This window comes from Frankia torreyi, assembly GCF_000948395.1.
In the GTDB taxonomy this organism is placed as follows: Bacteria; Actinomycetota; Actinomycetes; order Frankiales; family Frankiaceae; genus Frankia; species Frankia torreyi.
Genome location: NZ_JYFN01000049.1, coordinates 1 through 53,322, shown reverse-complemented (window position 1 = coordinate 53,322; position 53,322 = coordinate 1). Strand labels below are relative to the sequence as shown.

Here is a 53,322-nt window from a genome sequence, read left to right as displayed (position 1 = left end):
CAGGTGACCGAGGAAGCGCTCGAACAGCTGATCCCGAAAGTCGGGGCCGTCGCGGCGTGCCGGGCGGTGGGCCGGTCCCGGGCGACGCATTACCGGCGGCACCGGAAAAGCCCTGCTCCGCCGCGGCCGGCACCGATTCCGCACAAGCAGCGCCGCCAGCCCGCGGCCCTGACGGCCGAGGAGCGGGCGAGGGTGCTGGAGCTGTTGCACTCGGAGCGGTTCGTGGACGCCTCCCCGGACCAGGTCTGGGCGGCGCTGCTGGACGAGGGGATCTACCTGGCGTCTCCCCGCACGATGTACCGGATCCTCGCCGAGCACGGAGAGACCGGGGAACGCCGCCGCCAGGCCACCCACCCGGCTCATGTCAAACCCGAACTCGTCGCCGAAAAGCCCAACACCGTCTGGTCGTGGGATATCACAAAACTCCGCGGCCCGAAGAAATGGACTTACTACTACCTGTACGTCATCATCGACGTGTACAGCCGCTATGTTGTCGGGTGGATGGTCGCCGACGCCGAATCCGCGGCCCTCGCCGACGATCTACTCCGCGCCACCTGCGAGAAACAGGCCGTCAACCCTGACCAGCTCACGATCCACGCGGACCGCGGCACGTCCATGACCTCGAAAACCGTCGCACTGCTCCTCGCCGATCTCGGGGTCACCCGTTCCCATTCCCGCCCGCGGGTCTCCAACGACAACCCGTATTCAGAGGCCCACTTCAAAACGTTGAAGTACCGGCCCGACTTCCCGGCGTCGTTCGAGACCCTGCAGACGGCTCGCGCCTGGTGCCGACAATTTTTCGACCACTACAACAACCAGCACCGCCATTCCGGGATCGGCCTGCTGACCCCGGCGGTCGTGCACCACGGCCAGGCCGACACCGTCCACCAGGCCCGCGCCAGCGTGCTCGACGCCGCCTACGCCGCACACCCCGAACGGTTCGTCCGCCGACCCCCGACCCCACCCGAGCTCCCCAAGCCCGCGTGGATCAACCGGCCCGACGACCAGGACACCGATCAGCAGGCCAACTAATTTTCTGAAGCGCCTGACTCAAACAGCTTGACGGATTCCGCCTGCGCCGTGAGATGCTCACCCTCCAGGTGGGCTGCAACCCTCGAGATAGGCGAGGACGGCGAGTACGCGACGGTTGTCGTCCTCGGACGGTTCCCGGGCCTTCGCCGCGACCTCGGCGTTGTCGTCGTCCGGGAACAGGCGCATTCCGCTGTAGGCATCTCTCGCTGCTGCGGTTGTTTCAAGGCGTGATGGGGATAGATTTTACGTTGTCCTTGCCGAAATCTTCATCCGTGCGGCTCATGCAGCATGCCGCAAACCTGGCAGGATCAGGCACAGCACTGCCGCAGCGGCGGCCGTGGCGGCGAAGGCGCCCACCGCCCAGGCGCCGGACACGTGCTGGACAAGCAGCCCAGCGGTCAGCGGCGCCAGCGCAGCCAGCGCGGTAGTCGCCATGACCACGGTGTTGATGACCCGGCCGCGCATTTCTGCCGGTGCACTGCGGAGCGTCGCGGCAAACAGCGCGGCGTTCACGGCCGGCGCGAGCAGCAGCGCTAGGGCGATCGGCGCCGCCACCAGCGGCGACGGGAGGAGCGGTGCCGCAGCACCGAACAGCAGGGCCCCAGCCAGGGTGATCGTGGTGGCCAGGGCTCCCAGGCGCATGCGCCCCTGCAGCCGGGGTGCCACCAGGGCGCCGAGCAGCCCGCCGGCCGCGATGGTCGCCTGCACTAGGCCGATCACCGCAGTGGAGGTACTGTGATGACGCAGCGCGAGCGTGACGGTGAAGGTCACGCCGGTGAAGGCGAAGTTCAGCAAGGGTGCCGTTAGCGCTACCGCGCGCAGGATCGGCACCTGCCAGACGAACTGCAGGCCATCGGCCACCTCGCGCCACAACGCCTTGCGCTCGGCCGCGTTCTCCGGGCGGAACTGCCCCCGGATCCTGTTCACCGTGCCGAACGAGACAACGTAGGAGACGGCATTGGCGAGGAACGGGACGGCCTGGCCCAGCCCGAAAAGAGCCCCGCCGAGCGCCGGGCCGGCCAGGGCGGCAGCGTAGGTCCTGGCCTCGGTGGCGGCCGACGCCTGCTCCAGTTGCCCGTCCGGCACGATCTCCGGCAGTGCCGCGGCAGCCGCCGGGTTGAAGATGGCGCCTGCGCCTCCCTCGATCAGGCACACGACCAGGACGACCGGCCAGGACGCGAGATGGGTCACGACCAGGATGCCGAGCAGGGCCAGCAGGATCGCGCGCATGGTGTCGCAAATGATCATCGTCAGCCGCCGGTTGAACCGGTCGGAGAGCGCCCCGGCGGGCAGCTGCAGGCACAGCAGGGTAATGGCCCGCGACGTCCCCACCACCCCGGCGAGCACCGCCGAGTGAGTCAGCGCCAGGATAAGCAGCGGGTAGGCGAGCAGGCCGATCCCTGAGCCGGTATCGGAGAGCAGCTGGCCGATCCACAGCATACGGAAGCCCTCGTTGCGCCGGAGGGGAACCTCGTGTTGCACATCGGCGTCTGTCTCGATTCCGGTGGCATCGCTCACCTTTGGAACAGTATGTGCCAAGGGTTAAGGATGTCCGTCTTACCGGACTATCTTCGGCGAGCGATGATCCAAATCACCGCCTAATCGAGCGCAGGCAGGTTATCGGCAGGGCCATTCCAAGCTCCCGCCGTATGTGGCGGCGTATCTGACGCTGGGAATGTGCCTGTTCCCGGACGACGACGCCGAGGTCGCGGCGAAGGTCACCGGGTCGCTGGACCGGTTCGGCTGCTGGGACGCGGCGTGGGCGCCGTCGAGTGCGAGCGGGATCACCCAGGCGCGCAAAAGGGCGGGCCGGGCGAACGCTGGGCGGAGGAGACCGCGAACGACCAGCTCAAGACCCATCTCCGCGGCCCGGGGAAGGTACTGCGCTTCCGACTGCCAGACCTGGCCGTCCAGGAGAGGTGGGCCTGGCTGACCGTCCAGTACGCGCTCACCGCCCTGATCGCCCACGCGGCGGAAGCCGCCGACATCGGTCCCGACCGGGCCGGCTTCGCCCGGACGCTGCGCCTGGTCCGCCGTTCCACCACCGGGACGGCGGACATTCCCCTCTGAGGACTGGCACGCCCACCTGCCCCGGTTCCGCGCCGCGCTCCGCGCCGTGCGGCGTGCCGTCGAGGCCGGGCTGGCCGGCGAAGGCGCAGTTCCCGGCGTTGGCGAGCGCGATGAACAGCAGCATCGCGCCGCGGGCCAGGTCGGGGGGCCAGCGCGCGCTCCGTGGGATGCCGGGGTCCGGACGGCGGCCGTAGCGGGAGGCGTCTGCGTCATGACCCTCAGACTCGTGGCGCCCGGCCGCGGCCACGAGGGGCCTGGACACCCTCTTCGGCAGGGGGCTGCCCCCCTGTGCGACCCGGCTCGCCGGGTCAGGATGCGGGCGGGGTCGCGTTCCGGATGCAGGTGTATCCGGACCAGGCGACGGTGGTCCTCGGTGCAGCATCCTGGGCCTGATAGACGCCGAGGACCTGGCCGATCTGGTAGCAGTAGGGCCGGGTGGGTTCGATCTGGTCGGAGTACACCGTCTGGCCGGCGCTCAGTGTCGTCAGTCTGCTCTCGTCCTCGGAGCCTCGACGTTGCAGCACCAGGCTGGTGGACGGCGAGCCGTTCTGCCAGGTCAGGACGGCCACCGTGCCGTGGTCGGCGACCTGTAGACGGTGCGGTCGCGCCGCCGCGACCGTGCTGGGCGGGACCGTCGAGGTGGCTGTGGTGGCGACGCCCGCCGTCGGTTGGTCGTTCCGACTGGCGATGACGGCTGCCACCAGGACCACGAGGAGCACGCCCAACGCGGCGACGGTCACGATCATCAGCAGGAACGGCACCCGGCGGATCGACCGACGACCGGCCACGAGCAGATCCTCGCCTTGGCCGCCGCCGGCGGCATCCAGTCCCCCCGCCGCCACCTGCGGGGTCACCGGATCGACGGCCCTCGGCTGCGCCGGTGCGGTCGTGCCGGTCGCCGGCGCGGCCGGGAACGCGCGATCGGCGGGGGGTGCGGGGGCAGGCCCGGGCTGGACGGCGGTGGGCGCATCGCCGGGCGACGGGGGCGCGGTGTCGGCACGCGCGGTGTCGGTGTGCGCGGCGTCGGTGTGCGCGGCGCGCGCGGCTTCCGCGGCGTCGTGACCACCGGGACCGGGCCCGATACCGGTGGACACCGGCGGCGGGGTCGGCTCGCCGACGGGTCTCAGTGGCGTGTGACGGACGGTGAAGCCCAGCACCGCGTTCAGCCGACGCAGCTCGGCCGCCGCCTCCGCGGCGCTGCCCGGCCGACGGGACGGATCCCGGGACATCAGCGCGTGCAGCGCCCGTTCCACCTCGTCCGGGACGTCGGCCCGTCGCAGGGGGCGGATCTCGTCGTGGAGGATGCGCAGGATCATCGCTGGGGTGGAGTCACCGGGCAGCCAGCCGAACGGCGGAGTCCCGGACAGCAGAGTGTAGATCGTCGCGCCCAGGCCATAGAGGTCGGAGGCGACGCTGGCGGGGGAGCCCTGCAGGACCTCCGGCGCGGAGTAGGCCACGGTGAAGGCGCCGTCGGTACCCGACCTGTCGGTGCCGAGTCCCAGGGTGGCGATGCCGAAGTCGCTCAGCACCGGGTCCCCGCGATCGGAGAGCATGATGTTGCCCGGCTTCACATCCCGGTGCAGGATCTGCAGGCTGTGCGCGGCGTGCAGGGCGTCGGCGATCTGCGCCGCGACGCGGAGGGTCTCCGCCGTCCCGAGGGGGCCTTCCCGCCGCAGCCGGTCGGTCATGGAGCCGGCCGGGAGGTACTGCATCGCGATGAACGGACGGCGGTCGCGGGTGGAGCCCACCTCGAACACCGTGATGATGTTCGGGTGGCCGGTAAGGCGCCCGGTCGCCCGGCATTCCCGGGCGAAACGACGGGCCGCCGCAGCGTCGAGCAGGTCCGCATTGATGACCTTGACGGCGACGGTGCGGTCCAGCTTGTCCTGGTAAGCCGTGTAGACGATGCTGAAGCCGCCCTGCGCGATCGGCCGTAGCGAGCGGTAGCCGGCGATGATCGGCCCCTCGTGCTCGCCCTCGTGCTCGTTCACCGGGGCTCGATCCGGTGGGCCGAGCCGAAGACCGCGGCGGGCGCGAGGCACCGGCGGGCCCGGCGGCTGCGCGGGGTGACGCGGCGCAGTTCGGTGCGCATCGTCGCGCTGTGCTGCCAGGCCGCCTCGGCCTCTCGTCCGCTCACGGCGCTCGGTGCGCCGGGGATGTCCGGCCCGTGCAGGGCCGCGGTGGCCAGACGGGCGAGAGCGGTCAGCGGGGCCCGTCCGCCCGGTCCCACCAGGGCCGATCCGAGGTCGACGACGTCCGTCGGGGTCGCTGAGGGCGGCACCGGCGCACCGGCCCGGTCCAGCGACTCGAGCGTGTCCAGCCAGGCGCCGACCACCCGCTCCCGGTCGCCGTCCGCCGCCCGCCGTCGTCGCCGGCGGCGGGCCGGGGCGGACAGACCGAGGACGACGTAGGCCACCCCGGCGATCACCACCGCGCCGGCCAGGGCCAGCCCGGCGAGAGCGCCGACCGGGGTCGAGGACGACCGGGACCCGGCCGGCGCGGACTGCACCACGGACTGCGGTGGCACGGCGGCGGCCTCGGTGACCTGCTCGGCCCGACCGGCCGGCTCCCCCTGGGCAGAGGTGGCGACCGACCCCCCATGCGGGCCCGCTGCCTGCGGCGTCGGGTAGAACGGCACCCATCCGGCCCCGGCGAAGTCGATCTCCGGCCACACCAGCACATCCCCGGCCCGCACAACCCCCGTCCGACCGGCCCCCGTCCGATCATTCTTCGTCCGATCCGTTCCGACCGGGGCCGCGCCGGTCGCGGGGAGGCCGGCGGGGTGGAAGCCGACCACCACCCGGCTGGGCAGGCCCAGGACCCGGGCGAGGACCGCGAACGCCGTGGCGAACTGCTCCGAGGTGCCGGTGTGGCTGCGGTCGAGGAAGTAGGCGAGGTGACCGTAGGCGTGGCCGGACGGGGCCTCCGGATCGTAGGTGAACCGGGTGCGCAGGAACTGTTCCAGCCGGTAGGCCCGCTGGAACGGGGTGCCCCCGGCCGCTGCCACCTCCCGCGCCGCCGCGGCGATCGGCGCCGGCAGCCCCGGTGGGAGGGTCCGGGCCGCGTCCGACGAGGTGCCGCTCGCGATCCGCAGCGCCGCGAGCTGTTGCGGGCTCAGGTCGCGCGGCACGGCGGACGTCACGCGGTAGGCGCGCCCGGGGACCAGCGGACTGCTCGAGATCAGGCTCCCGCCGGCGGTGTCGACGGCGAGGTCGGCACCGGTGAGGGTGACCGGTCGGTCGACATGGGGCAGGAACACGCCTGGCAGGGTGCCGATGGTGATGTCCTGGCTGATCCGGTCCGCGGCCGGCGGTCCGCCCGGCGCCGGTGGTACCCGACCGCCGGCGGGGGTGAACCGCGCCGACGGTGTCCACTGCTGCCCGTCGAACCGATCGAGTGCCGCCAGGCGGATGTTGCGGGAGACGGGAGGGGCGGCGGTGAACAGCGCCTCGCCCGGCGAGCGCAGCCAGGCGGAGACGAAGTCGAGCGGGCTCACCGTCGGCTGCGGGTGCGACGGGACGCTGCGGTGCGCGCGCAGGTCGTACGGTCCGGCGCTCGGGACGAGCAGCGCCGGACCGGCCGCGAGCGCCACGGCGGCGGTCGCGGCGACCACGGTGAGGCCCAGCGTCGAGCGGCGCGCGTCGATCCGACCGGCCGACTCGGGCCAGGTGGGACGGCCGTGGTCCGAGGGCGCCCGCGGTTCGGCCCGCCGGCACAGGGCCAGCGCCCCGGCGGCGACCACCAGGCCGCCGGCGATGCCCAGGTTGGAGCCCGGGCCGGACACCGTCACCGTCACGGCCACACCGAAGGCGACCAGCGCCGGTAGCGCCGGTGCCAGCACCGACCGTGTTCTGAGCACCAGTTCGGCGCCGGCGAGGGCGGCCAGCCACGTCAGCGCCTGCGGGACGACCAGCAGGTCAGGGGAATCCGGCGCGGGCAGGGTCGTGTCGAGCAGCCGGGTGCTCCCGTTGACCAGGCCGTCGGCGACCGCCGGGAGCACGCCGCGGGCGTGCGGCGAACCGTCGCGGAACAACGTCGCGGCGACGACGGCCAGCCACAGCACGGCCGAACTCAGGAACGACACCGGCAGCGGCGGGGGCCGGCGGCCGCCCCGGGCGAGCAGTGCGGCCAGCACCACCGGGATGACCGCGGCCGCGACCACCGGGCCGAGGACGGCTCCCAGGCCGAACCCCCGGTGGAAGGCAGCGCCGGCCAGCCCCGCAAGGCAGGCGACGACACCCAGCGCGGCGAGGCGTGCGGTCACCGCAGGCCGTCCGTCGGGGACCGGCCGCCCCCCGCCGGGGACCGGCCGCCCTCCGTCGGGGGCCGGACCCCCGTCGAGGCCGGCCAGAGCACCGCGAGGCCGGCGGCGTCGCGGACGTCCAGCACCCGCAGTCGTCCGCCGCCGAGCGAGGACAGGCCGCCGGTTTCACCGACCCGGACCACGACCACCCGCTCGTATCCGACCGCGACCGCCGCGGCGCTGACCGTCGCGGCAGCGTCCTGCGTGCCGCTGACCAGAGCCAGCGTGCCGATGGCGCGCCGAGAGGAGCCGCGGACCGAGGCCGTGAGCGTCTGTCCGGCGGCCGGGCCGCCGCCGGAACCCGGACCGGGCGGGCCCGAGTCGATCAGCTCCACCCCGGCCAGCGCGTCCAGGGCCGTGGTCTCGTCGGCCCGGCCGCCGCTGAGGGTGAGCCGCAGGCCGGCGGTGGTGCACAGCCGCACCGGGAACCGCAGCCGCGCGGACGCCAGAAGCACGGACGCGGCGGCGTCCACCGCGGCGTCGAAGGCGGCGGCACCCGGATCACCCGGCGGGTACGCCCGGCGCCGAGTGTCGAGCACCACCGTCGTCGCGGGTTCCGACGGGTCGACGTACTGCCTGACCAGCAGCGTGCCGGCGCGGGCGCTGGACCGCCAGTGCAGGTGGCGCGGGTCGTCGCCGGGCGCGTACTCCCGCAGTCGGTGGAAGGTCACCCCGCCCTGGGTCTCGCTGTCGACCGGCAGGCCGTCGGGGCGGCCGGCGCGGGTGGACGGCAGCGGTGCCAGCGGCTGGACCACCGGGTACACGTGCACGACCGCTGGTCGACCCCGCTGCTGCGTCCGGGCGAACAGCCCGAGTGGGTCGCTGGTGACCAGCTCGGCCGGCCCGACCCGGAGCAACCCGCGGCGCCCGGTCGGCAGCGGGATGGCAATCATGCGGCGTGCCCCGGGCGGCAGCGACCGGATCTCGGCCTCGGCGGCCTCCGGCCTCCGGGCCCCGGCGCCCTCGGCCCCGGCGCCCTCGGCCCCGCCCACGGGCTCTGTCGCGGCTCCGGGCTCTGCCGTAGGTCCGAGGCTCGTCGTAGGTCCGAGGCCTGTTCGGTACGGCAGGCGCAGCCGCACCGGGCCGATCACCGTCCGGGAGCCGACGTTGTGCACCGTGACGCCGGCGATCGCCGGTTCGCCGCGGCCGACCCGCATCGGCGTCACCTCGATCTCCACGGTGAACCGGGGCTGGCGTGCGACCAGCGCGGCGGCGCACAGCAACGCCACCACGCCGCCGACGGCGAGCACCGCCAACTCCGGGAAGCGCAGCACCCCGGCGGCCGTGCCCGTGACGACGACGCCGGCGAGAACCCCGAAACCGGTCGGCGTGATGGTCCCGCGCACGCGGCGCAGCCAGCCCGGGGCGGCTGCGGGTCGGGCCGCCCGGGGCGTCGCGGGTGCCGCGGCCATGCCGGTCAGACCCCGGTGAGTGTCCGGGGCACCGGCACGGCGGCCAGGGCCTCGGCGACCGCCTGTTCGCCGGTGTAGCCCCGAAGCTCGGCGTCCGGGGTGACCAGCAGCCGGTGCGCGAGGACGGGGGCCGCGAGTCGCTGCACGTCCTCCGGGATCACGAACGCCCGGCCGGCCGCGGCGGCCTGCACCTGCGCCGCCCGCAGCAGCGCGATGCTGCCGCGGGGGCTGGCGCCCAGCCGCAGGCCGGGTAGCGACCGGGTGGCGGTCACCAGGTCGACGACGTAGCCGCTGACGTTGTCCGCGACGTGCACCTGCGCCGCCAGCGCGACCAGAGCCAGGACGTCGTCGGTGGTGAGCACCGGTTGGAGGTCTTCGACCCGCAGCCCGGACCGGCGGTCGCGCAGGATCGCGAGCTCGGCGGCGCGGTCGGGGTAGCCGACCCGCACCCGCATGAGGAACCGGTCGAGCTGCGCCTCCGGCAACGGGTACGTGCCATCCATGTCGACCGGGTTCTGGGTGGCGACGACGAAGAACGGCCGGGGCACCCAGTGGCTCACCGCATCGACGGTGACCCGGTTCTCCTCCATCACCTCCAGCAGCGCCGACTGCGTCTTCGGGGACGCCCGGTTCACCTCGTCCGCGACCACCACGTGGGCGAACACCGGGCCCTCGTGGAAGGTGAACGCGTCGGAACCCTGGTGGTAGACGGTCACCCCGGTGATGTCGGACGGCAGCAGGTCCGGGGTGAACTGGACCCGGTGGCAGCTCGCCTCGACGGAGGCGGCCAGTGCCCGGGCCAGGGACGTCTTACCGAGCCCGGGGACGTCCTCCAGCAGCAGGTGGCCGCCGCTGAGCAGACAGGTGAGGGCCTGGGAGACGGCGTCGGTCTTGCCGCGGATCACCAGCCCCACATTGTCGACCACGGCCTGGAACGCCGCGGCGAAGTCCCCCCAGCCGGCGTCGTCCTGGCGTTCTGGCACGATCCCCCCTCGCGGGCGTCACGGCGGCTGCACGATCCGTGTCTTCATTGCCACGCTTCGTCCCAGACTAGCCGGCCGGAGGTGGCGGCGATGGGAGGTTTGCTGGTGCCGGGCTGTCCCACGGCTGTCGGATGCACGTCAGGCCGCGTGCCGGCCACCCGCCGGTCACCCGCCCGGCGTGTAGCCGACGACCGCGGGCCCGGTGCCGGCCGCGTTGCGCGCGGCGACGCTGATCCGCGAGTACGGGTCGCGGCCGGCGGCCCTCCCCCGTTCGTAGCTCGTCCCGGTCACCACCGCGATCTGGTCCTGCGGCGTCACTCCGTTGATCGTGGAGTAGTGGACGGTGACCACGTAGTCGAGGGCGCCGCCGCCGGTGTCCGCCGGCGGGTCCCAGGTCACCCGGATGTCCCCCGGACTGTTGGTCGGAGGTTGGACCGCGGCCGAGGCGATGTTGCGCACCGCGCCCGGGGGGACGCAGCCGACCGCCTGCGCGGTGGCGGAGCTCGCCGACGTGCCGCCCGGACCGGTGGCGGTGGCGCTGGCGGTCGCGGTCGCGCACCCGGCCACCGCGATGGTGACCGTGCCCGGCGCGGTCAGGGTGCGGGTCCCGCCCGGGTTCGTGGTCAGCGCGTAGCTGGTCACCAGTCCGCCGGCCGCCGGTGCCGTCACCGTGACGGTGATCGCGCCGGCGGCGGCGACCGCCCGCACGCCGGGTACCCCGGGCGCGGCCGGTGGCGGCGGCGGAACGGGCACGGGCTGCGCGGGTGGCGTCTGCTGCGGGGTCGTCGCCGGCGGTGGCTGGGCCGTCCGTGGCGGCCCCGTGGGCCCTGGCGGGAGCGCGGTCGCGGGCGGCGTCCTCGGGGGCCGCTGCGAGGGCGGAACGATCGGGCCGGGCCCGGGCAGCGGGCCGGGTGGGACCCGCGCCGGCGTCGACGGCCGGGAGGCAGGGGGTGGCCGCACCGCCGGTACCCGCGTCGCCGGCGGGCGCGACGGCGGTACGCGCGGCACGACGACGCGCGGCGCGTTCGTGGCGACCTGCGGCGGCTGGGGGAGGTGGGGATCGGCGCTGCGGGCCGGCTCCGGGACGCCCGGGGCGTACTTGTCCACCTGGTGGCGCCGGCCGTCCGGCCCGACCGAGACGGCCTGGGAGCCGTCCGCGTTGTTGATCCACACCGAGCCGGCGCGGACGAACAGGGTCAGCAGCCCGGGGCCACCCGCGATCCGGATCGGTTCCTCGAACCGCTGGTGGTCGCGGTCGTACACCAGCACCTGTCCGGTGCCGTCGTCCGGCACGTACACTCGGCCGCCCGCGATCACCGGGGCGCCCAGCCGGCTGGCCGGCGACTGCCCGACCAGCCGCACCGTACGCACGGCCCGCGGACCGGACCCGGCCGCCAGATCGACGAGGAACATCACGTCCGTCCCCTCGACGAGCACGGGCACCACCCTGCCCTCCAGCGACGGCGCGACCAGCAGCCGGCGGCCCTGGCCGGCGGGCGGCGGCAGCGCGCTCGGCGCGCGCGGGCCGTCGACCGCCACCGGGACCAGCGCCGGCGCCGTGCCGTCCACCGCCACCGGTTGATTGTCGGCGATGGTCATCGCCAGCGCGCCGTCCGGCCGGCCGACCCGAACCCGCTTGATGATCTTGCCGTCGCGGATCGCGATCATTTCGCCGCTTCGCGCCACGGACAGCCACAGCGTGTCGTCGTCGGCGATCCCGGCACCGGTGACCGGTGCCTTCACCTCGAGCCGCGCCCCGATCACGTCGAGGGTCTTCGGGTCGATCCGCATCACCGTCCCGGTCGCATCCTCGACGAGATAGGCGGTGCCACCATGCGCGACGACCCGGAACGAGCCGTGGCCGAAGGGCCGGGACAGCAGCCCCATGCCGGCCGGGTCGATCCTGCTGACCACACCGGTGTCGCGGTCGGAGACCAGCACGGAGACGCCATCCTGGCTGAGCTCGATCCGGTGGCCGCGGGTATCTGGCACCGGGACGTTGAAGTCGGGCCGTCCGGACGGTCCGTTGATGTGGGTGGCCCACCCCTTCGCCGTGCTCCACAGCCACGCACCGCTGTCCGTGACCGGCAGAAACGCCGAGCCCGCGCTGGTCCCCAGCACGCCCACCAGCGTCGCCACCGCCATCGCCAGAGCGAGCCCGACCGAGATCGAGCCGGTCGAACGGACGCCAATCGGCCTGCGCACTGTCGTCCATCACCGCCTGGGGCTGGGGCTGGGGCTCGCCGCCGCTTCTGCCAATGATCCCGTATCCCGTGCCGCGCCAGACCCGACGCCGCGGTTGCCCCGGTCGGATATCTGACGGAGACGAGGGCGCTGACGAGCTCGCCCGGCAAGCTCGCCCGGACAGCCGCAGTTCCACCGAGACCGTGACATCTCCGTGACATCCGGTGCCGCGACGTTCATGCTGACCTTCGTACCCCGCCCTGCGCATGCGTGCGGCCCGAAGACCGAGATACCGCGGCAGGTCGGTGACGAGTGTGGCGTGGGAACAGGGGTCCCGGCCGCGATGACGCTGGGAGGCCAGGTTGCCTGACCGTAGTGACGGGCACGCCGAATGGATCACGGGCTGGTTGGAACGTGAGGTGGGCGGGAAGGTCGTGCGCGTCGAGCGGCAGGCGCGCTGGCGCCCGGCCTGGTGGGTCGATGTCGAACGCGACGGCGAGATCCTGCCCTTGTATGTGCGTGGCGAGCGGGTCGACTCGCCGTCGGCGTTCCCGCTGCGCCACGAGATGCGCTTCCAGTCGGTCCTGCAGGAGCACGGCATTCCGGTGCCGGCCGTCTACGGCTGGTCGGAGGAGCCGCGGGCCTACGTGATGGCGCGCGTCGAGGGGCGGGACTCCTTCGAGGGCGTCCCGGACGACGAACGCCGCCGGGCGATGGAGGACTACATCGACATTCTCGTCCGGCTGCACGCGCTCGACGTGGCGCCGTTCGTGGACGCGGGCATCGTGCGCGCCGGTGCCGGCGAGGATCCCGGCGCGGTGGGTCTGCGGCACTTCGAGGAGTCCGCCTACCGGAAGTTGAAGAAGCGGCCCGACCCCTTCCAGGAGTTCGTGCTGGGGTGGCTGTCGCGGCACCGTCCCGACTCGCGCGGCCGCGAGTCGGCCATCGTCTGGGACGCCGGGCAGCTCCTGCACTCCGGCGGACGCATCACCGCGCTGCTCGATCTGGAGTTCGGGCACGTCGGCGACCCCCTGCAGGATCTCGGGGGAATGTGGGTCCGCAGCCCGTTCGTCGCCCTGGGCGACCTCGCCCCTCTCATGCGCCGCTATGAGGAACGCAGCGGCACCGCGGTGGACCTCCAGGCCGTNCATTACCACTACATTCTGTGGGCCCTGTCGAACCAGCTCGAGTTCCACTCCGTGCTCGCCGATCCGGTGCCCGGCACGGACTACATGCTCAACCTGCACTGGTGCATCGAGACCAACCTGATGGCGCTCGAAGGAATCGCCACCGNCGTCGGGGTCGAGCTGGNGGAGGTCGCGGAACCCGAGCCGGTCGGGTCGGCGTACGGGCCGGCNCACCNGCANCTGACCCGCTCCCTCGAGGGGCAGGACCTCGGCGCCGGCGCGCAGCGGTACCACAACCGCATGTCCGTGCGGCTCGCCCGACACCTGCAGCGGATCGACGAGATCGGGGCGGCGGTCGTCGCCGCGGACCTCGACGACACCGCCGCCCTGGTGGGACGACGCCCACGGTCGTGGGCGGACGGCGAGCACGAGCTGGAGGACTTCGTCCTCGCCGACGATGGTCGCCACGACGCCGAGCTCGTCGCGCTGTTCCACCGTCGCCTTCACCGGGCCCGCATGCTCAACGGCCCGGCGGGCTCGTGGATCACGCGGCACCGCGACGTCCCGCAGCCCAGCCTGTGAGAACCGGGGACGTCGGGGCCTTCAGGGGGTGAGCTCCTTGCCGCACAGATCCGGCGCCACCACGTCGAACGCGCTGCCCTTCGCGTTGGCCTGGACGAAGGAGTAGCAGGTGGTCGGTTTGCCGAGGCCGGTCCTGATGTTGATCGGGCTGATCAGACCGCCCGCGTCGTAGCGCGTCACGGATCGCAGCGCGGTGATGAAGCCGTCTCGGGTGGGGCAGGCGCCGGCGAGTTCCAGGCCGCGGACGAACATGTCCGCCTCGATGTAGGAGGTCACGGCCAGGTCCTGCTCCGGCTGGCTGATCTGGGGTGAGTAACGCGTCATCGCCGTCGTGTAGGCGGTCAGGGCCGGGCCGCCGGACTCGAAGGGCCGGTAGAAGACGGGAACGGCGAGCCCCGCGATCCGGGGGCCGTAGGCGCGCAGCAGCCGCCGGTCGTAGCCGCTCGCGGACAGCACGACCTTCGGGCTCCGGCCCGCGGCGCGCAGCGCGTCGAGGACCGCGATGAGAGCGTCCGGCTGGATCACGCTGATGATGGTGTCCGGATCGAGGGCGGCGATCCGCTGGGCGACCGACTGCGGGCTGTCCGCGCCCGGGGTGTAGTTCAGTGTGTCGAGGACCTGCACACCGGCAGCGTCCACACTGCGCCCGTATCTCGCCGCCGCGTCCGAGACGCCGGTCGACAGCGCGGTCTGCACCACGACCGCTCGGCTGCCGCCCTGGGACCGCACGAACTGCCCGTAGGTGTCGGTGGGAGCGGCGCTGACATACGAGAAGGCAAACATGTTCCCGTAGTTCGACCAGACCTTCTCGGCTGCCAGGCCGGTCACCGGAACATTCCGGTCCGCCAGGTACTGCGCACTGCCGCTCGCCGCGAGGGTCGCCTCGATGATGCCGAAGACACCCTGGCCGTCGACGAGATCGCGGGCGGCGGTCTCATTCGTGGCGGCCGCGCCCTGGTCGTCCCGCCATTGATAGGTGATCGTGCGGCCGTGGACGCCGCCGGTGGAGTTCGCCACGCCCAGCCGGGCGTCGATGCCGGAACGGACGGCGCCGAAGGCGCTCGCGACCGCTCCCGTGTCGGGGTAGAGGACGCCGAGGTTGACGTGGTCGGCCGTCACCCCCGGGGTGTCGCAGGTGGACGCCGAGGCCACACCGGAGGTTGAGCAACCGCCGGCACCGGCGACCACCAGAAGTAACATGGCGCTCACCGCCAGGGGTCTCGAATGGCGGCAGGTGAACATGGGACTCCCTGGGACGGACGTAGGCGGCGGCGCGCCAATCGGGCGGCAGCACGGTACCTCCGCCGGCGACGTGGACCTGGCGCCGTCGAGGCGGATTCAACGTCCGTGCACTCGATCCTGCACTGATCAATGCCGCGGGCCTGATCAGTGCGGCAACATTACCGAGGCCGGCATCCGGGGCCAATGACGGGCAGTCATATTCGGTGGTAGCTGTCGCCGCTGGAAGCGGAACACGAGGAGAGCTGCTCCGCGGCCGGGGTCGAGTGTCGCGTTTCCCGCCTCATTGTCGCGATTGTCCTGTTGTGCGCGATCGTGGTGTTCCGCGGAACCGCGCCATGCCCGGGCAGGCGGGCTACGCCTTGCGGGCGATGCCGCCGTACACGCTGACGTCCGTGTCGGTGAGGTCGGCGTGGGCGGGGTCCGGGAACCAGCGGTGGACGAGGTCGACGCCGGGGGGGAGGAGTTCCAGGTCGAGGAACAGGCGTTCCACCTCGGCGCGGCTGCGGAGCTGATTGGGGATGCGGCGACTGCGGTAGGCCGACGCCGACGCCTCGAAGGCGGGATCGAAGTCGGCGGTGGCGTGGGTGAGGGCCAGGTAGCTGCCCGAGGGCAGCGCATCGATCAGCGTGCGGAGGATGTCGAGCGGGGAGTCGGCGTCGGGGATGAACGGGAAGATCGAGATGAGGGACAGCGCGACCGGCCGGGTCAGGTCGAGGGTCTCGGCCAGCTCGGGGGAGTCGAGGATGAGACCGGGGTCGCGCAGGTCGGCGTCGAGATAGGCGGTGCGGCCGGCGGGGCTGCTGGTCAGCAGGGCGCGGGCGTGGGCGAGCACGATCGGATCGTTGTCGGCGTAGACGACCCTGGTGTCCGGGGCAATCTCCTGGGCCACCTCGTGCAGGTTGGGGGAGGTGGGAATGCCGGTCCCGATGTCGAGGAACTGGCGGATCCCACGGTCGCCGACGAGGAACCGGGTGGCGCGGATCATGAAGGCGCGGTTGTGCCGGGCGACGTTCCGGGCGTTCGGGTACGTGGCCAGTACCTGTTCCGCGGCCTGCCGGTCGGCCGGGAAGTTGTCCTTTCCGCCCAGGTAGTAGTCGTACATGCGGGCGGAGTGCGCCTCGTCCGTCCTGAGGTCGGCCGGCTGGGGTTCGTCGGCCAGGGAGGTCCACCACTGCCCGCCGGGGGCGTTTCCTGCTTCCGCTTCGGTCACCGCAACCTGCCCCTCAAAGCCGGACGATCCCTCCCGAATCACCCTAGCCGCAGCGGCCTCGGCGGGTCCACGAGACGCGGGGAAGTCAACGCCGTTCACCGCGCGGCTGGAGAGTGGTACGGTGCCGCCGTGACCATCATTCCCCCTCGCCCTGCGAATGCCATGACCGACGTCGGACCGCCTTTATGCGGACCGCCCAGTAGCCCGGACGGGCCCCCGAGCGGTCCGGCGCCCATGCGGACCGAATAGTCCGCCGACGTCATTCTCCCTAACGCCGCCGGACGTCACACGCAGGTTATGTGGGGCCCTGCGCGGCCGTCGAACACCGATATCGCGCCCGACAATGACGCCGTACGTTCGGCGGATGCCCGGCGCGCGTGCGCACATCATTTTCCGGCCGCTTCTTCGTGCCCGGCGGGTCAGGTCGCCATTGTGGCGGGACTCCCGCGCGACGAGAGGAGAAGGACTGTGATCATGGATCGGAACATCCTGACCGACGGCGAAGCGGCCGGGTTGGACGTGGCCCGCACCCGTCCCGCGCTGCTGGCCATCGAGCCCACGTTCGGCGCCGGCGTGCTCTGCCAGGCCGTCCACGCGGCGCTGCACCGACTCGACCTCGGGCTCGACGACGTCGCGGTCGTGAACCTGGTGACGCGCGCCGCGCCGTTGGGACCGGCGCCGGCCGACGTGGTGGTGGCGACCTTCTACAACGTCAATCCCCGGCTGGTCGCCAGCGTCATTCCGGCCGTGTGGCGCAAGGCGTCACCCGAGGCCATCCTCGCGGCGCAGCAGGCGGCGTTCGCGCCGGTGCTCGCCGCGGCGCTCGCGCCGATCGATCCGGCGGAACTCGGCGAGCTGGCCGAGCTCGCGCGCGCGGCCGGGGAGGCCGCCGCGGCGAACAGGGAGGGCCGACCCCTGCTCGCCGGGCTCGCGTCGCTGCCGTGGCCGCGCGAGGACCCTCTGGTGATCTGGCACGCCGCCAAGGTGCTGCGCGAGCACCGGGGCGACGGGCACATCGGCGGCCTCGTCATCGAAGGGTTGCGCGGCATCGACGCGCTCGTGGTCCACGCCGCCTACGAGGGGTGGCCGGGGGAGGCGCTGCGTGACTCCCGGCGCTGGGACGCGGCGGCCTGGGACGCCTCGGTCGCGAGCCTGCGCCGCCGGGGCTGGCTGACCGAGGCCGGGACGCCGGAGTCGGCGCCGGAGCTGACGGTGCAGGGGCGCCGCCGCCGGCGCTGGATCGAGGATCGGACCGACGAACTCGCGGCGCTGGCCTACGAGCCGATCGGCGACGCGGGCATGGATCGCATGATCGAGCTCGGCGCCAAGGTCGTGGCCGCCCTCGGCGCCGCCGGCCTCGCCACGAGGCTGCGCCGCCCCGTCGCCAGGTAGCGGCCGTCGTGAGATAGCGGCCGACGCCGAGCCGGTGGCCGCCGGGGGAATCTCGTCCCCCGCACGCTCGGACATCGAGGTGACGGCAGGGGACCCCCGGGGCCGGCCCGAAGGTGCCAGGCCCGCGCATCGGGGTGTGCGACCAGGAAGGATCCGTAGCCTCGCCGGGACGTTCATGGGAGGGAGAGTCGTGAGCCAGGATGAGCGGGTTCGGGCCTGGTTGGAGCGGGAGCTCGACGGCACCGTGGTGGCCTTCGAGCGGCAGGAACGGTGGCGCGCCGCCTGGTTCGCCGATCTGACGAACGACGGGGAGCTGCGCAGGTACTACGTGCGCGGCCACCGCGGCGGCAACTTCCGGGAGATGATCACTCTCGGGCAGGAGGCCGACATCAACCGGGTGCTCCACCGGCACGGCGTGCCCGTTCCCCGGGTCCACGGGATGATCGAGGACCCGCCCGCGATCGTCATGGACCGGCTGCCCGGCCGGGTCAACCTCGCCACCGCGTCCGACGACGGCGAACGCGACGCAGTGCTGGACCAGTACGTCGACGCCATGTGCCGCATGCACGCGATCGACGTGGGTGAGTTCGGGGCGCTCGGGCTGCCCGTGCCGGCCGACAACCGGGCCGCGGCGCTGAACATGTACGCCACCGGTGAGCGCAACTACCGCCGGGCCAAGACCGCGCCCAGCCCGATGATCGAGTTCATGTGGCGGTGGCTGTGCCGCAATGTCCCGGCCGGGCGTACGCAGCGGGCGCTCATCCAGGCCGACGCGGCGCAGTTCCTGTTCGACCAGGGCAGGATGACCGGCCTGATCGACTTCGAGGCCGCCTACATCGGCGACCCGATCGCCGAGTTCGCCGCGATGCGCAGCCGCGACTGCGAGGAGCCGCTTGGCGACATCGGCCGGATCGCGCGGCGCTACGAGGCCGTGACCGGTGAGCGGATCGACCGCGACGCCGTGGAGTTCCACACCGCCGGCTGGTCGCTGATGACCCCGTTCCAGTGGGAGGACTCCGTCCGCAACCCCGCCCCCGGGGACAGTTGGCTGGAGTACTTCACCTGGCTCGTCGGCTGCGGCCGGTGGGCGCTCGAGGCCATCGCCGCGGTCGCGGGCGCGCCGCTGCCCGCCGTCGAACCACCCGCGCAGCGCCCGTCGTCCTACGCGAGCGCCGCCTACACCAACCTGATGGCGCTGCTCGACGAATGGCCCACCGCCAGCGCCTACGAAGGTTTCCGGGCGGACAGCGCCCGGGCCGTGACCCGGTTCGCCGAGCACGTCCACGCGTTCGGCGCCGACCTGGAGGGCGCCGACGTCGAGGAGATCTCCGAGCTCCTCGGCGCCCGCCAGCCGGATCTCGCCACCGCCGAGGCGGCGCTGGAGGAGTTCGTGCTGCGCGCCTCCCCGGACCTCGATGTTGCGCTGGTGCAGTACTTCCACCGCTGGACGCAGCGCCAGCAGTTCCTCATCGCCGGCACGGGTGCCCGGCACGAGAAGCTCATCCACCTCAGTCTGCAACCGCTCACCGGCGACGCCTGGCAGGCCGGGGGGCAGCCCGGGAGGCACGCATGACCCTGCACGTGGACGGCGACGGGCCGGCGCTGCTGGCGGAGCTGGCCGCGGTGATGCCCGCCGCGCCGGCGCTCATGGACCGTCTCGTCAACGAGTTCGCGCCCACGGCGGCCACGATGGCGACCCCGCAGGCGTACTGGGTGGGGCTCAACGGCTGGCTGACCGACCGGCTGTCCGGCCCGATCATGCAGGGCACCGTCGCCGTCGACGACGTCGGCGAGCAGGCCTGGGCGATCCTGGCCTCCAGCTACTGGGGCGGCCTGGAGCTGCGTGAGCACTGGGGGATGCCGCCGGTCATCGAGCGGCTCGGCATCGCCCTGTCGCCGCCGTTCGCCGAGGTCGAGCAGGGCATCGTCACGCAGATGGCGCAGCGGCTCGAGGCGTTACGCGCCGGCGGCGAACGCTGCCTGGAGATCCTGCCCTCGATCCTGCGGGAGGACGCGCCGTCGGGCCCCGTCCACGGCATCGCCTACAACGCCGGGGTGCAGGTGGTGAAGACCGAGGACCCGCCGATCGGCCAGCGCCGCCCGCACCGGACGCCCAGGCCGGCCGCGGTGCGCATCAACGCACGTCACTTCATGCGGGTCGACTACGACCTGCCGACCCCCGACTATCTGAAGGTCTGGCGCTCGGCGTTCGAGCGGGCCGTCACGGCCAACCCGGACGCCTACGAGAAGGTGATCGTCGGCGCGGGCGGCCAGGCCGACCTGCGGGATATCTGGGCCCACGCGGTGGCCTTCGGGAACACCACCTGGGGCGGGGAGGCGCAGGACGGCTGGACCGACGCCTACTTCACCGAGACCATCCGCTGGAGTTCGATCCTGACGTTCGGCCTGGAGGCGGCGGGCCTGGCCGCGTTCGTGGCGCTGATCAACCAGGACCCCGCGGCGGCCACGGCTGCGGTCCTGTGCAACGCGCTGTACCTGGGTGCCACGCCGGGCTGGCTGATCGGCCTGCTCGACACCGGCGCGACCCTGCCCCGGCTCGTCGGGGAACAGGGCGCCAGAACCCGCGACGAGTAACCGCTGGTTTTTGCTATGGACAAATCGGACGCCGAACCCGCCAGAGGAACCACCTCGGCGCTCACCCATGCATCCACCCCGAACCCCCGCCAGCCGCCGCCACGCTCCGCGATCGTCGCCGCGACCCGCGACCCGCTCGACCGACGGCTTGACACGGTCATTCAGAGTGCTGGACCTGGCGCGGTACGGCGGATCTTCCTGCTCCCATTCCCCCAGGACGGCGATCGTCGGCGGCGGGGCGCGGGGAGGTCCGGAGGTGGCCAGACGGGCGCGTTGCGCCGCATGCAGCCACGCCTCGCGCCGCGGTCGGGACGTTCCGCGGCGGGAAGGGTCTCGGGGCTCGCCGTTGGGGGAGCCAGGAACTTGTCAGGTGAGCAGGTCGGGCTGCTCTTCGATGATGATCTCGTAGAGGGCGTCGAAGGCCCAGCGGTCCGAGTCGTCGCTGCGCCCCTGGCCGGCGGTGAAGCTGGCGGTCTCGTGGTCCAGGATGTGCAGCGGCCCGGCCGCCGCGGCGATGAGCTGGGTCCTGGCGGCCCGCTCGGCGGCGATGTACCGGGCGGCCGCCGACTCCACGCTGGCGCCGACGGTGAGCAGGCCGTGATTGCGCAGGATCGCCAGCTTGTGCGGGCCGAGCGCGGTGGCGATCTTCCGGCCCTCCTCCTCGCTCAACACGACCCCGTTGTACTCGTCGAAGATGACATGCTGCTGGTAGAAGGCGCACGCGTCCTGGGAGATCGGATGCAGCGGCACCGCGAGCGCGGACAGCGCCCGGCCGTACGGCGAGTGGGTGTGCGCGGCGCCGACCACGTCCGGGCGGGCGGCGTGGATCTGCGAGTGGATCGCGAACGCTGCCGTGTTCAACGGCGGCCGCCCCGCCACGATCTCGCCCTTCGCGTTGACCAGCAGCAGGTTCGACACCGTGATGCGGCTGAAGTCGAGGCCGGCCCGGTTGACCCAGAAATGGTCGGTCAGTTCGGGGTCGCGGGCGGTGATGTGGCCGGCCAGACCCTCGGCGAGGCCGAGCTTGGCGAAGATCCGGTACGCCGCCGCGAGCTTCTGCTTGCGGTGCAGCCGCTCCTGTTCGACCGTGCGGACTGGCACCGGACGGGGCCATTCCCCGCCCTCGGCGGGGGAGACCCCGGCCCAGGGGCTCCCCTGCCGGCCCTCGGAGGCCGTCCCGCGGGGTGCCGTGGCGCGGGGTGCCGTGGCGTCGGAGGTTCCGGCGACCGGGTCCGGCGGGGCCGGGGCATGGGCGGAGAGCGTCATGGCGGTCTGGTCCTTCCATCCCGATGACTGGCGAACCGGCCTGACGCGGGCTCACCAGGTCATCGCCGGTGCCAGGAGCGAAGGGGTGTCGCGGGAAAGGTCCTCCCAGCCGGGAGAACCCACGTGGCGCGAGGCGCAGGTATCGGCGGTTCGCCGCCGGAGCAGGTGCGCGCCGCAACTGTGCGGCAGAGCCGAATCCATTGTCAAGCTTCCCGAGGGGAATGGTGTCACGCCGCGGCAAGCCGGGGATCCACCCCAGGGCGACGGCTTGGTGCCCCCAAAGGGTCGCCATGATGTGATGTGTGTCACTTTTATTTCCTACTTGACCGATCGACAAACCGGGGTCATGTTGGGGAGGTGTTGACGATCGCCTACCTGACCAGGCGCGAGCACATCGACCTGCTGCGAGTCACCTCCGCGAGCTGTCCGGCTCGCCGAGGCTGAGGCCGACCCCCAACGCCCGGTCAGTTCCGACCGACCCGTAACCGGCGGCCGTCCCGGCGGATCCTCCGTCCTGGCGCCTTCGCTGCGCCGGGCGAGGCTCCGCCCGCGCTGGACGCCGGGGCGGGCCACCTCGCCTGGCCGGCCCGCGGCGCCCACCCGCGGTTCTCCGGCACCCGCCTGCGGCGCGTGTCGCCCAGCCTGCGGCGCGCTGTCGTCCGCCTCGTCCCGCGGACGGTCCGCGCCGCGACCCCGGGCCCAATCCAGCCTCGCCTCCGCAGCCAGCCTCGCCTCCGCATCCGGCTTCGTTCCCGGATCCAGCCTCGTTCCCGGATCCAGCCTCGCCTCCGCGGCCGGCTTCCCTTGCGCACCCGGCCTCCTCCTCCCCCCACGAATCAAGCCATCCGCCCCCGCCCGGACAACCGCGGCGGTGGACGGGCCACCCGACCGACCAGACAAACCGACAGGGAGCACGAGTGGATCTCCAGCTTGCGGGCCGACGAGCGATCGTCACCGGTGGCAGCCGTGGCATCGGGCGGGCGGTCGCCCGCGCGCTGCTCGCCGAAGGAGTCCAGGTCGTCATCGCCGCCCGGGACGCCGACGTTCTGAAGTCGGCCGCCGCCGAGCTGTCCGCCGGCGCGGGCGGTGCGACGGTGGTCCCGGTGGTCACCGACACCGGTAGCGATGACTCCGTCCGGGCCCTGGTGGAGAGCACCGTCGCCGAACTCGGCGGCGTCGACATCCTGGTCAACAACGCGGCCCGGCCCGGCGGCGCCGGCGGACCGGGGGGTGTGGGTGCCCTGTCCACCGCGGACGCCGCCGCCGACTTCAACGTCAAGGTGCTCGGCTACCTGCGCACCGCGCAGGCGGTCACGCCGCACTTCGTCGCGCAGGGCTGGGGACGGATCATCAACATCGGCGGGCTGGCGGCCCGCCAGGTCGGCCTCGCCTCCGGTTCCATCCGCAACGTCGGCGTCGCCGCCCTCACCAAGACCCTGGCCGACGAGCTGGGCCCGCACGGCGTGACCGTCAACGTCGTCCACCCCGGGCTGACCCTGACCGCCGACCACGGCGGGAGCGTCGTGCTGTCCGACGAGCAGATCCGGGCCGCGGCGACGCGCATCTCCCTCGGGCGGGCCGTCACCGCCGACGAGGTCGCCGCGGTCGTGACCTTCCTCGCCTCCCCGCTCGCGGTCGCCGTGACCGGCGAGTCGATCGCCGCCGGCGGCGGCACCCCGGGCCCCATTCACTACTGACCGCCATCACCGACCGACCTGTGCCACCCGACCGACCCGCGTCACCCCACCGACCCGCGTCACCCCACCGACCCGCGTCACCCCACCGACCCGCGTCACCCCACCGACCTGCACACACCCGATCGAAGGGACAGACCGTGACCACTGTTGTCGAAGCATCCGTCCAGTCGCCGCTGGCCGTGCGGCCGCTGCAGCCCACCATCGGCGCGGAGATCGACGGCGTCGATCTCAGCCAGCCGCTGTCGCCCGCCGTGCGCGACGAGATCAAGGCGACCGTGCTCAAGTACAAGGTCGTGTTCTTCCGGGACCAGGACCTGACCCAGGAAGGGCACGAGAACTTCGCCGGGCAGTTCGGTCCCCTGTACACGCACCCGGGCGCGGCGAAGGCCGACGCCCGCACCACCGCGATCCACCGCATCTCCTCCGCCGACTTCGACAAGGTCGCGAAGGTGCACACCCCGCAGGCCGACGACGACATCTGGGACCCGTACCACACCGACACGAGCTGGCGGCTCGTCCCGACCTGGGGCGCGGTGCTGCGGGCGGTGCAGCTTCCCGAGGTCGGCGGCGACACCATCTGGGTCGACGCGGCGCTGGCGTACCAGGGCCTGTCCGACGAGGTGAAGGAGCGGCTCGACGGCCGCCACGTCACCCACGACTTCCGGGCCGCGCTGCACGCCAGCGGGCATGACTATCCGGTGGTCGCGCATCCGGTCATCCGGATCCACCGGGAGACCGGCGAGAAGATCGCGTGGGTGAACTTCACCCAGCGGCCGACGATCATCGGGCTCGACCGCGCGGAAAGCAAGGAGCTGCTGACCGCCGTCATCGACCAGTACCGCAAGCCGGAGAACCAGGTGCGCTTCACCTGGCGGCCGGGTTCGGTCGCGTTCTGGGACAACCGGGCGGCCGTGCACTACGCGGTCCGCAACTACGGAACGACGCCGCGCCTGCTTGAGCGCATCCTCATCGCCGACGAGCCCCTCTACGCCGACCTGTAAGCCGACCTGTAAGCCGATCTGTAAGCCGAGGTCCGGACCGGCGGCCGGGCGCCCTGTCACAGCGGACGACCCAGGCCGCCGGTCTCAGCCGTGATTGGTCAGGCCGCCGTCGACGAGCAGATCGGTGCCGGTGATGAAGACGGCGTCGTCGGAGGCGAGGAAGACCGCGGCCCGGGCGACCTCGTCCGGATCCCCGAGCCGGGGAACCAGCGAGAGGCTCAGCAGCGCCTCCCGGGCGCCGGGCAGGGCGAGCTGCTCGGCCGAGCCCGGAGTGTCCATCGCGCCCGGGCTGATGCTGACGGCGCGGATGCCGTACGGCGCGCCCTCGGCCGCGATGACGTGCGTCATCGCGAGGACCGCGGCCTTGGTCGCCGAATGCGCGATCCCGCCCGGCCCACCGCCGTGCCCGGCCACCGACGCCGTGTTGATCACCACGGGCCGCGCGTCTGGGCCGGCGCTGGCGGTCAGGTGCCGCCACGCCGCCTTGGTCACGAGAAAGACGATGCTCAGCTCGTTGCGGATCGAGAAGTCCCACTGCTCGACCGTCATCGCGTCGATGGTGGCGAACACGCACGCCGAGGCGTTGTTCCACAGCACGTCGATGCGACCGTGGGCCTGTACGGCCGCATCGACCCAGCGCTCGCACGCGGCGTAGTCGCCGAGGTCGACCGGCGCCGTGCCGAGCATCCGGCCGCCGGCCGCCGTCACCAGGGCCTCGGTCTCGGCATTGCCCTCGGCGTTGAGGTCGGCACCGACGACGGTGGCGCCGGCGGCGGCGAACCGCAGCGCCCCGGCCCGGCCCATACCGCTGCCGGTACCCGTGATCAGGACGACCTTGCCGTCCAGCGAACCCGTCACCCTCAGGCCCCCGTCCCGGCATCGGCATCGGCGGCCGCGGCCGCGGCGACGACGGTGCGGGCCTGGGCGATCGTCTCGATCCGGCACAGCTCGGCGTGCACGTCGCCCGTGCGGTGGGAGGTCACCCGCGCGGTGGCGAAGTACGTTCCCGGCCGGTCGTAGACGTGCGTGGTCGAGACCGTCAGCTCGGCGGCGGTGCCGTCGATCTCCGCGTGGCGGAACGGGTAGGTGCCGGTGCCGTCGAAGTCCCACTCGATCGAGATGATCCGTCCGGCGCCCGGCGGGACGGCGGCGGTGACCGTCAGGGTCACCGGCTCGCCCACGCCGACGTCGGCCCGGGTCCCGCCGTTCGCCGCGGCCGACGCGACCGGCTGGATGCCGCCCCGCTCGGCCGCGCTCGCCGGCAGGTGCACGCGACCGTCGACGAAGGTGTGGTGGGTGCCGTTCGGCTCGATGCCGTGCTCCACCCAGTCGATCAGGTCGATCATCGACTGCTCGGTGATGCCGCGAAAGTCGATGAGCCGGGTCGCGGCCACGCGGTTCGGTTCCGGCGGAACCATGCCGTACGGGCCGTGCTCGGCATACTCGGTCCAGCGGATCCGGAAGTTCCGCCGCGCGCCCGCCTCGCCCTGGGCCTGGCGCACCGCCCGGTCGTACAGGGTGCCCCAGGCGGGCCAGACCGACGAGTCGTGGGTGTGGTGGAGCCAGAGCACCTTGCCCTCGTACTGGCCCGAGTAGCAGACGCCCATCAGCGAGGACATCCGCGGCACGGGGTGCTGCGGATAGATCGGCCGGCCGTCGACCAGCAGGTGCGCGAACGCGGGGTCGTCGGTGACGTGATGGCGGGCGAAGTAGCAGTAGGCGAGGAACCTGCGGTTGTCGACGAGCACCTCGTCGCCCGGCTCGACGCCGGTGAACCGCAGGACGTTCGCGTCGCCCTGCCCGTCGCAGGCGAAGACGTCTCCGGCCGCGCCGGTGGCGTACAGCGACCGCCCGGCGGCCTGCCCGGTGAGGATCTGCACGCCGGTCCCGACGCGGTAGCCGCCCTTGAGCCCCTCGATCTCGACGGCGTAGGGGAACTCGTACGCCTCGCCGCCCGCGCCGACGATCGCCGCGAGGATCCGCATGGTCTGGAACTCGGGCCCGGCGAAGTCGGCCGACTCGTTCAGGTCGCGGGCCGACAGGGTGCGCACGACCCGTCCGGTCTGGTGGATCAGGTCGGCCTCGACCAGCTCGGGGGAGTCGTGCCCGACGTAGCCCGGCTTCGTCCAGAAGTTCGCGAAGTAGTCCGGGTCCTCGCGGTGCAGCTCGTCGGCCAGCGAGGTCCACAGCCACATCTGGCCCATCGGCTCACTGATCATGAACTCGTTGCCGCGGGGGAACCCCTGCCGGTACAGCGACGCCAGCTCCTCGCGCTCGTGCGTGCCGAGACCCTCGAACGGGTCGCCGCTGCCGCCCGGCGCCATCCGGTCCGCCAGGGCGATGATCCGGTCGCGACCCAGCAGCCGTTGGACGTTGAACATCTGGCCGAACGACATGATGCTGCCGGCCTTGACCCGCTCGGTGTTACCGGGCTCGGCGATCTCGCCGCCGCTGGTCGACGGCATGCACCCGTCCCACACCCCGGGCGCGTTCTCCAGGCAGAGCGGGGAACGCCGCCCGCCGCCGCTGCCTCCCCAGACGTAGCTGTGATGAGGGGCGCTGCCGTAGACCTGGGCGGCGACGTACTTGGATAACCGCGCGGACTCGGCGCTGGCTCGGTGCCCGTAGAGCGTCGGATCCTCGCCGGCCTTCGGGTCGTAGTCGTCGCCCTTGTGGCCCTGGTTCGACTCGACCATGTAGCCGCCCAGCCGGGCGCTCATGGCGATACGTTGGAACATCTCGCCGAGAATGCCTCCACCAAAAGTGACCGCGTGGCCGCCGTTGCCACCTTCCAGCGGCTGGAACATGCGACCCGTGTAGTACTCGGCGGGCGGGAGGTAAAAGGCGAACTCCGTGTCGGTATCCGCGAAGCCGCCCTGCACGAAACGGTGCGGCGACGGGCGCTCACGCTCCTCGTCCACCTCGATGAACGGCGCCCCGAAGAAGGCGTCGGTGACCTTGTACCCGGACAGATCGATAGCGCCCATGAGACAGCTCCGTCTTCGTCGCCCTCGCGCCTCGCCGGCTGTGGGAGCTGCAGCGTCGCAGACCATCCGCGGACATGTCAACGCTGTTCACCTGTCGGCGGCCCCTGCCGGTGCCGTGTCGACGCACTGCAGGGACGCGCCGCAAGTCGGATCCGCCAGATGGCCGTTGCGCGGCAGGCGCTACGGTAGCCGGCAGGCCGAGCGTGGCCGATGTTTCCTCGGCCGGCCGGCGTTGGGGTGTGGTGGTTGAAGGTCGCAGACCGGGTCGGTTCCGGGCGGGGTCGTCGATCCGGACATCGGTGGCTGGTGGTCGGAGTGGTTGCGGCCGGGATGATCTTTTCGGCGCTTGGACTACTGGTCGCCGTGGCCGTGCCGCCCTTTACCAGCGCCGACGAGGCGCAGCACACCGCGTACGCGCTTGCGGTGGCCGACGGGTCGTTGCCCGTGCTGGACTCACCCGTGCGCTCTCGCCTCCCGGGCATGCCGGGGCTGCCGGCCGGCTGCCGCGCATCGCCCCAGCAGGCCCGAGTCGCGGTGGACACGCGCGCCGACCACCTGTGCGGGCGGCGGTTGCGCCGGCCGCTGACGAACTTCGACCTTGTCTACACCGCGAACCATCCGCCGTTGTTCTACGCGGTCGAGGCCGTCCCGCTTCGGTCGGGCATCGCGTTGCATCATCCGCTGGGCGGCTTCCGCGCCGCCCGAGGAATCAACGTGGCGCTCGGGGTGACCGCCCTGATCGCGACGGCGGCCCTGGTCCGGGGCGTGCTGCCGAGACAGCCGGCCGTCGCGGTCGGTACGGCGGCGATCACCGGGGTCGTCGGCCTGTTCGTGTTCCCGTCCGGGCAGGTCTACAACGACACGATGGCGGTGGCGACCATCACCGGTCTGCTCGCCGTCACCGTCGCGATCGCGCGCCGGGGGCCGGGGCCGCGCACGCTGCTGGCGCTCGCGGTGCTCGGCCCGGCCGCCGCGGCCAGCCGGGCGAGCGGGGCGGTGGCGGTGGTGGTCGTCGTTCCGGCCGTCGGGGTCGCCGTCGCGGCGCGGACCGCCGGCCGCCCGGCTCGGCGAGCCGGGCGCGGCCTGGCCGTGGCCGGTGGGCTCGCCGCGTTGACGTTCGCCGCGACCGGCTGGTTCTACCTGCGCAACGTGCACCGGTACGGTGACCCCACCGCCTTCGGTCGGATCGCCGCCATGCTCCCGATCCGGGGGCCGCGGCCGTCGGCGTGGCAGGTGGTGCGCGATCCGGATTTCTGGTGGAATGTCTATCGCGGTTTCTTTGGCCGTGTCTCCCTGCTGACCGGCCACGCCGAGAAGATGGCCGTCGGATTCGCGATCGTCACCGGTGCGGGTGTGCTCGCCGCGGTGGTACGGGTCCTGACGGCGCGGATCTCGGCCGCCCGGAACCCGGGCTCCCCGGAGTCGGGGCCGGGGTCGGGGCCAAAGCCGGAGCCGGAGCCGCGCCAGCCGGGGGCTCGGCTGGCCGGGAGCGTCGTCTGGATCCTGCTCGCCGCGCACTGCCTGGTCGTCGTCGCCACGCTGGTGGGATACGCGGCCGCCGGCGGCGCGGCGTTCACTCGTTACCTGCTACCGATGCTGCCGGTGCTCGCGTTCGTCGTCGAGGTCTCCTGCCGGGCGCTTCCGCTGGGCCGGCGGGGGCTGCCGACGGTCGTGCTCGTCGCGGCGCTCGCCCTGCTCACCGTGCTGATGATCACCCGTGAGCTGGCGTGGCGGAACCGCGCGCTCGCGCCCCTGACGCCGGTGGACCGGCTGCGGACCGCGTGGGCCGCCGAGGCTCCCGGGCCGGCCGATCTCGGTCTGTCCGGGCTGGCAATATTCGCCCTGGTCGGCGGTGTTCTGCTGGCCGTCGCCCTGTGGAGGCTCGGTGACCCGTCGATGGCAAGCGGCGGCGATGTCGGCGGCGATGTCGGCGGCGATGTCGGCGGTAGGCCGCCACGTGCAGCCGAGCGCGAGGGCCCGCCCGGCGATGTCACCGAGGTCGTGCGGCAACGCCAGGATCGTCTCGACGTGATTGTCGACGGTGGGGCGGCTCAGGTATCCGTGGACCGGTGATTCGGCGCGGCCGCGTTGTGCCCTTCCCTGTCGGCGCCGCACGCCTGGCACGCGGAAACTCCGGCAGTTTGTTCTCTCGCCGCAGGGAAACCGCCGCTGTCACCCTGGTTCTCCTGATGATTCTGATGCCGCTGGTGGTGTTTTTCTGAGGCGTTCCTGACGGACCGATGAACCCACCGTTCGTCGAACAGGTCGCCGATGGGTGCGGGGCCGGGCAGCTCGCCCCCGTGTCCGGGCCGGTGCTCGGCGGACTGCTCATCGACACCTGGGGGTGGCGCGGGGCCTTCCTGGTCAACATCCCGATCGTGCTGATCGTGCTGATCCTGACCTGGCGCTGGTTTCCAGCCGACGAGCAACGCAGCGATCAGCCGCTCGACGCCGTCGACCTTTTTCTGCTCCCGATTTCTGCTCCCGACCTCGGTGGTCGCGCTGGTCTACGCGTTCCGGGACTGTTCGGGGACCGGTCGTTCCGGGGCGCCACCATGATGATGTCTGTCCTCGGAGTCACGACCTGGGGCCCGATGCTCCTGCTCCCGCTCCACTTTCAGCAGCTTCGAGGGTTGTCCGCGCCGGATGCGGGCTTCGCGCTCGCGCCCCAGAGCGTCGGGCTGGGGCCGGCGTTCCTGGTGGTGGGGCGGTACCCGGATCGGGTGGCGCCACGCCCTGTCGCTGCCGCCGGTCTGGCCGTCGCCACCGTCGCCACCGTCGCCACTGTTGCCACCGTGCCCTTCCTCTTCGCCACCGCGCACAGCGATCTGTGGGTGCTTGGCCTGGCCCTGTTCGTGCGCGGGCTCGGTCTCGGGGTGGCCAGCCTGCCGGTCAGCGTCGCCCTTCACGCGACGCTGCGACCGTCGGCGATTGCGGGGGCCACCAGCGCCAGCACGGTGGTCCAGCGGGTCGGTGCCGCGGACGGCACGGCGCCGACCGCGGTCGTTCTCCAGGCGAGAGGCTTCACCTCGGCGTTCACCTGGATGCCCGGCTGTACCGGTGCCGCCTGCGCCGCGAGTGCGCTGCTGGCTGGGCGCGTCAGCCGGATGCGGCGTGCGGCCGTGCGTTTTCTGTATCATGTGTGATTCCGGCGAGGCCGGGTTGTGCCCTCCCTCCGTCCTGCTGAGGAGCCGCAGGCTTGGCGTCGAAAGCTCCAGCTCACGAGTCGGCCTCCCGCCTACCCACCCGGCCGATCGCCCGCGAGCGCGTCCGCATGAGCGTGGGTGACTACATCAAGGAGCAGATCTTCGAAGGCAAGATCCGGGTGGGGGAGCGCATCCCCCAGGACGAGGTGGCCCGGGTGCTCGGGGTGAGCAACACCCCGGTGCGCGAGGCCGTCATCGCCCTGGAGTCCGAGGGCATCCTGGAGATCCGCCCGCACCGCGGCGCCTTCGTCTGCCACGTCGACCGCGATCGCATCCGTGACAACTACGAGCTGTTCTCGCTGCTCTACGGGTGGGCCCTGAAGCGGGCGGTGGCCGGCACCAGCGCGCGCAACAAGCACGAACTCGTCGCGATCGCCGGCCGGCTCGGCGGGGAGAAGGACCTGGAGGCGATCAGGCCGCTGATGGTCGAGTTCGTCGACGTCCTGGGCCGGATGTGCGCCTCACCGGCCTGGCGGCATCTCGTCGACGCGGTGCCCGACCTCCTGCCGGCCGACGCCTACTACACCGCCGTGCCCGGGATGGCCGACGCCGTGGCCCCGTGGATGCGCCTCATCGCCGAGGCGGTCGACCAGGGCGACGGCGAGGCCGCGGCGTCGGCGGCCGAACGGATGCTGCAGCAGCACGGGGCCGCGCTCGTGGCCGAGCTCGAGCGCCGCGGGTTGTTCGACGCGTCCTGAGGTCCGTCACGTCCTGAGAGGCGCGGCGCCCTGAGGGGCGCTGCGCCTCTCAGGCGACCCGCCGACGGCTCCGGCTGACTCCACCGCGCCCGTGGACGACCCACAAGACCGCTCCCACCTGCGCAAATACACACTTCCACATTATGTGTGATGTGTGGTACACCATTGCGGCGGGTGGAGAGGTGCCCTTCGTCCGGCAGCCGGGTGTCCGGCGCACGCCCCGGCGGCACCCTTCGTCGGCCACCCCCAAGCCAGCCCCAAGACCAGCCCGCAGCCAGCCCGAAACCCAGGAGGACACCTCATGCGAGCAGTCAGAGCGCTGCGACCTCGCTCGGCCCGGACCCGGGCGAGCGTGGCCGCAGCAGTGGGAGCGTTACTCCTCGCCACCGCCGCCTGTGGCAGCGGTAGCGGTGGCGGTGGCGGCGGCGGGACGGCGCCGTCGAGCAGCGGCGGTCCCGGCGGGTCGCCCATCAAGATCGGTAATGTCGGCGTCTACAGCGGGTTCGCGTCGGACATCGCCATCGCCGGCTCCAAGGGTCTGCAGGCGTGGGCGGACGGGATCAACGCCGCCGGCGGCATAGCCGGCCATCCTGTCGAGATCATCGTCAAGGACGATGGCGGGAAGCCCGCCAAGGCCCTGCAGAACGTCAAGGAGCTCGTCGAGAAGGACCACGTCGTGGCGCTCGTCGGCAATCACGAGTCGGGCGTGGACGCGGCGTGGGCCAGCTACGCCTCCCAGCACGACGTCCCGGTCCTCGGCGGGACGGCCACCGGGGTGGCGTACACCAAGGACCCGAACTTCTTCCCGGTCACCGGCACCAACGATACCGGGTACGGCGGGTACGCCAACGCCGCGGTCCTGTTCCACAAGACGGTGGTGAGCGTCGCCTACTGTGCCGAGGTGCCCGCGTGCGCCCAGGCCGCGTCGCTGCTCGACACCCACGCCCGCCGGCTCGGCATCCGGTCGGTGCCGGGCCAGGCCATCTCGGCGTCGGCGACCAGCTACGCCGCCCAGTGCCAGAAGCTCAAGGACTCGGGCGCCGAGGCCGTCTTCGCCGCCAGCGACCTGGCCACCGCCAAGCGCCTCGTCGAGCAGTGCGCCCAGCAGGACTACCGGCCGATCTGGATCGACAACCCGCAGAACTGGCGTGACAGCGAACTGTCCGCCCCGGTGTGGGAGGGCCTCGTCTTCGCCGCACCCGAGCCGCTGTGGTTCGGGGACGGACCCGGCACCGCCGAGTTCCTGGCCGCGATGACGAAGTACCAGCCGGGCGTGCTGCTCAACACCAGCACGACCTCCGGCTGGTACGCCGGGAAGGTCCTGGAGAAGACCCTCGCCGGCGCCAGCGGCGCCATCACCTCGCAGACGATCTACGACGGTCTGTACAAGCTCGGCCCCAGATTCGACCTTGACGGCGTCCTCGCGCCCGTGACCTACGCGAAGGGCAAGCCCGCCGTCCAGGAGGCCTGCACCTGGTACGCCCAGGTGAAGTCCGGGAAGCTGACCACCCCCTTCGGCGCGGGCCGGGTCTGCGGCAAGAACGCCTGATCCGTCCGGCGCCCCGCACCCGCACCACGGCCTGCCGCGGTGCCGTGCCCCGTCCGGCGCGCCTCCATCTCTGCGCCCCGCATCCCCGCGCTCCTGCGCCCCGATCCCCGGGCCCCATCCCCGGGCCCCATCCCCGGGTCACTGCGCCCCTATCCCCGCAGTTCTCATGAGGAGGACCTCCGTGTCCGGAACCACGAAGATCGGCATGCTCTGCGACTGGCCGCTCGCCCCGGAGGCCGAGCAGCTCCTGCACGACGTGCTCGACCTCACCTTCGACGAGGCGCTGCAGGACGGCCTCATCGACCGGCCGATCGAAGTGATCTACAAGCTCGTCCACGGCCTGCCCACCGGCGACGCGCACACCGTGATCCAGGCGGGCCGCGAGCTCGTCGACGCGGGCGTGGTGGCCATCGACGGCCCGTGGATCTCCGACAACGCCATCCCGTTCCGGGAGTGGAACGACCGGGAGGGCCACGTCCCATCCGTGGCCATGTGTGGCACGGACCTCTGGTACGGCGAGTGGTGCTTCAACATCAACAACGGGTCGCTGGCCGAAGACCCCTACGTGATGTCGAACTACCTGGCCGTCAAGGGGATCAAGACCGTCGCCGTCGTCTACGACAAGACGGCGATCGGCGACGAGTACCGCGGCTTCTTCCGCGACGCCTGCGAGTTCGACGGCGTCGAGGTGCTGCTGGAGCACGGGGTCGACCCGCTGGAGACGGAGATGGGCCCGGCGGTCGAGCGGCTGCGGTCGGCCGGCGCGGACGCGCTGGCCTACCTCGGCGTCGGGGTGGCCTCCGTCCACATCAACCGCGCTCTCGCCGCGGCGCAGTGGGACCCGTTCCGCGTGATGTGCACGGCGTTCATGTCGGCCCCGGTCCTGCCCCAGGGCATGGCCTCGCTCAAGGGCTGGGTGGGCTGCGACCAGTACGACGAGACGAACACGGTGGCCCAGGACTTCCTCGACCGGTTCGAGCGCCGCTACGACTACCGGCCCGAGAACTGGTTCGCGATCATCAACTACGACATCGCCCAGATGATCGCGCACGGCATCTCCAAGGCCCGCCCGCTGTCGCCGGCCGGCGTGAAGGCCGGCCTGGAGCGCGTCAAGATGCTGCCCGCCGCGACCGGGGGCGCCCGGGGCCTGCTCAGCTTCGCGCCGTACGTCCACCGCGCCTGGCTGTCGCCGGACTTCCTCGTGATGCGTGAGGTGCGGCCGGACCTCGACGAGAAGGTCGGACTGCGCGACCGCACCGGAACCGTGATGCGTCACCGGTTCCAGCCGCGCAGCCGCACCGACCGCCGCCCGGCGGCGACCGGTGACTCGGCGGCGAACGCAAACCCGGCGGCGGCCGGCAATCCGGCGGCGGCCGGCTGAGACCGCGCCGACCTCCCGGGACGCGCCGCGCCGACCGCGCGACGCGGCTGCGACGCGGCTGCAGCGCGTAGACGGCGCGTCCCGGGATCTCCGGCGGATCGTCACGACCACATCAGCAGGAGGGGACCCACGTGCTGCCGTTCCTCATCGCCGGGCTGACCACGGGATCGGTGTACGGGCTGGCCGGTGTCGGGCTCGTGCTCACCTACAAGACGTCCGGCATCTTCAACTTCGCCCACGGAGCCGTGGCCACCGTCTCCGCGTACCTGTTCTACAGCCTGCACGTCCAGGCGGGACTGCCGTGGATACCCGCGGCGGCGATCTGCATCCTCGGCGCCGGCCCGGTTCTGGGCGTGGCGTTCGAGCAGGGCGCCCGGCGGATGGCCGCGACCGCGCTGTCGACCCGGGTGGCCGGCACGGTCGGCGTCCTGCTCGTCGTGCAGGCCGGCGCCGTGTTGATCTACGGGGACACCCGGCCGCGGAAGGTGCCGGTGTTCCTGCCCGACGCCGGGTTCCACGTCGGCAGCACGACCGTGACCGCCGACCGCATCATCGTCTTCGCGGTGGGGATCCTCGCCACCGCGGCGCTCTACGCCTACTTCTCGCTGGCCCGCACCGGCGTGGCGATGCGCGCCGTGGTCGACGACCCGGCGCTGCTCGACACCACCGGGACGAACCCGGTGGCCGTGCGCCGGTGGGCCTGGATGATCGGCATCGGGTTCGCGGCGACGTCGGGTGTGCTCATCGCCCAGTACGTCAACCTCGACGCGACCGCGCTGACCTTCCTCGTCGTCGCGGCCTTCGGCGCCGCGGCGCTGGGCTGGTTCACCAGCCTGCCCGCGACGTACGCCGGCGGGCTCGCCATCGGGATCGTCGCCTCGCTGGCCACGAAGTACTTCGACAGCGGCCTGCTGGCCGGGCTGTCCAACGCCCTGCCGTTCCTCGTCCTGTTCGCCGTCCTGCTCACCGCCCCTCGCCGGCGCCTCACCGAACGGCTGCGCGCGGTGCCGCGTTCGGGCGTCGCCTGGACGACGCCGTGGCGCCTGCAGTCCGCGGGCGGCGTCGCCGTCCTGGCGCTGCTCTGCTTCGTGCCGAGCTTCGCCGGCATCCACCTGGTGGCGTTCAGCGAGTTCCTCGCCTACGCGATCCTGTTCCTCTCCCTCGGCCTGCTCGTGCGGACGTCCGGACAGGTGTCGCTGTGCCACGTCACGTTCATGGCCATCGGGGTCTGCACGTTCTCGCAGCTGCACGTGGAGAAGGGCTGGCCATGGGCGGCCGCGCTGGTGGTCGCGGGCCTCGTCGCGGTGCCGATCGGCGCCCTGCTGGCGATTCCGGCGATCCGCCTGTCCGGGCTCTACCTGGCGCTGTCGACGTTCGGGTTCGGGATCCTCGTCCAGTACATGTTCTACTCCCAGGGCTACATGTTCGGCAGCCTGGGAATCGGCGTCACCGTGCCCACCCCGCGCTGGTCCGCCGTCGGCCTCGACGGCTCCGACCGCGGCTACTACTACCTCGTGTTGATCCTCGCCGCCGCGGCGGCCCTCGCCATGGTGGCCCTGAACCGCAGCCGGCTGGGCCGGCTGCTGCGCGCCCTGGCCGACAGCCCGATCGGCCTCGCGACGAGCGGGACCGCCGTGAACACGACCCGGGTGCTGGTGTTCTGCCTGTCGGCCTTCCTGGCCGCCGTCGCCGGGGTCCTCGACGCCGCGGCGGTCGGGCAGGTCAACGGCGACTCCTACCTCCCCATCACCTCGCTGGTCTACTTCGTGCTGGTCGTCATCAGCGTCGGGGGCGCGCCCTGGTACGCGATCGCCGGCGCCGCCGGGCTCACCCTCGTGCCGTCCTACGTCGACAACGCCGACACCTCCAACTGGCTGCAGGTGGCGTTCGGCGTCTTCGCGATCCTGTACGCGGTCACCGCGGCCCGGGCCCGCGAGCCGCACCCGGCTGTGCGCCGCGCGCTCGACCGGCTCGGCGGTCGCGGCGGTCGCGGCGTGCTCGGCGGTCGCGGCGTGCTCGGCGTGCTCGGCGGTGCCCGCGCGCGGGACGCCGCCGCGGCGTCCAGGCCGGAACCGTCCCGCCCGATCGCCCCGGTGCCGCCGGCCGAACTGGAGATCCGCGACGTGCGGGTGGCCTTCGGCGGCCTGGTGGCCGTCGACGGCGTGACGCTGCGGGCCGCCACGGGGCGCGTCACCGGACTCATCGGCCCGAACGGCGCCGGCAAGACGACGACGTTCAACGTGTGCTCTGGGCTGCTGCGGCCCCAGCGTGGCCAGGTCCTCCTCGACGGCCGGTCGGTCATCCGGCGCTCGGCCTCGACCCGCGCCCGGCTGGGCCTGGGTCGCACCTTCCAGCAGATGGAGCTGTTCGACAACCTCACGGTGTGGGACAACGTTGTCCTCGGGGCCGAGGGTCGGCGGGCCGGACCCAACGCGCTGCGCCATCTCGCCAGCGCCCCGCAGACCGCGCGCGACATCCACGCCGCGGCGGACTCCGCGGTGCGCACCTGCGGCCTGGGTGACCTGACCGGGCAGGTGGCCGGTTCCCTGTCGACCGGGCAACGCCGGCTGGTCGAGCTCGCGCGCTGCCTGGCCGGTCAGCCCCGGCTCCTCCTTCTCGACGAACCCTCCTCCGGCCTCGACCGCGCGGAAACCCGGCACTTCGGGCAGATCCTGCGACGCGTGGTCGACGAGCACGGAGTCGGCATCCTTCTCGTGGAGCACGACATGAGCCTGGTCACCGCGATCTGCGACCACGTGTACGTCCTGGACTTCGGGCGCCCGGTGTTCGACGGGACCCCGGCGGAGGTCATGGCGTCGCCCGTGGTGCGCGTCGCCTACCTCGGGGAGACCGACCCGCTGGCCTCCGACCCGCTGGCGTCCGCCGCAGACGCCGCCCGCCCGCACTCGGCCAGCCTGACCACGGGCGGCGAATGATGGCCGACACCGTCCTCGAACTGCGTGGCGTGGAAGCCGGCTACGGCCGGACGACCGTGCTGCGCGGGGTCGACCTGACCGTGCGCCCCGGCTCCGTCGTGGCCCTGCTCGGAGCCAACGGCGCGGGCAAGACGACGCTGCTGCGCACGGCGACCGGCCTGCTGCCCGCCGCGCGCGGACGCGTCCTCGTCGGCGGCCGGGACCGCACCGGCGCGCCCGCGCACCGGCGGGCCCGCGACGGGCTGTGCCACATCCCCGAGGGGCGGGGCATCTTCCGTAGCCTGACCGTGCGGGACAACCTGCGGATGCAGGTGCCGCCGTGGGCGACGGACTCCTCCGTCGAGGTCGCCCTGGCGGCGTTCCCGGTGCTGCGGGAACGGCTGGGCCAGACCGCCGGCACCCTTTCCGGCGGCCAGCAGCAGATGCTGGCCCTGGCCCGAGCCCATCTCGCCCGGCCCCGGATCGTGCTGCTCGACGAGGTGTCGATGGGCCTGGCGCCCGCCGTCGTCGACCAGATCTTCCACTCGCTCAAGGCCCTGGCCGTGTCGGGCGTCGCGCTGCTGCTCGTCGAGCAGTACGTGCAGCGCGCGCTCGACATCGCCGACCGGGTCGTGCTGCTCGACCGTGGCCAGGTGACCTTCGACGGCCCGACCGGCGACCTCGACCAGAACGCGCTGCTACGCGGCTATCTCGGGACCTGACGCCGCAACCGCGAGGCACCACAACCACAAGGTACTTACAGCTACGAGGTACTTACGGCTACGAGGTACTGCAGCCACTAGGCGGCGGGCAGGGCCCGGCCGCACCGGTTCTGGTCGACGATGGTGAACGCGGTTCCGGTGTCGTTGGCCTGGACGAAGGACCAGCAGGTGGTCGGTTTGCCGAGGCCGTTCCTGACGTCGATAGGCGGCTCGAGCAATCCGCCGGCGTCGTAACTGGTCACCGAGCGCAGGGCCTCGGTGAAGCCTTTCCGGGTCGGGCAGGGGCCGGCCATCTGCAGCCCCTTGAGGAACAGGTCGGTGTTGATGTAGGCGATCATGGCGATTTCCTGGGTGGGGTTCTGGACCTGCGGCGCGTAGTCGGTCATCGCGGCGGTGTAGCGGGCTATCGCGAGGCCACCGGCCTCGAACGGCCGGTAGAANACCGGGACGACAACCCCGGCCATCGCGGGACCGGCCTGGCGTAGTAGCTGGTTGTCGTAGCCGCTGACCGAAAGGATCACCTTCATGTTCTTGCCGGCGGCGCGCAGGGCGGTGAGCACCGGGGGAAGGGCGACACCGGCGTCGACGACGGCGAGCAGGGTGTCGGCGCCGGAGTCGATGATCTTCTGGGCGGCCGCGGTCGGGCTGTCCGCGCCCGGCGTGTAGGGGACCTGGGCCACGGTGGGGATGCCGACGGACTGCAGGCTCTCCACCAGCTTGGCGCCGGCGTTCCCGACCTCGCTGGACAGCGCGGTGCGCAGCAGCGCCGCCCTGGTCCCGCCGCGGGACTTCACGAACTGGCCGTAGGTGTCGACGGAGCCACCGGTGGTGTAGGCGAAGGAGAACATGGTGCGGTACTTCGGCCAGGCGTCGCCGACGGCCAGGCCGCTCACCGGAACATCCCGGTCGGCGAGGTACTGGGCGCTTGCGCCCGCGGCCAGGGAGTACTCCAGGAGGCCGAAGTCGTGCCTGCCCTCGATCAGGTTGCGGGCACCCAGCATGTTCGCCTGGGGGGTACCCGGGTCGTCCTGCCAGTCGTAGACGATCTTGCGCCCGTTGATGCCGCCGCCGGCGTTGGCCTGGCCGAGACGGGCGTCGACGCCGGCCCGCGCGACGGCCAGGGTGGCGGAGCTCGCCCCGGTGTCGGAGTACAGCAGGCCGAGCCGGATCTCCTGCGGGGTCACCCCCGGGGTGGGGCAGGAGGCGGCGGTGATGGCCGGCGTCCTCCCCGACGAGCAGGCGCTGGCCCCGGCGGTCAGCACCAGGACGATCGCGGCGATACCTAGCGTTAAGCCACGACGCATGTTGATCGCTCCGAAACAGGGACAGGAGCGGAGGCGCCGCGCGGGCCGCGGATCCTCGCTCGTCAAGGGAAGGGTGCGGGCATGCCGTACCTGCGGCAGCAGGGAAATCTGCCTGGTATGAGCTGAAGTGTCCCACCGACGACAGGACCCTACCGAAAAGGGGTGAGACAGCGGACGCGCTCCCGTCGACGGGCGCGGATTGCGCAGACGGTCGCCCCGGACACGTATAGCACCACATCGGCACATCGGGGGTGGGGCCCTGCCGCGCGCGACCGATCGTCGCGTACCGTTTTCACCTCCAGCGTGATCGCCGACCCGGGGATGGCCCCTTAGGAGCTCATGTCTCTTCCGACGTTCACCCGACCGCCGAACTGGCGCTTCCGACCTCACGGGCACCTCCACCCGTGGACGCGCCCGTGAGCGACACGGCCGCCATCCAGTTGCCCCGGCCCAGAAGTATCGCGAAACACGCGGTGCCGCACCTGGTCGAGGCGACGGTCATTCCCGCGGCGCTTTTCCTGATCTTTCTGCATCTCGGTGGTCTCACCCTCGCCGCGCTGACCGCCGTGGCCTGGGGCTATATCGCCCTCGGCCGGCGCGTCGTGCGGCGGCAACGCATCCCCGCCCTGCTGATCCTCTCCTCGGTCGGGCTCACCGTCCGCACGGTGATTGTGATCATCAACGGCAATGCGTTCATCTACTTCCTGCAGCCGGTGATCGTCGCGGGGGTGATCGGCATGATCTTCCTGTTGTCGGCGTTGACGCCCCGGCCACTGGTCCACCGGTTGGCCGGCGATTTCTGCCCGCTGCCCGCGGGCGTCACCGAGCGGATCGGCGTGCGCCGGCTCTTCCTCGGCCTGACCCTCTTCTGGGCCGCCGTGAATCTCGGCAACGCCGCCTTCACCTTCTGGCTGCTGGTGTCGCAGTCCACCGCCGTGTTCGTGGCGATCCGAGGGGTTACCGGCACGGCCGTGACCGCGACCGCCGTGGCGATCACCGTCGCCTGGTCGTGGCGCGTCGCCCGGCTGGAGGGCCTGCGCGCCCCCCGCTCCCGCCTGGCCTGAGCCCTCCCGGCCGCCACCTCCGACCGGTGTCTGCGCGTCCCGCGCAGGCGAGGGAGGGGGTGGGGGCCGGGGCGCCGAGGAGAAATCCCTGGCCGTAGGGAATGTGCACGTCGAGAGCGGTCTGCAGTTCGGCGGGAGTTTCGACGCCCTCCGCGATGACGCAGCCGCCGAACTCCCTGCTGATCATGACGAGGGCCGCGGCGGTCGTCCGGCGGGCCGGGTCGGTGTCCATCCCGTGGGTGACCAGATAATCGAGCTTCACGATGTCCGGGTGCAGCTCGATGAGCTGCTCCAGCCCCGCGTAGCCGGTTCCGGTGTCATCGGCGGCGATCCGCACGCCGCGGGCGCGCAGCTCCCGCACGCCGCGCAGGACCTCGGTGTCATTGCAGAAGTACTCGTGTTCGGTGATCTCCACGACCAGACGTCGACAGGTCTCCTCGTCACGCAGGACGTCAAGCAGTCCGGAGGTGATGGTGGCCGGCGAGGCGTTGACCGTGAGGCAGACGGCGGCGGGTAGCTGGGGCAGCGCTCGCAGCGCCCGGCGGATCGCGGCCAGCTCCAGTTCGGCGCTGAGGCCGATGGTCATGGCGTCGAAGTACCAGCCCCGCGGGCCTCGGGGCGGCTCGCGGGGCTCGTGGGACTCGTGGGACTCGTGGGGGTACCGGGGCTCGTGGGGGAACCGGGACAGCGCCTCCACCGCGGCGATCCGACCCGTCGCCAGGTCCACGATGGGCTGGTAGACGATCTCCGGGCCGCCGGCGTCGATCATCTCGCTGATGCTGCACCAGACCCGGCAGCGGGCCTCCCAGATTCGGTGCAGGTCGATGACGGCGTCGCTGAGGTACTCGGCGGCCAGGCCCAGGAAGCGGCTGTCCCGCTCCCGCAGATGCGGCCGCGGGTCACGGCTGATGCAGCCGAGCACCCCGAACACCTCACCCTTCCTGTCGGTCACCACCGTCGCCGCGTAGCACCCGATGCCCATCCCCTGCACAATCGGCGTATCGACCAGGAAGTGATCGCGCCGGGTGTCCGGGATCACCTTCGGGAGCGTGCCGGCCAGCAGGCTCCGGTAGAACCGGGGATCGGGGCGGACCCGGGTTCCCGCTGCCAGCCCGAACCGCGCGCCGGCTCCGTTGAGCACCTGGATGATGAGATCATCCCCGTCCGCCCGGGCCAGGTAGGCGAGGTCCATCCCGAGGTGACGGCGCAGTATCCCGAGCAGCTCCATGACCGTCGTGTCCGGTTCGATCCCGTCCGAGGAGGGTCCGGACGCCGACTCCGCCCGTGCCATCGCCCCTCACCCCCAGCAGTCCACGCGATTGGTGCCTGCCCCCGCCCTGCCCCCCGTAACCGGTAGTACACCAACATGTACGTTCCGGCTGTAATCCTGGCTGCTTCCGGCAGAGCGAAGGTCCCCATCGTTCGGGGAACCTCCGTCGTTCGGGGGGTCTCCGTCGTTCGGGGGGTCTCCGTCGTTCGGGAGGTCCCCGTCGTCCGGTGGGCCGGAGCGAGGAGCGGACGAGATCCATCCCTCGCGTGACCTCGGCCGCCCTGGATGGGGCCGATGCACCTGAAACGCGCAGCCAGGGTCCGGTCCCGGTTCGGATCCGGACGTCGGCTGCAGCGTGTTTTGCCCGCCGCGGTTCGGGCAGCGTGGCCAGGTGGCCAACGAAGGGAGCGACCGATGAGCGGTCTCACGGACAAGCTCGGTGACCTCGAGGACAAGCACGACAAGCAGGTCGATCAGGCCGTGGGCAAGGCCGGCGAGGAAGCCGACAAGCGCACCGACGGGAAGTACTCCGAGCAGGTGGACAAGGGGGTGCAGGAAGTGCAGGAGCGCGACTGACGCGGCACCGTCGGCGTCGCCCTCCCGGCCATGTCCTCGCCCGCGAGCAACTACTTTCCGCGGACTGAGGACATGGCTGGTTTCCGCGCGGCCGGTCAGACGGGTGGAGCCGCACCCGCACCGTTCGTGGTCGACGCTTCGCTCGGCGCGTAACGGGCCTGGAGCTGGGCCAGGGTCGCCTCGATGCCGGCCGCGTTGGCCTTCGTCGCGCGGATGAGGTCGTAGTAGCGGATCGTGGCCTTGATCCGGCCCATTCTGCTGTAGTCGAAGGTCTCGCTGACGCGGGTGCATCCGGTCGATTCCGGACTGAACTGCCAGCGCCACCGGTGGCCGACCGGGTGCCGCCACTCGATGAGGCGGTCCTCCTCGAACGCCGTGACCCTGCTGGTGATCCGGTAGGGCAGACCGTAGGCCTTCATGTTCACCGAGAAGGTCGCGCCTTCAGTCAGCCGCGGCGGGCCGGAAACGGTGGCGCGTACTGTGCCGGAGCCGTCGAGCTCGCGGTGCCGGCGCGGGTCGGCCACGATGGCAAACAGTTCGCTCACTGGCGCGTTCACCAGGACCGACCGGCTGATCTGGTGCGGTCCGGTGTCGATGACGGTCACGGTCATGATTGTCGTCCTCGTCGCTCGTGGCGCATGAGCGCAGCGTCGGTCCTCGCCCGGGGGAGAGTCAAACCACGATCGACGGTGGACCCTCCAGCGCCGGCACCAATGTCCCATCCATCGCCGCCGCCCCGGGAATGGCGGGGCCTGGGGCGTGTGCAGGACGCGGACGGGGGTAGTTCGCCGGTCGCGCCGCGCAGCGGGGCGGCGCCGTTGAGTATGACGGGATCTCCCGAGAAGAGGTAGGCATGCGCGGGTCCGAACGGGTACTCGATCGGCTCGAACGGGAGCAGGCGCTCGATCCGGTCGCCGGGCGCGCCCACGCGTTCTGGTCGAAGGCGCTGCGGTCGCAACGGCTACGCGATCTGCTCAGCGGCCGGGCGCTCGGACATCCGCTGCATCCCGCGGCCGTGATCGTGCCGGCGGGGACGCTGCTGAGCGCGACCCTGCTCGACGTCACCGGCGGGCCCGGCCTGCGCCCGGCCGCGCGGCGGCTCATCGGGCTCGGGCTGCTGTCGGCCGGTCCCGCCGCGGTGGCCGGGTGGTCGGACTGGCTCGACACCGACGGCGCCGAACGCCGCGTCGGGCTCGTGCACGCGGCCTGCAACATCGTCGGCATCGGGTGCTACACGGCGTCCTGGTGGCAGCGGCATCGTGGCAGCAGCGGGGTGGCTGGCAGCGGGGTGGCTGGCAGCGGGGTGGCTGGCAGCGGGGTGGCTGCGAACGGGACGGCCGCGAACGGACTGGTCGCGAGCCTCGCCGGGGCGACCGCCCTCGGCGTCGGCGGGTGGCTGGGCGGCCACCTCGCCTACGCGCTCGGGGTGGGGGTGGACACCACCGCGTTCCAGCGGGGCCCGGCCGACTGGACGGACGTGCTGGCGGCCGGCGAGGTCACCACGGCGCTTCGGCAGGCCGAGGTCGACGGCGTGCCCGTGCTGCTGACCAGGGTCGACGGCCGGATTATCGCGATCAACGATCGTTGCACCCACCGGGGCGCCCCCCTGAGCGACGGCACACGCGACGGCGACTGCGTGCAGTGCCCCTGGCACGGCAGCCGGTTCGCACTGACCTCCGGCGACGTCGTCCAGGGTCCGGCGACCCGTCCGCAGCCGGTGTACGAGGTCCGCGAGCGCGCCGGGCGGGTCGAACTGCGCCGCTCGGAGGTCCGGGCCCTGCGCGCCAACCCCGTCGGTCCCTCGCCCGCTCGGGTGTCGATCGGCTGATTCGCCGCCTCCGGCACCTGACGGCGTCCTTCGCTAGGTTTCCTCCATGGCCTTCTCCCTCATCGTCGTCGGCGCGACCGGAAACGTCGGGCGTGGCATCGTCGCCGCAGCTCGCAAGCGGGACTGGGAGGTGACGGCCGTCGACCGCGACACCGTCGGCTTCGACGCGCTGCCCGACGAGTTCGCGGGCGTCAAGACCGTCGTGGGCAGCGTCGCCGACGCCGAGCGGGCGGCCGAGCTGGCGGGGCGCCTCGACCTGGCCTCGGCCGACGCCGTCGTCGTCGCCGTGAACATCCCGTGGACGCCCACGCCGGTCCTGGCGACGACCTGGGCGCAGGCCGACGACCACCTCGGCCCCTACCTGCGGCTGCACCTGAGCGCGGCGACCACCTTCCTGCCGGCCCTGTCTGCCGGCGCGGTCTACCTGGGCATGGGCGGCGGCATGGCGGACATCCCGGCCCGCGGGATGGGCGTGGTGTCGATGGCCCAGGCGGCGCAGCGGATGCTGTACCGGCACCTGGAGCGGGAGGCCCGCGCCAGCGAGGTGCTGGTGCGCGAGGTCATGATCCGCGCCATGGTCCACGGCTTCGGCCAGCCCGGCGAGCCGGGCCCGGGCATGCTCGGCTCCGACGTCATCGGCGAACGGGTCTGCGACGTCCTGATCGACGCCAGGGAGCAGGAGGTCGTCGTCGTCCTCGAGGTGTGAGCCCCTCGGCGATGACGTGGAGGTCGCGCTCGGAACCCGGGGACATGCGGCGGAGGTTACGGCGTCAGGGCGGCGGCGACGGTGTCGGCGAACTCGGTGGCGTAGGGCGAGAGCGCCTGCCAGCTCCGGGCCGCCCAGCCCACTGCGAGTGGGGTGAGATCGGGAATCGGTATCAGCCTGGTATGGCTGTCCGGGAGCAGCGTCGGTCTGGGCAGCGCCGGGAGGATGGCGGGGGCGGTGCCGAGTTCGGCGAGGAGCAGGGCGGTGTCCCAGTCGGCGATTCCCGCCGGCGCCGAGGGCCTGATGCCCAGTCGGACCAGGCTTTCCTCGAGTCGCAGTCGTGATGTCGAGTTCTCGGGCTGAACAATGTAACTGATGTGGCCCAGATCCTCCGGCCGGATCACGGCGCGCTCGGCGAGCGGGTCGTCGGGGCGCACGACGAGCACCCACGGAAGATCGACCACGGGCCGCTGCTCGATGCCGGGCAGCGGCTGACCCAGCGTGATCCAGGCCAGGTCGACCTGGCCCGCCTGCAGGATCTGTACACAGTGCTGGGTCGAGTTCGCGGCGTGGAATTCCAGCGTCACCTTCGGATAGCGCTGACGGAATGCGACGACGGCCTCGGCCATGAAGTGCCGCACGGTGACGCCACCGGTGGTGATGCGGACGGCACCGCCGACGCCTCGGCGAAGGTCGTCCAGATGCTGCAGCGCATCGTCCAGCGAGGCGGTGGCGCTCCGGGCGGCCAGGTACAGCAGCCGACCGGCGGGCGTCGCAACCACTCCGCGCGGCTGCCGCTCGAGAAGCGTCAGGCCCGTCGCCCGTTCGAGCCGCTTCACGTGCTGACTCACGGCGGACTGGGATCGGGAGCTGGCCCGGGCGACGCTGGCCAGACTGCCGGCCTCGCAGACGGCGACGAACACCCGGAGATCCTCGAGGGTCACTCGACCCAAGGTATCACTTGGGTCGAGTGAACCGATCCCATGGATTGACTTGGGTCTGACGCCCGGTTCACGATGGCGGCGCACGGAATCGAAGCGTGGCGGCAACCCGTCCGCGGCCTCGAATGCGGCGTGTCCACGGACCCGGGTCCCGGTCACGGATGCCCGAGTGCTGCCGGACGGGTGCCGACCCCGATTGTTCGGCGGCGGATTACCAGGACCGGGGAGAGATCCGACAATGCCCTTCCTCATCGGGATCGCCGGGCCGGTCGCCGTCGGAAAGAGCACCATCGCGCGTGTGCTGGGCGAGTTGCTGTCCCGCCGACCGGCGGCCCCGAGCACGGGCAGCGTCACGACCGACGGATTTCTCTATCCGAACCGGATCCTGGAGCGGCGCGGAATCCTGGATCGCAAGGGTTTTCCGGAGTCGTACGACCAGGAGGCGATGCTGCGGTTCCTCACGGCGGCGAGGGCGGGCCGGCAGGTGCGAGTTCCGGTGTACTCGCATGAGCACTACGACGTGGTGCCGGGCCGGTCGGTGACGGTGGGTCGGGAGGACATCCTGATCGTCGAAGGTCTCAACGTGCTGCAGTCATGTCGCCGCCCGGACGACCGCGGCCCGGCAGTGGACCTCAACGACCTCTTTGACCTCACCCTGTATGTGGACGCCGAGTTCGACGATCTGCGCCGATGGTATGTGGCTCGCCTGCGGACACTCCTGCGGACGGCGCGCGGGAATCCTCCCGCGCATCTTCGTCGGTACGCCTGCCTTTCCGCGGCCGAGATCGCCGAGGAGGCGACGAGGCGCTATCGGGAGATCAACGAGGTCAACCTGGTCGAGAACATCCAGCCCACCCGGGAGCGGGCCGACGTCATCGTGCGAAAGGGTTCCGATCACGCGGTGCGGGAGGTGCTCGTACGCGGGAGCGGGGACGCCACGACCAGCGCGGCGGCCAGCGCGCTGCCCGCCGTGGTGACCGCCCGCACGGCGAGGGCCGCCGCGGGCACCCAGGTGTCGAGCTGCCGGGCCTCGGTGAGGTAGCTACACAGAACGGCAGCACCAGGCCGCCGCCGAGCGCGCTCACGGCATTGGTGGCCAGCAGTGTCCGGGCCGGATACGGCAGCGCGCGCAGCCGCCTGATCGTCGTCATCGAGGATCTTCCCTCTGTTCGTGGTAACGGCTCGGCTCGCCGATCCGGCGGCTCATGACACGGCTTGCTCTCGGCGCGTTCCGGCTCCGGGCGGCGTGTGGGCCGCCGACCCGCCGACCCGCCGACCCGCCGACCCGCCGACCCGCCGAGCAGCCGAGCAGCTGACGCAGTTCGCCGCGCGGCCGATCTTCCGCCCCTTGGCGACGGCAGCAGCGGGACCGACGTCTCGGGAACCGGCCACAGGGCCGCCGTGCGGACAGAGACCGGACGGTCCACATCAGTACGACGAGTAATCATGGGATCGTTGGCTGCGGTGATTGCGCTGACGGTGCTGGCTGGGTGGCTCGTGACCTTGGGCGGAGCGGACTCCATCGCGCCGGCAGTGGTATCCGGAAGGTTGGCCGAAGAAGCAGAAAAAGTCGCCGCCGATCGGCCTGATCTTGCCTGATTGATGGGAGGGGCGTCGTCCGGCTGTGGAACACCGCTACCCGAAGCGGAAGTGCCGCGCCTCTGGCCAGTTTCACCGCCCCTACCAAAGATCCCGGCCGCCTGGCGTTCAGTCCGGACGGAAGGATCCTGGCCGCCGGTGGCTCGGATGGCGTCTTCCGGTTGTGGGATGCCACCGCCCGAGGTGAGGTCGCCCAGCCTCTTACCACTTTCACCGGACCCGCGTGGGATCTCCTCGATCTGAAGTGCGGTCGTCGACGGCGTGTTGGTCATCACCGCCCGTACCCGGGGCGGTGATGCTAGAGACGTGTCGCAGTCCGGATGAGGTCGGCGACGGCTCTGGACCGGCTGTGCGGTGGCCAGGCGATCACGGTGGTGACTGTCGGCGCGTCCAGCACGGGCACGGCGGCGAGGTCCCCGTGCAGTTGGGCTCGGCACGACTCCGGTGAGAGCGTGCAGGCGCGGCCGAGCGCGATCAGCTGCAGCAACTGCGCGTGGTCGCGGACCTGCGGGCCGGGGCCGGGCGGGTAGGCGCCGTCGGGGTCGGGCCAGCGTGGCAGGGGCAGGCCGGGCAGCGCGGTGATGTCGGCCATGTGCACGTGGGCCCGGACGGTGAGCGGATGCCCGGCCGGCAGGACCACAACCTGGCTCTCCGTGCTGAGCTCTGCGGTGTGGAACCCGGCCGTCGAGTCGAACGGCCGGTGCAGTAGCGCCACGTCGGCCCGGCCCTCGCGCAGGAGTCGTTCCTGCTCGGCCGGGCCGCACAGGGTGACGTCGACGGGGACCGCGCCGGGTTCGGCGGCGTAGGCGTCGAGCAGTTTCGCCAGCAGTTCGCTGGACGCGCCGGCTTTCGCGGCCAGGACCAGGCCGGGACGGCCGGTCGCGGCGAGGGCGGCGCGGCGGGTCCGGCGGTCGGCGGCGTCGACCGCGTCGAGGGCCGCCCGGCCCTCGGCCAGCAGGACCGAGCCTGCCTCGGTCAGCGTGACGGTGCGGCTGGTCCGGTCCAGGAGTGCTGCCCCGAGCCGGCGTTCGAGCTGCTGGATCGCCCGTGACAAAGGCGGCTGTGCGATCCCGAGCCGCTGCGCGGCGCGCCCGAAGTGCAGCTCTTCAGCGACAGCGACGAAGTATCGCAGTTCCCGGGTCTCCACGCAGCCACACTATCCGGGATCGATACCTGGGCGGTATCGTCGGTCACCTGATCGGTGTTGGACCCCTCGCCAGGGTCCGGGTCAGCATTGACCCTATGAGTGAACCGACGATTGCGCTGGTCACCGGCGCGAACAAGGGAATCGGCTACGAGATCGCCGCGGGCCTGGGTGCCCTCGGCTGGAGCGTCGGCGTCGGCGCCCGCGACGATCAGCGCCGGGAGTCCGCGGTGGAGAAGCTGCGCGCGGCCGGCGTTGACGCGTTCGGCGTGCCGCTGGACGTGACGGACGACGCGAGCGCGACCGCCGCCGCACGGCTGATCGAGGAGCAGGCCGGGCGCCTCGACGTGCTCGTCAACAACGCCGGCATCACTGGTGGTATGCCGCAGGAGCCCACCCAGGTCGATCCGGCCACCATCCGGACGGTCGTGGAGACCAACGTGATCGGCGTCATTCGCGTCACCAACGCGATGATGCCGCTGCTGCGCCGCTCTGCCTCGCCGCGGATCGTGAACATGTCCAGCAGTGTCGGCTCCCTTACCCGGCAGTCAGGAACCGCTGGCGAGCAGACGACGGGTCCGGTGGCCGTGGCGTACGCGCCGTCGAAGACGTTCCTGAACGCCGTCACCCTCCAGTACGCCCGGGAGCTGAGCGGTACGAACATCCTGATCAACGCCGGCTGCCCCGGCTTCGTCGCGACCGACCTCAACGGCTTCCGCGGCGTGCGCACCCCCGAACAGGGCGCGGCGATCGCCATCAAACTCGCGACCCTGCCCGACGACGGCCCGACCGGCAAGTTCTTCGAGGACGCTGGCGTAGTGCCCTGGTGATGTGCACGGCGGTCATCACCCACCTGACGGTTCAAGGCTGGGAATGGCACGCTGACCCTTATCACCTCGCTCCCGGCCCCAAGTCCCTGCTCACGCTGTTCGACGCAGGGCACATGCTCGGCGGGATCTCCGGAGATGACGCCGCCGAGACCACGGACGAGAACCCCGAGCGGGTGACCGCAATCCAGCAGCTGACCTAGGCCTACCTGCGCACCGAGCTCTATCCCGCAGATTCTGCCTGGCAGGCGGCGTGTGACGCGCTGACCGCCGGAGACAACTCGCTCGGCCGGGTCGAATCCACACTGTCAGGAGACTGTTGTGCACATTGCGATCATCGGCAAGGGGAAAGTGGGCTCTGCTCTGGGAGCACGGCTCGCGTCCGCCGGCCACGAGGTGGCCTACGGCTCACGTACCCCCGAGGACCACACCGGGTCGGTCAGTCAGACGGATGCCGTCCAGGGCGCCGAGCTGGTCATCATCGCCATCCCTGGGACTGCTGTCCTTTCTACGTTGGAGGGGATCGGGGAGGATGTCCTCGCCGATCGGATCGTGCTGGACGTGTCGGCCGCCTTCACGCCGGACATGGCGCTGGCCTACCCCAACGACAGCGTCGCCCGGCGGGTGCAGGCGCGCTTCCCCCGGGCCCGGGTCGTCAAGTCCCTGAACACCATGAACGTCTCGATCATGGTGGACCCGCTGGCCTCGCTCTCGCAGGCAACGGTGTTCGTCAGCGGTGAGAACCAGGACGCCAAGGCGGCCGTCAAGGGGTTGCTGGCCGACCTGGGCTGGACCACGGAGAGCATCCTCGACCTCGGGGGCATGGCCAGTGCGACAGCCACCGAGCACGCCGCGCCGTTGTTCTTCGCGACCTACCAGGCCCTGCAGACGATGCGGTTCGCCATCGCCATCACGCGCTGACAGCAGAGGTCAGGGACCGACACGAAAGGACTGATGCCGCATGCCGCGAACACCCCGGCCCAGCTTCGGGATCATGACCGCCCCCATGCGGATCGGCTACCACGACATCCTGCGGGTCTGGCGCGAGGCGGACGAGATCGCCGAGATCGAGCACGCGTGGCTGTTCGACCACCTCATGCCGATCGGCGGCGACCCGGACGGGTCGTCCTACGAAGGCTGGACCCTGCTGGCGGCCCTTGCCGCCCAGACCCGGCGACTGCGCCTGGGCCTGCTCGTCACCAGCAACCGCATCCGCCCACCCGCGATGCTGGCCAAGATCGCCACGACTGTCGACACCGTCTCCGGTGGACGTCTCGACTTCGGCATCGGCGCCGGCTCACGACCGGACCAGCCCTTGGCTCGGCGGGAGTACGAGGCGCACGGCCTGCCCTTCCATGACGCCGCTCACGCCGTGGGCAGCCTCGCCGAGGCGTGCACGGTTATCCGGCGGTTGTGGACCGAGCCCGAACCCTTCGACTTCCACGGCACCTACCACCGTCTCACCGATGCGTTCGGCAATCCGAAGCCTGTCCAGCGGCCCCACCCGCCGATCCTCATCGGCGGCCGTTCGGCCGCTGTGCTGCGCATCGCTGCCGAGCACGCTGACCTGTGGAACATCCCGGGCGGCGACATCGACGACGTCGTCAGCCGCAGCGCGCTGCTGGACCGCTACTGCGCCGAGAACGGGCGCGACCCTGCCGCCATCACCCGCTCGATCCACCTGCCGGTCTCCTACGACCAGCCCGGCACGACCCGGGACGCAGTCGGCAAGGCGATCGACGCCGGCTTCCGGCACATCGTTCTCGGCCTGCCGGCGCCCTACCCCGCCGGTGCCGCCCAGTGGGTCGCCGACGAACCAGCACGAGGGCTCCGCCAAGGGGACGCGACGGCATCGGGCGCGGCAACTGCTTCGTGATCGTCGGTATCGTGGTGGCGGTGCCGTTCATGGCCCGCCGGGTCTGCCTGCNGGTCCTGTTCCGCCTGCACATCCCCAAGACCAGCATCTCCAAGCCCGAGCAGGCCCGCGCCATGGTCGACCTCCTCGCCCAGACGCTGCCCGCATGGCCTGGTGGACCGGACGGTCTGGGTGCCAGGCGAAGGGCCCGGTTCCGCGCCACCGGAGGATCCCACGACGCCGGAGGAACGGCGGCGCGGCGCGGTCTGACGGGGTCACGGCACCCGGAGCGAGCACGGTAGCGCGTCAAATCCCAGGTCAGGGTGCATGCCGCCGACCGGGCTGCGGTCCGTGTGCCCGCGACCGAAACGCCGGCCCGACGCGGAGCCGCGTGCGACCCCGTCCACCGCGGGAGCCCGGGTCGTCAATGGGCCAGACCCATGACTGCTTGTGGGTGATTTGACCGCTAAGGTGATGTGTACGGAGGGTCTGACGAGCGTCAGACGGGGAGAGGGCGGTCGCGGTGGCTACGGCTGAGGACGAGGTGTCGAGCGCGTCAGGGGCTTTCTCCCCGGCACCAAGATTCATCTCGGCTGATCTGAAGATGGACATCCCGCATTCGGCGCGAGTCTATGACTACTTCCTCGGCGGGAAGGACAACTTTCCGGCCGACCGGGCCGCCGCCGAACAGATCATCAGTGTCTTCCCGGACGTCCAGAACACCACGCAGCAGAACCGGGCCTTCATGCTGAGGGCGACCCGCTACCTCGCCGGCGAGGCGGGCGTCCGGCAGTTCCTCGACATCGGGACCGGCATTCCCACCAGCCCGAACCTGCACGAGGTCGCCCAGGGGCTCGCGCCGGACTCCCGGGTCGTCTACGTCGACAACGACCCGATCGTGCTCGTGCATGCCCGGGCGCTGCTGACGAGCAGCCCGGAGGGTCGTACCGCGTATGTGGACGCCGACTTCCACGACCCCGCGCGCATCCTGGCCTCCGCCGAGGTGCGTGACACCTTCGACCTGGACCAGCCGGTGGTCCTGTCCCTGATCGGCATGCTCCACTTCATTCCGGACGAGGGTGATCCGTACGGCCTGGTCCGTACGCTGACCGATGCCCTGCCGTCGGGCAGCTTCCTGTCGCTCACCCACGGCACCGCGGACTTCGCTCCGGAGGAGGCGGAATCGGCGGCGGAGATCTACCGGCAGCAGGGCATTCCGACGCGCCTGCGGTCCCGCGACGAGGTGCTCCGTTTCTTCGAGGGCTTCGACTTCGTCGACCCCGGTCTGGTCAACGTCCTGCGCTGGCGGGCCGACGGCACGACGGATGGCCTGGCCGACGCCCAGGTCGGCACGTACGGCGGAGTTGCCCGCAAGCCGTAGTCCCTGCGACGGAGGTCCATGCGATGACCGCATCGTCAGGCACCCACGAGCCCGCCCGCCGTTTCGACGGCCGCGTCGCCTTCATCACCGGCGGCGCGGCCGGCTTCGGCCTTGCGTTCGCCCGGGAGCTCGCCGAACGAGGGGCCTCGGTCGTGCTCGCCGACATCGACGCCGCCGCCGCGGAGCGTTCCGCCGCCGCCCTCGCCGCGGCCGGGCACACGGTGTTGCCCGTGCGCTGCGACGTTGCCGCCGAGGACACGGTCGACGCGGCGGTGGCCCGCGCCGTCGAGCACTTCGGCGGGATCGACATTCTGGTCAACAATGCGGGTCGGCATCTCACCCGGTACAACCTGCCGTTCCAGACGCTGGCCCGCGACGACGTGCGCGAGCTGTTCGACGTGAACGTCATGGGCGTCGTGAACTGCTCGCTCGCCGCCCGGCCGTCGATGGCGGCCAGGGGCGGCGGGTCGATCATCAACATCTCGTCGATGGCGTCGCATATCGGAACGTCGCCGTACGCGGTGTCGAAGCTGGCCGTCCGTGGCCTGACGGTCGCGTTCGCCACCGAGTTCGCGCCGGACAACATTCGGGTGAACGCGATCTCACCCGGGCTCATGGACACCGAGAGCGCGATGGCCGACCTGCCCGCGGAGCTCGTCCGGGACATCATCGACCAGCGCCAGCTCATCCACCGTCAGGGCCGCGTCGCCGACATCGTCGCGGCGCTGATCTACCTCTGTTCGGCCGAGGGTGGCTTCGTCACCGGCGAGACGCTCAAGGTGACCGGCGGCTTCCCGCTCTACTCCTGACCCGCCGTCGCGCCCCGCCCGGTCGGCTCGCCTTCAGGAGACCGGGTCAGCCCCCCATCTGCGGGAATAGGGGCGCTAGTAGACCGTCGCCACTAATGTTTGGGGTATAGGTGGCGGAGTTTGGTGCGGGCGTCGGCGGTGGTGAAGTGCCAGTGGACTTGGCGCTGGTCGGNGTTGACGGCTGTCTGCCAGGCGGCGAGTTCGGTGTTGAGCACGTCGAGGTCGTCGATGCGGCGGTCGAGGCATTGGCGGGTCAGTGCGGCCAGTTCGATCTCGGCGATGTTGAGCCAGGAGCCGTGTTTGGGGGTGTGGTGGATCTCGAGGCGCCCGGCGAGAGCGAACGCGACGGCGGGGTCGAAGGCCTCGTAGAGCGAGGCGATGCCGTGGGTATTGAGGTTGTCCATGACCAGCACCACCCGCTCGGCGTGGGGGTAGTCGATGGTCAGCAGGTGCTGGACCTGGTG

At 71.9% G+C, this 53,322-nt stretch carries 45 protein-coding genes and 4 pseudogenes; 30 read left to right on the top strand and 19 right to left on the bottom strand.

Annotated elements, in window-relative coordinates:
- A partial coding sequence (locus tag FF36_RS23660; RefSeq protein ID WP_242422785.1) for an IS3 family transposase occupies positions 1 to 1,032 on the top strand: 1,032 nt, incomplete at its 5' end.
- Positions 1,033 to 1,089: 57 nt separating this feature from the next.
- Here FF36_RS23660 and FF36_RS40115 read toward each other — a convergent pair.
- Both FF36_RS40115 and FF36_RS23655 read right to left on the bottom strand, forming a co-directional pair.
- On the bottom strand, positions 1,090 to 1,218 hold the full coding sequence (locus FF36_RS40115; protein WP_255354325.1) for a hypothetical protein: 129 nt from the start codon (positions 1,216 to 1,218) through the stop codon (positions 1,090 to 1,092).
- 93 nt (positions 1,219 to 1,311) lie between these two features.
- Positions 1,312 to 2,550 (bottom strand): MFS transporter, encoded by a 1,239-nt coding sequence (locus tag FF36_RS23655; protein WP_044887351.1) that lies wholly within the window; start codon positions 2,548 to 2,550, stop codon positions 1,312 to 1,314.
- A 157-nt stretch (positions 2,551 to 2,707) separates the two neighbouring features.
- Between FF36_RS23655 and FF36_RS41125 the strand changes: the two are divergent.
- Together FF36_RS41125 and FF36_RS38860 are read left to right on the top strand one after the other, a co-directional pair.
- Positions 2,708 to 2,788: pseudogene (locus FF36_RS41125) on the top strand (hypothetical protein); the annotation flags it as partial.
- A 2-nt stretch (positions 2,789 to 2,790) separates the two neighbouring features.
- On the top strand, positions 2,791 to 3,102 hold the full coding sequence (locus FF36_RS38860; protein WP_044887350.1) for a hypothetical protein: 312 nt from the start codon (positions 2,791 to 2,793) through the stop codon (positions 3,100 to 3,102).
- Positions 3,103 to 3,410: 308 nt separating this feature from the next.
- Here FF36_RS38860 and FF36_RS31710 read toward each other — a convergent pair whose 3' ends face one another.
- The 5 genes from FF36_RS31710 to FF36_RS23625 form a co-directional block, all read right to left on the bottom strand.
- Positions 3,411 to 5,093: a serine/threonine-protein kinase gene (locus tag FF36_RS31710; protein ID WP_052681372.1), complete on the bottom strand. Its 1,683-nt coding sequence runs from the start codon at positions 5,091 to 5,093 to the stop codon at positions 3,411 to 3,413.
- The gene (locus tag FF36_RS23640; protein ID WP_044887349.1) at positions 5,090 to 7,366 is read right to left on the bottom strand and encodes a transglutaminase domain-containing protein; all 2,277 of its coding nucleotides are present in this window, start codon (positions 7,364 to 7,366) and stop codon (positions 5,090 to 5,092) included. The genes FF36_RS31710 and FF36_RS23640 overlap by 4 nt, the downstream gene beginning before the upstream one ends.
- Positions 7,363 to 8,817, bottom strand: a complete 1,455-nt coding sequence (locus FF36_RS23635; protein WP_052681371.1) for a DUF58 domain-containing protein — start codon at positions 8,815 to 8,817, stop codon at positions 7,363 to 7,365. The genes FF36_RS23640 and FF36_RS23635 overlap by 4 nt, the downstream gene beginning before the upstream one ends.
- A 5-nt stretch (positions 8,818 to 8,822) precedes the next feature.
- Positions 8,823 to 9,800, bottom strand: coding sequence for an AAA family ATPase (locus tag FF36_RS23630; RefSeq protein WP_044887348.1), 978 nt, complete (start codon positions 9,798 to 9,800; stop codon positions 8,823 to 8,825).
- 165 nt (positions 9,801 to 9,965) lie between these two features.
- Complete coding sequence (locus FF36_RS23625; RefSeq protein ID WP_044887347.1) at positions 9,966 to 12,005, bottom strand: hypothetical protein; 2,040 nt, start codon at positions 12,003 to 12,005, stop codon at positions 9,966 to 9,968.
- A gap of 398 nt (positions 12,006 to 12,403) precedes the next feature.
- Here FF36_RS23625 and FF36_RS38855 point away from each other — a divergent pair.
- Positions 12,404 to 13,131: pseudogene (locus FF36_RS38855) on the top strand (phosphotransferase family protein); the annotation flags it as partial.
- Between the two features lie 220 nt (positions 13,132 to 13,351).
- Positions 13,352 to 13,693 (top strand): annotated as a pseudogene (locus FF36_RS38850) (phosphotransferase family protein); the annotation flags it as partial.
- A 21-nt stretch (positions 13,694 to 13,714) separates the two neighbouring features.
- On the opposite strand, the gene FF36_RS23615 reads toward FF36_RS38850, so the two are convergent.
- Positions 13,715 to 14,893 carry an ABC transporter substrate-binding protein gene (locus FF36_RS23615; protein WP_236706160.1) on the bottom strand — a complete coding sequence of 393 codons (1,179 nt, stop codon included), beginning with the start codon at positions 14,891 to 14,893 and terminating at the stop codon, positions 13,715 to 13,717.
- Positions 14,894 to 15,287: 394 nt separating this feature from the next.
- Positions 15,288 to 16,145, bottom strand: a complete 858-nt coding sequence (locus FF36_RS23610) for an SAM-dependent methyltransferase (protein WP_044887344.1) — start codon at positions 16,143 to 16,145, stop codon at positions 15,288 to 15,290.
- A 474-nt stretch (positions 16,146 to 16,619) separates the two neighbouring features.
- On the opposite strand from FF36_RS23610, the gene FF36_RS23605 reads away from it, so the two are divergent.
- The 3 genes from FF36_RS23605 to FF36_RS23595 all read left to right on the top strand — a co-directional run bounded on the left by FF36_RS23605 (position 16,620) and on the right by FF36_RS23595 (position 20,132).
- On the top strand, positions 16,620 to 17,537 hold the full coding sequence (locus tag FF36_RS23605; RefSeq protein WP_044887362.1) for an SCO6745 family protein: 918 nt from the start codon (positions 16,620 to 16,622) through the stop codon (positions 17,535 to 17,537).
- A gap of 190 nt (positions 17,538 to 17,727) precedes the next feature.
- Positions 17,728 to 19,110 (top strand): phosphotransferase, encoded by a 1,383-nt coding sequence (locus tag FF36_RS23600; RefSeq protein WP_044887343.1) that lies wholly within the window; start codon positions 17,728 to 17,730, stop codon positions 19,108 to 19,110.
- Positions 19,107 to 20,132, top strand: coding sequence for a hypothetical protein (locus FF36_RS23595; protein WP_044887342.1), 1,026 nt, complete (start codon positions 19,107 to 19,109; stop codon positions 20,130 to 20,132). Before FF36_RS23600 ends, FF36_RS23595 begins: the two co-directional genes overlap by 4 nt.
- A gap of 366 nt (positions 20,133 to 20,498) precedes the next feature.
- On the opposite strand, the gene FF36_RS23590 is transcribed toward FF36_RS23595, so the two are convergent.
- On the bottom strand, positions 20,499 to 21,398 hold the full coding sequence (locus tag FF36_RS23590; protein ID WP_044887341.1) for a class II aldolase/adducin family protein: 900 nt from the start codon (positions 21,396 to 21,398) through the stop codon (positions 20,499 to 20,501).
- 917 nt (positions 21,399 to 22,315) lie between these two features.
- Here FF36_RS23590 and FF36_RS23585 point away from each other — a divergent pair.
- Positions 22,316 to 23,095: an SDR family NAD(P)-dependent oxidoreductase gene (locus tag FF36_RS23585; protein ID WP_044887340.1), complete on the top strand. Its 780-nt coding sequence runs from the start codon at positions 22,316 to 22,318 to the stop codon at positions 23,093 to 23,095.
- A gap of 137 nt (positions 23,096 to 23,232) precedes the next feature.
- Positions 23,233 to 24,096, top strand: a complete 864-nt coding sequence (locus tag FF36_RS23580) for a TauD/TfdA dioxygenase family protein (RefSeq protein WP_044887339.1) — start codon at positions 23,233 to 23,235, stop codon at positions 24,094 to 24,096.
- An 84-nt stretch (positions 24,097 to 24,180) separates the two neighbouring features.
- Here the strand turns inward: FF36_RS23580 and FF36_RS23575 are convergent, their stop codons facing one another.
- Positions 24,181 to 24,954 carry an SDR family NAD(P)-dependent oxidoreductase gene (locus FF36_RS23575; protein WP_082122170.1) on the bottom strand — a complete coding sequence of 258 codons (774 nt, stop codon included), beginning with the start codon at positions 24,952 to 24,954 and terminating at the stop codon, positions 24,181 to 24,183.
- 2 nt (positions 24,955 to 24,956) lie between these two features.
- A complete protein-coding gene (locus FF36_RS23570; protein WP_044887338.1) occupies positions 24,957 to 27,083 on the bottom strand; it encodes a PKD domain-containing protein in 2,127 nt (708 codons plus the stop codon).
- Positions 27,084 to 27,413: 330 nt separating this feature from the next.
- Between FF36_RS23570 and FF36_RS23565 the strand changes: the two genes are divergently transcribed.
- The 7 genes from FF36_RS23565 to FF36_RS23535 all read left to right on the top strand — a co-directional run bounded on the left by FF36_RS23565 (position 27,414) and on the right by FF36_RS23535 (position 37,554).
- Complete coding sequence (locus tag FF36_RS23565; protein ID WP_044887360.1) at positions 27,414 to 29,156, top strand: DUF2142 domain-containing protein; 1,743 nt, start codon at positions 27,414 to 27,416, stop codon at positions 29,154 to 29,156.
- A gap of 167 nt (positions 29,157 to 29,323) precedes the next feature.
- Positions 29,324 to 30,229, top strand: a complete 906-nt coding sequence (locus FF36_RS23560) for an MFS transporter (protein ID WP_052681367.1) — start codon at positions 29,324 to 29,326, stop codon at positions 30,227 to 30,229.
- 128 nt (positions 30,230 to 30,357) lie between these two features.
- Positions 30,358 to 30,987 (top strand): GntR family transcriptional regulator, encoded by a 630-nt coding sequence (locus FF36_RS31705; protein ID WP_052681364.1) that lies wholly within the window; start codon positions 30,358 to 30,360, stop codon positions 30,985 to 30,987.
- A 301-nt stretch (positions 30,988 to 31,288) separates the two neighbouring features.
- A complete protein-coding gene (locus FF36_RS23550; protein WP_082122169.1) occupies positions 31,289 to 32,536 on the top strand; it encodes an ABC transporter substrate-binding protein in 1,248 nt (415 codons plus the stop codon).
- A gap of 181 nt (positions 32,537 to 32,717) precedes the next feature.
- Positions 32,718 to 33,917, top strand: coding sequence for an ABC transporter substrate-binding protein (locus tag FF36_RS23545; RefSeq protein WP_063897530.1), 1,200 nt, complete (start codon positions 32,718 to 32,720; stop codon positions 33,915 to 33,917).
- A 131-nt stretch (positions 33,918 to 34,048) separates the two neighbouring features.
- Entirely contained in the window at positions 34,049 to 36,853 is a 2,805-nt protein-coding gene (locus tag FF36_RS23540) for a branched-chain amino acid ABC transporter permease/ATP-binding protein (protein WP_063925341.1), read from the top strand.
- A complete protein-coding gene (locus FF36_RS23535) occupies positions 36,850 to 37,554 on the top strand; it encodes an ABC transporter ATP-binding protein (RefSeq protein ID WP_095212355.1) in 705 nt (234 codons plus the stop codon). Before FF36_RS23540 ends, FF36_RS23535 begins: the two co-directional genes overlap by 4 nt.
- A gap of 77 nt (positions 37,555 to 37,631) precedes the next feature.
- On the opposite strand, the pseudogene FF36_RS38845 reads toward FF36_RS23535, so the two are convergent.
- Together FF36_RS38845 and FF36_RS23530 are read right to left on the bottom strand one after the other, a co-directional pair.
- Positions 37,632 to 37,994, bottom strand: a pseudogene (locus FF36_RS38845) (ABC transporter substrate-binding protein); the annotation flags it as partial.
- Position 37,995: 1 nt separating this feature from the next.
- On the bottom strand, positions 37,996 to 38,858 hold an 863-nt coding region (locus FF36_RS23530), incomplete at its 3' end, for an ABC transporter substrate-binding protein (protein WP_242422783.1).
- Positions 38,859 to 39,274: 416 nt separating this feature from the next.
- Here FF36_RS23530 and FF36_RS23525 point away from each other — a divergent pair.
- The gene (locus tag FF36_RS23525; RefSeq protein WP_044887335.1) at positions 39,275 to 39,922 is read left to right on the top strand and encodes a VC0807 family protein; all 648 of its coding nucleotides are present in this window, start codon (positions 39,275 to 39,277) and stop codon (positions 39,920 to 39,922) included.
- On the opposite strand, the gene FF36_RS23520 is transcribed toward FF36_RS23525, so the two are convergent.
- The gene (locus tag FF36_RS23520; protein ID WP_173667323.1) at positions 39,852 to 41,213 is read right to left on the bottom strand and encodes a sensor domain-containing phosphodiesterase; all 1,362 of its coding nucleotides are present in this window, start codon (positions 41,211 to 41,213) and stop codon (positions 39,852 to 39,854) included. The two genes, FF36_RS23525 and FF36_RS23520, sit on opposite strands and share 71 nt — an antisense overlap.
- Before the next feature lie 393 nt (positions 41,214 to 41,606).
- Between FF36_RS23520 and FF36_RS33220 the strand changes: the two genes are divergently transcribed.
- Complete coding sequence (locus FF36_RS33220) at positions 41,607 to 41,768, top strand: antitoxin (protein ID WP_082122166.1); 162 nt, start codon at positions 41,607 to 41,609, stop codon at positions 41,766 to 41,768.
- 95 nt (positions 41,769 to 41,863) lie between these two features.
- On the opposite strand, the gene FF36_RS23515 is transcribed toward FF36_RS33220, so the two are convergent.
- Entirely contained in the window at positions 41,864 to 42,379 is a 516-nt protein-coding gene (locus tag FF36_RS23515; protein ID WP_044887334.1) for an SRPBCC family protein, read from the bottom strand.
- 242 nt (positions 42,380 to 42,621) lie between these two features.
- Here FF36_RS23515 and FF36_RS23510 point away from each other — a divergent pair, with 242 nt between their 5' ends.
- Positions 42,622 to 43,596 (top strand): Rieske (2Fe-2S) protein, encoded by a 975-nt coding sequence (locus tag FF36_RS23510; RefSeq protein WP_044887333.1) that lies wholly within the window; start codon positions 42,622 to 42,624, stop codon positions 43,594 to 43,596.
- A 46-nt stretch (positions 43,597 to 43,642) separates the two neighbouring features.
- Positions 43,643 to 44,302 (top strand): NAD(P)H-binding protein, encoded by a 660-nt coding sequence (locus tag FF36_RS23505; RefSeq protein WP_044887332.1) that lies wholly within the window; start codon positions 43,643 to 43,645, stop codon positions 44,300 to 44,302.
- 56 nt (positions 44,303 to 44,358) lie between these two features.
- Here FF36_RS23505 and FF36_RS23500 read toward each other — a convergent pair whose 3' ends face one another.
- On the bottom strand, positions 44,359 to 45,246 hold the full coding sequence (locus FF36_RS23500) for a LysR family transcriptional regulator (RefSeq protein ID WP_044887331.1): 888 nt from the start codon (positions 45,244 to 45,246) through the stop codon (positions 44,359 to 44,361).
- Between the two features lie 235 nt (positions 45,247 to 45,481).
- On the opposite strand from FF36_RS23500, the gene coaA reads away from it, so the two are divergent.
- The 3 genes from coaA (at position 45,482) to FF36_RS41120 (ending at position 47,138) form a co-directional block, all read left to right on the top strand.
- Positions 45,482 to 46,285 (top strand): type I pantothenate kinase, encoded by an 804-nt coding sequence (coaA, locus tag FF36_RS23495; protein ID WP_052681362.1) that lies wholly within the window; start codon positions 45,482 to 45,484, stop codon positions 46,283 to 46,285.
- A gap of 404 nt (positions 46,286 to 46,689) precedes the next feature.
- Entirely contained in the window at positions 46,690 to 46,842 is a 153-nt protein-coding gene (locus FF36_RS35555) for a hypothetical protein (RefSeq protein ID WP_157871735.1), read from the top strand.
- Positions 46,839 to 47,138: a WD40 repeat domain-containing protein gene (locus FF36_RS41120; RefSeq protein ID WP_110431505.1), complete on the top strand. Its 300-nt coding sequence runs from the start codon at positions 46,839 to 46,841 to the stop codon at positions 47,136 to 47,138. The genes FF36_RS35555 and FF36_RS41120 overlap by 4 nt, the downstream gene beginning before the upstream one ends.
- A 2-nt stretch (positions 47,139 to 47,140) precedes the next feature.
- On the opposite strand, the gene FF36_RS23490 is transcribed toward FF36_RS41120, so the two are convergent.
- Complete coding sequence (locus tag FF36_RS23490) at positions 47,141 to 47,989, bottom strand: LysR family transcriptional regulator (RefSeq protein ID WP_044887330.1); 849 nt, start codon at positions 47,987 to 47,989, stop codon at positions 47,141 to 47,143.
- Positions 47,990 to 48,084: 95 nt separating this feature from the next.
- Between FF36_RS23490 and FF36_RS23485 the strand changes: the two genes are divergently transcribed.
- The 6 genes from FF36_RS23485 (at position 48,085) to FF36_RS23455 (ending at position 52,858) form a co-directional block, all read left to right on the top strand.
- Positions 48,085 to 48,816, top strand: a complete 732-nt coding sequence (locus tag FF36_RS23485; RefSeq protein ID WP_044887329.1) for an SDR family NAD(P)-dependent oxidoreductase — start codon at positions 48,085 to 48,087, stop codon at positions 48,814 to 48,816.
- Positions 48,813 to 49,016: a hypothetical protein gene (locus FF36_RS41555; protein WP_044887328.1), complete on the top strand. Its 204-nt coding sequence runs from the start codon at positions 48,813 to 48,815 to the stop codon at positions 49,014 to 49,016. The genes FF36_RS23485 and FF36_RS41555 overlap by 4 nt, the downstream gene beginning before the upstream one ends.
- A gap of 118 nt (positions 49,017 to 49,134) precedes the next feature.
- Positions 49,135 to 49,734, top strand: a complete 600-nt coding sequence (locus tag FF36_RS23475; RefSeq protein WP_044887327.1) for an NADPH-dependent F420 reductase — start codon at positions 49,135 to 49,137, stop codon at positions 49,732 to 49,734.
- Positions 49,735 to 49,774: 40 nt separating this feature from the next.
- On the top strand, positions 49,775 to 50,689 hold the full coding sequence (locus tag FF36_RS23470) for an LLM class flavin-dependent oxidoreductase (RefSeq protein WP_044887326.1): 915 nt from the start codon (positions 49,775 to 49,777) through the stop codon (positions 50,687 to 50,689).
- A gap of 502 nt (positions 50,690 to 51,191) precedes the next feature.
- Positions 51,192 to 52,049, top strand: coding sequence for an SAM-dependent methyltransferase (locus FF36_RS23460; RefSeq protein WP_044887324.1), 858 nt, complete (start codon positions 51,192 to 51,194; stop codon positions 52,047 to 52,049).
- A gap of 23 nt (positions 52,050 to 52,072) precedes the next feature.
- Complete coding sequence (locus FF36_RS23455; protein WP_044887323.1) at positions 52,073 to 52,858, top strand: SDR family NAD(P)-dependent oxidoreductase; 786 nt, start codon at positions 52,073 to 52,075, stop codon at positions 52,856 to 52,858.
- A 173-nt stretch (positions 52,859 to 53,031) separates the two neighbouring features.
- Here the strand turns inward: FF36_RS23455 and FF36_RS23450 are convergent.
- Positions 53,032 to 53,322 (bottom strand): transposase (locus FF36_RS23450; protein ID WP_242422781.1); only part of this gene is annotated, 291 nt, incomplete at both ends.

Coding starts and splice junctions, on each gene's coding strand:
- FF36_RS23510 (WP_044887333.1), top strand. CDS start 42,622: ATGCGCGGGTCCGAACGGGTACTCGATCGGCTCGAACGGGAGCAGGCG.
- FF36_RS40115 (WP_255354325.1), bottom strand. CDS start 1,218: ATGCGCCTGTTCCCGGACGACGACAACGCCGAGGTCGCGGCGAAGGCC.
- FF36_RS23590 (WP_044887341.1), bottom strand. CDS start 21,398: ATGACGCTCTCCGCCCATGCCCCGGCCCCGCCGGACCCGGTCGCCGGA.
- FF36_RS23615 (WP_236706160.1), bottom strand. CDS start 14,893: ATGTTACTTCTGGTGGTCGCCGGTGCCGGCGGTTGCTCAACCTCCGGT.
- FF36_RS23595 (WP_044887342.1), top strand. CDS start 19,107: ATGACCCTGCACGTGGACGGCGACGGGCCGGCGCTGCTGGCGGAGCTG.
- coaA (WP_052681362.1), top strand. CDS start 45,482: ATGCCCTTCCTCATCGGGATCGCCGGGCCGGTCGCCGTCGGAAAGAGC.
- FF36_RS23485 (WP_044887329.1), top strand. CDS start 48,085: ATGAGTGAACCGACGATTGCGCTGGTCACCGGCGCGAACAAGGGAATC.
- FF36_RS35555 (WP_157871735.1), top strand. CDS start 46,690: ATGGGATCGTTGGCTGCGGTGATTGCGCTGACGGTGCTGGCTGGGTGG.
- FF36_RS23565 (WP_044887360.1), top strand. CDS start 27,414: ATGATCTTTTCGGCGCTTGGACTACTGGTCGCCGTGGCCGTGCCGCCC.
- FF36_RS23505 (WP_044887332.1), top strand. CDS start 43,643: ATGGCCTTCTCCCTCATCGTCGTCGGCGCGACCGGAAACGTCGGGCGT.
- FF36_RS23570 (WP_044887338.1), bottom strand. CDS start 27,083: ATGGGCGCTATCGATCTGTCCGGGTACAAGGTCACCGACGCCTTCTTC.
- FF36_RS23470 (WP_044887326.1), top strand. CDS start 49,775: ATGCCGCGAACACCCCGGCCCAGCTTCGGGATCATGACCGCCCCCATG.
- FF36_RS23455 (WP_044887323.1), top strand. CDS start 52,073: ATGACCGCATCGTCAGGCACCCACGAGCCCGCCCGCCGTTTCGACGGC.
- FF36_RS23515 (WP_044887334.1), bottom strand. CDS start 42,379: ATGACCGTGACCGTCATCGACACCGGACCGCACCAGATCAGCCGGTCG.
- FF36_RS23560 (WP_052681367.1), top strand. CDS start 29,324: ATGAACCCACCGTTCGTCGAACAGGTCGCCGATGGGTGCGGGGCCGGG.
- FF36_RS23550 (WP_082122169.1), top strand. CDS start 31,289: ATGCGAGCAGTCAGAGCGCTGCGACCTCGCTCGGCCCGGACCCGGGCG.
- FF36_RS23535 (WP_095212355.1), top strand. CDS start 36,850: ATGATGGCCGACACCGTCCTCGAACTGCGTGGCGTGGAAGCCGGCTAC.
- FF36_RS23520 (WP_173667323.1), bottom strand. CDS start 41,213: ATGGCACGGGCGGAGTCGGCGTCCGGACCCTCCTCGGACGGGATCGAA.
- FF36_RS33220 (WP_082122166.1), top strand. CDS start 41,607: ATGAGCGGTCTCACGGACAAGCTCGGTGACCTCGAGGACAAGCACGAC.
- FF36_RS23635 (WP_052681371.1), bottom strand. CDS start 8,817: ATGGCCGCGGCACCCGCGACGCCCCGGGCGGCCCGACCCGCAGCCGCC.
- FF36_RS31705 (WP_052681364.1), top strand. CDS start 30,358: ATGAGCGTGGGTGACTACATCAAGGAGCAGATCTTCGAAGGCAAGATC.
- FF36_RS23605 (WP_044887362.1), top strand. CDS start 16,620: ATGGATCGGAACATCCTGACCGACGGCGAAGCGGCCGGGTTGGACGTG.